General features: G+C 33.6%; 48 protein-coding genes (2 of these 48 only partly in view). 23 read left to right on the top strand and 25 right to left on the bottom strand.

All coding sequences use genetic code 11. The features are described from left to right. The 8 genes from NQQ59_RS04435 to NQQ59_RS04400 all read left to right on the top strand — a co-directional run. Positions 1–2,584: the 3' portion of a SusC/RagA family TonB-linked outer membrane protein gene (locus NQQ59_RS04435; RefSeq protein ID WP_144214002.1), read on the top strand. The gene continues 422 nt to the left of window position 1, outside the view; only the last 2,584 of its 3,006 coding nucleotides appear in the window; its start codon lies beyond the left edge, outside the window; the stop codon is at positions 2,582–2,584. Between the two features lie 4 nt (positions 2,585–2,588). Then, positions 2,589–4,055, top strand: a complete 1,467-nt coding sequence (locus NQQ59_RS04430; protein WP_144214000.1) for a RagB/SusD family nutrient uptake outer membrane protein — start codon at positions 2,589–2,591, stop codon at positions 4,053–4,055. Between the two features lie 75 nt (positions 4,056–4,130). Further along, positions 4,131–5,504: a glucoamylase family protein gene (locus NQQ59_RS04425; protein WP_144213998.1), complete on the top strand. Its 1,374-nt coding sequence runs from the start codon at positions 4,131–4,133 to the stop codon at positions 5,502–5,504. Positions 5,505–5,506: 2 nt separating this feature from the next. After that, on the top strand, positions 5,507–6,226 hold the full coding sequence (locus NQQ59_RS04420) for a carboxylesterase family protein (protein WP_144213996.1): 720 nt from the start codon (positions 5,507–5,509) through the stop codon (positions 6,224–6,226). Between the two features lie 10 nt (positions 6,227–6,236). Beyond that, positions 6,237–8,537, top strand: a complete 2,301-nt coding sequence (gene bglX, locus NQQ59_RS04415; protein WP_144213994.1) for a beta-glucosidase BglX — start codon at positions 6,237–6,239, stop codon at positions 8,535–8,537. Between the two features lie 88 nt (positions 8,538–8,625). Further along, positions 8,626–9,402, top strand: a complete 777-nt coding sequence (locus tag NQQ59_RS04410; RefSeq protein WP_144213992.1) for a glycerophosphodiester phosphodiesterase family protein — start codon at positions 8,626–8,628, stop codon at positions 9,400–9,402. A gap of 31 nt (positions 9,403–9,433) precedes the next feature. Continuing rightward, positions 9,434–11,356: a discoidin domain-containing protein gene (locus NQQ59_RS04405; protein WP_144213990.1), complete on the top strand. Its 1,923-nt coding sequence runs from the start codon at positions 9,434–9,436 to the stop codon at positions 11,354–11,356. A gap of 165 nt (positions 11,357–11,521) precedes the next feature. Then, positions 11,522–12,913, top strand: a complete 1,392-nt coding sequence (locus NQQ59_RS04400; RefSeq protein WP_144213988.1) for a M20/M25/M40 family metallo-hydrolase — start codon at positions 11,522–11,524, stop codon at positions 12,911–12,913. Between the two features lie 66 nt (positions 12,914–12,979). Here the strand turns inward: NQQ59_RS04400 and NQQ59_RS04395 are convergent, their stop codons facing one another. From NQQ59_RS04395 to NQQ59_RS04315, 17 genes are all read right to left on the bottom strand, one after another. Beyond that, positions 12,980–13,285 (bottom strand): hypothetical protein, encoded by a 306-nt coding sequence (locus tag NQQ59_RS04395; RefSeq protein WP_144213986.1) that lies wholly within the window; start codon positions 13,283–13,285, stop codon positions 12,980–12,982. A 3-nt stretch (positions 13,286–13,288) separates the two neighbouring features. Next, the gene (locus NQQ59_RS04390) at positions 13,289–13,741 is read right to left on the bottom strand and encodes a hypothetical protein (RefSeq protein ID WP_144213984.1); all 453 of its coding nucleotides are present in this window, start codon (positions 13,739–13,741) and stop codon (positions 13,289–13,291) included. Between the two features lie 86 nt (positions 13,742–13,827). Then, the gene (locus tag NQQ59_RS04385; RefSeq protein WP_144213982.1) at positions 13,828–14,502 is read right to left on the bottom strand and encodes a YiiX family permuted papain-like enzyme; all 675 of its coding nucleotides are present in this window, start codon (positions 14,500–14,502) and stop codon (positions 13,828–13,830) included. Between the two features lie 100 nt (positions 14,503–14,602). Further along, positions 14,603–15,508, bottom strand: a complete 906-nt coding sequence (locus NQQ59_RS04380; protein ID WP_144213980.1) for a hypothetical protein — start codon at positions 15,506–15,508, stop codon at positions 14,603–14,605. Positions 15,509–15,529: 21 nt separating this feature from the next. Next, positions 15,530–16,348, bottom strand: coding sequence for a 3-deoxy-8-phosphooctulonate synthase (kdsA, locus tag NQQ59_RS04375; protein ID WP_144213978.1), 819 nt, complete (start codon positions 16,346–16,348; stop codon positions 15,530–15,532). Positions 16,349–16,596: 248 nt separating this feature from the next. Then, complete coding sequence (locus tag NQQ59_RS04370) at positions 16,597–17,025, bottom strand: hypothetical protein (protein ID WP_144213976.1); 429 nt, start codon at positions 17,023–17,025, stop codon at positions 16,597–16,599. Positions 17,026–17,376: 351 nt separating this feature from the next. After that, complete coding sequence (locus NQQ59_RS04365; RefSeq protein ID WP_144213974.1) at positions 17,377–17,826, bottom strand: 2-dehydro-3-deoxyphosphooctonate aldolase; 450 nt, start codon at positions 17,824–17,826, stop codon at positions 17,377–17,379. A gap of 15 nt (positions 17,827–17,841) precedes the next feature. Next, positions 17,842–18,531, bottom strand: coding sequence for a lysoplasmalogenase (locus NQQ59_RS04360; protein ID WP_144213972.1), 690 nt, complete (start codon positions 18,529–18,531; stop codon positions 17,842–17,844). Positions 18,532–18,540: 9 nt separating this feature from the next. Further along, positions 18,541–19,812 carry a sterol desaturase family protein gene (locus NQQ59_RS04355; RefSeq protein WP_144213970.1) on the bottom strand — a complete coding sequence of 424 codons (1,272 nt, stop codon included), beginning with the start codon at positions 19,810–19,812 and terminating at the stop codon, positions 18,541–18,543. 64 nt (positions 19,813–19,876) lie between these two features. Continuing rightward, positions 19,877–20,152, bottom strand: coding sequence for an ATP-dependent Clp protease adaptor ClpS (locus NQQ59_RS04350; RefSeq protein ID WP_144213968.1), 276 nt, complete (start codon positions 20,150–20,152; stop codon positions 19,877–19,879). Positions 20,153–20,189: 37 nt separating this feature from the next. Further along, positions 20,190–21,023 carry a 50S ribosomal protein L11 methyltransferase gene (prmA, locus tag NQQ59_RS04345; RefSeq protein ID WP_144213966.1) on the bottom strand — a complete coding sequence of 278 codons (834 nt, stop codon included), beginning with the start codon at positions 21,021–21,023 and terminating at the stop codon, positions 20,190–20,192. A gap of 189 nt (positions 21,024–21,212) precedes the next feature. Next, a complete protein-coding gene (gene tpiA / locus NQQ59_RS04340; RefSeq protein ID WP_144213964.1) occupies positions 21,213–21,965 on the bottom strand; it encodes a triose-phosphate isomerase in 753 nt (250 codons plus the stop codon). A gap of 96 nt (positions 21,966–22,061) precedes the next feature. After that, complete coding sequence (locus NQQ59_RS04335; protein WP_144213962.1) at positions 22,062–22,559, bottom strand: TlpA family protein disulfide reductase; 498 nt, start codon at positions 22,557–22,559, stop codon at positions 22,062–22,064. 302 nt (positions 22,560–22,861) lie between these two features. Beyond that, positions 22,862–23,518 (bottom strand): alpha/beta hydrolase, encoded by a 657-nt coding sequence (locus NQQ59_RS04330; protein ID WP_144213960.1) that lies wholly within the window; start codon positions 23,516–23,518, stop codon positions 22,862–22,864. Between the two features lie 30 nt (positions 23,519–23,548). After that, the gene (locus tag NQQ59_RS04325) at positions 23,549–24,001 is read right to left on the bottom strand and encodes a hypothetical protein (RefSeq protein WP_144213958.1); all 453 of its coding nucleotides are present in this window, start codon (positions 23,999–24,001) and stop codon (positions 23,549–23,551) included. Positions 24,002–24,142: 141 nt separating this feature from the next. Then, on the bottom strand, positions 24,143–25,243 hold the full coding sequence (locus NQQ59_RS04320; protein ID WP_144213956.1) for a BT_3928 family protein: 1,101 nt from the start codon (positions 25,241–25,243) through the stop codon (positions 24,143–24,145). An 82-nt stretch (positions 25,244–25,325) separates the two neighbouring features. Beyond that, entirely contained in the window at positions 25,326–25,865 is a 540-nt protein-coding gene (locus NQQ59_RS04315) for a DUF1599 domain-containing protein (protein ID WP_144213954.1), read from the bottom strand. Positions 25,866–26,075: 210 nt separating this feature from the next. Here NQQ59_RS04315 and folP point away from each other — a divergent pair, with 210 nt between their 5' ends. After that, positions 26,076–26,909: a dihydropteroate synthase gene (gene folP / locus NQQ59_RS04310; protein ID WP_144213952.1), complete on the top strand. Its 834-nt coding sequence runs from the start codon at positions 26,076–26,078 to the stop codon at positions 26,907–26,909. Between the two features lie 142 nt (positions 26,910–27,051). Continuing rightward, positions 27,052–27,684: a hypothetical protein gene (locus NQQ59_RS04305; RefSeq protein WP_144213950.1), complete on the top strand. Its 633-nt coding sequence runs from the start codon at positions 27,052–27,054 to the stop codon at positions 27,682–27,684. Between the two features lie 24 nt (positions 27,685–27,708). On the opposite strand, the gene rlmH is transcribed toward NQQ59_RS04305, so the two are convergent. The 7 genes from rlmH to NQQ59_RS04270 form a co-directional block, all read right to left on the bottom strand. Further along, positions 27,709–28,182, bottom strand: coding sequence for a 23S rRNA (pseudouridine(1915)-N(3))-methyltransferase RlmH (gene rlmH / locus NQQ59_RS04300; RefSeq protein ID WP_035648259.1), 474 nt, complete (start codon positions 28,180–28,182; stop codon positions 27,709–27,711). Between the two features lie 130 nt (positions 28,183–28,312). Beyond that, positions 28,313–28,615, bottom strand: coding sequence for an antibiotic biosynthesis monooxygenase family protein (locus tag NQQ59_RS04295; RefSeq protein WP_144213948.1), 303 nt, complete (start codon positions 28,613–28,615; stop codon positions 28,313–28,315). A 173-nt stretch (positions 28,616–28,788) separates the two neighbouring features. Beyond that, positions 28,789–30,204, bottom strand: a complete 1,416-nt coding sequence (locus NQQ59_RS04290; RefSeq protein ID WP_144213946.1) for an amidohydrolase family protein — start codon at positions 30,202–30,204, stop codon at positions 28,789–28,791. A 176-nt stretch (positions 30,205–30,380) separates the two neighbouring features. Continuing rightward, a complete protein-coding gene (locus tag NQQ59_RS04285; protein WP_144213944.1) occupies positions 30,381–30,665 on the bottom strand; it encodes a GNAT family N-acetyltransferase in 285 nt (94 codons plus the stop codon). 6 nt (positions 30,666–30,671) lie between these two features. Further along, entirely contained in the window at positions 30,672–31,067 is a 396-nt protein-coding gene (locus NQQ59_RS04280) for an OsmC family protein (protein ID WP_144213942.1), read from the bottom strand. Positions 31,068–31,069: 2 nt separating this feature from the next. Then, the gene (locus tag NQQ59_RS04275) at positions 31,070–31,951 is read right to left on the bottom strand and encodes a pirin family protein (protein ID WP_144213940.1); all 882 of its coding nucleotides are present in this window, start codon (positions 31,949–31,951) and stop codon (positions 31,070–31,072) included. 323 nt (positions 31,952–32,274) lie between these two features. Next, complete coding sequence (locus NQQ59_RS04270; protein WP_144213938.1) at positions 32,275–33,375, bottom strand: DNA alkylation repair protein; 1,101 nt, start codon at positions 33,373–33,375, stop codon at positions 32,275–32,277. A 303-nt stretch (positions 33,376–33,678) separates the two neighbouring features. On the opposite strand from NQQ59_RS04270, the gene nadC reads away from it, so the two are divergent. The 5 genes from nadC (at position 33,679) to priA (ending at position 39,207) form a co-directional block, all read left to right on the top strand. After that, a complete protein-coding gene (nadC, locus tag NQQ59_RS04265) occupies positions 33,679–34,536 on the top strand; it encodes a carboxylating nicotinate-nucleotide diphosphorylase (protein ID WP_144213936.1) in 858 nt (285 codons plus the stop codon). 84 nt (positions 34,537–34,620) lie between these two features. Further along, on the top strand, positions 34,621–35,544 hold the full coding sequence (locus NQQ59_RS04260; protein WP_144213934.1) for a YihY/virulence factor BrkB family protein: 924 nt from the start codon (positions 34,621–34,623) through the stop codon (positions 35,542–35,544). Position 35,545: 1 nt separating this feature from the next. Then, the gene (locus NQQ59_RS04255) at positions 35,546–35,974 is read left to right on the top strand and encodes a DUF2147 domain-containing protein (protein WP_144213932.1); all 429 of its coding nucleotides are present in this window, start codon (positions 35,546–35,548) and stop codon (positions 35,972–35,974) included. Between the two features lie 12 nt (positions 35,975–35,986). Beyond that, on the top strand, positions 35,987–36,733 hold the full coding sequence (bla-B1-FLAV, locus tag NQQ59_RS04250) for a subclass B1 metallo-beta-lactamase (protein ID WP_144213930.1): 747 nt from the start codon (positions 35,987–35,989) through the stop codon (positions 36,731–36,733). 23 nt (positions 36,734–36,756) lie between these two features. After that, on the top strand, positions 36,757–39,207 hold the full coding sequence (gene priA / locus NQQ59_RS04245) for a replication restart helicase PriA (protein ID WP_144213928.1): 2,451 nt from the start codon (positions 36,757–36,759) through the stop codon (positions 39,205–39,207). 7 nt (positions 39,208–39,214) lie between these two features. Here the strand turns inward: priA and NQQ59_RS04240 are convergent, their stop codons facing one another. Beyond that, complete coding sequence (locus tag NQQ59_RS04240; RefSeq protein WP_091497027.1) at positions 39,215–39,913, bottom strand: LytR/AlgR family response regulator transcription factor; 699 nt, start codon at positions 39,911–39,913, stop codon at positions 39,215–39,217. Positions 39,914–40,090: 177 nt separating this feature from the next. On the opposite strand from NQQ59_RS04240, the gene rpsF reads away from it, so the two are divergent. From rpsF to ligA, 8 genes are all read left to right on the top strand, one after another. Continuing rightward, on the top strand, positions 40,091–40,432 hold the full coding sequence (gene rpsF, locus NQQ59_RS04235; protein WP_068842999.1) for a 30S ribosomal protein S6: 342 nt from the start codon (positions 40,091–40,093) through the stop codon (positions 40,430–40,432). A 5-nt stretch (positions 40,433–40,437) separates the two neighbouring features. Then, positions 40,438–40,734, top strand: coding sequence for a 30S ribosomal protein S18 (gene rpsR / locus NQQ59_RS04230; protein ID WP_002987043.1), 297 nt, complete (start codon positions 40,438–40,440; stop codon positions 40,732–40,734). A 67-nt stretch (positions 40,735–40,801) separates the two neighbouring features. Next, complete coding sequence (gene rplI, locus NQQ59_RS04225; protein ID WP_144213927.1) at positions 40,802–41,242, top strand: 50S ribosomal protein L9; 441 nt, start codon at positions 40,802–40,804, stop codon at positions 41,240–41,242. Between the two features lie 133 nt (positions 41,243–41,375). Then, on the top strand, positions 41,376–41,849 hold the full coding sequence (locus tag NQQ59_RS04220; RefSeq protein ID WP_144213925.1) for a DUF6495 family protein: 474 nt from the start codon (positions 41,376–41,378) through the stop codon (positions 41,847–41,849). Positions 41,850–43,094: 1,245 nt separating this feature from the next. After that, positions 43,095–53,399: an Ig-like domain-containing protein gene (locus tag NQQ59_RS04215; protein ID WP_257698139.1), complete on the top strand. Its 10,305-nt coding sequence runs from the start codon at positions 43,095–43,097 to the stop codon at positions 53,397–53,399. Positions 53,400–53,446: 47 nt separating this feature from the next. Next, positions 53,447–54,379: a PorP/SprF family type IX secretion system membrane protein gene (locus NQQ59_RS04210; RefSeq protein WP_144213921.1), complete on the top strand. Its 933-nt coding sequence runs from the start codon at positions 53,447–53,449 to the stop codon at positions 54,377–54,379. A gap of 11 nt (positions 54,380–54,390) precedes the next feature. After that, on the top strand, positions 54,391–56,328 hold the full coding sequence (locus NQQ59_RS04205; RefSeq protein WP_144213919.1) for an OmpA family protein: 1,938 nt from the start codon (positions 54,391–54,393) through the stop codon (positions 56,326–56,328). Positions 56,329–56,567: 239 nt separating this feature from the next. Continuing rightward, positions 56,568–57,671, top strand: the 5' portion of a protein-coding gene (gene ligA, locus NQQ59_RS04200; protein ID WP_144213917.1) for an NAD-dependent DNA ligase LigA. Its footprint extends 903 nt past the window's final position; only the first 1,104 of its 2,007 coding nucleotides appear in the window; it begins with the start codon at positions 56,568–56,570; its stop codon lies beyond the right edge, outside the window.

Genomic DNA, 57,671 nt, shown 5'->3' with positions numbered 1-57,671 from the left:
AGGTAAAGCGGCTGGGGTTCAGGTAACTGCATCTAATACTCCTGGAGGAACACCTTCAGTAATTATTAGAGGGGTTGGTACTGCATTAGGAGGTAGAAATCCTTTGTATGTTGTTGATGGTATGCCAACGGATAACATTAATAACATCAACACAAATGATATTACTTCATATGAGGTTCTAAAAGATGCGTCTGCTCTTGCAATCTATGGTACTAGAGGTGCAAATGGTGTTATCATGATCACAACTAAGACAGGTAAAGGTAAAATGACTGTAGATATTGACAGCTACAGCGGATTTAAAACTGCCTTGAAGAAAGTAAAAATGGCTAACAGCGAAGAATACGCTCGTTATAGTAATGCCGCTTTCAACGATCCAACAAAATTTTCTTTGAATCAGCCAATCAATACAAATTGGTATGATGAAATTACAAGAACAGGTACTTTTTCAGAAAATAACATCGCAATTTCTGGTTCATCAGAAAACGTTAAGTACTTTTTAAGTGCGGCAAATTACCAAGAAAAAGGTATTTTGAACGGAACTGATTATTCTCGTACTACTGTTAGAAGTAATAATGAATATAAAATTTCTGAAAAACTTAAACTAAGCCAAAATTTCAGTGTAAGTTCTATTAAGAATACACCGCAACCACTATCTGCATTTACATCTGCATATAGACAATCTCCAATAATTCCTGTGCGTTATTCTAATGGAAAATATGGTGTGCCGTTTGTAAATAATGGAGTTGCAGCTCAAACTGGTTCTCAATTTAATTCAGTTGGAAACCCTGTAGTAGCTTTAGACTACAATAATGAAAAACAACAAACTGTTATTTTACAAGGAGGTTTAAAATTGGATTATGATATTTCAAAATCTTTAAAATTTACATCTCAATTTAATGGAGAATTCTATACCTATAAGCAATACAATTATGTTGATAATTTAGCTTTATGGTTAGCAGCAGATCCAAACCGTATTGCGTCAGCTTACGATACAAATAGTTTGAATACTAATACTTTGACAAGAAATAGAGACCAATATTTCAATTGGAACTTATCTAACTATTTCACTTATAATAAGATATTTGCAGAAATTCACGATGTAGAAGTTACTGCTGGTATCGAAGCAAACGTTATTGGTACTAGAGAAAAGCTTACGATTACTAGAAAAAATGTTGAGTCTAATTCGAATTATTGGGCTTTAGATAATGTGCCTTATGCAAATAATGTTGTAGGATATAATGATGTAGCGTTAAATCAATCTAAGTTATCATCTTACTTTGCACGTTTCCAATACAAGTTAATGGATAGATATTTGTTCACAGGTACTGTAAGACGTGACGGATCATCACAATTTTCTGAAGGTAACCGTTGGGGAACTTTTCCATCATTCGGTGCTGGATGGATTGTTACAAAAGAAAGTTTTTTAAGCGATGTTAAAAACCTTAATTTATTAAAAATTAGAGGTTCTTGGGGTAGATTAGGTAACCAAAAAGTGCCATTAAACAATCAAACTTTTACATCTGGTTTAAATTATGGACCAAATTCAGGTTCAGGTATTACTGTAGATTCATCTGTGGATCCAAATTTATCATGGGAGATTGTTGAAGAACTTTCTGGAGGTTTTGATATTGAAATGTTTGACAGCAGATTAAAAGGATCTTTTGATGTGTATGACAAGAATACAAAAAATGCAATTTTATATGTTTTACCATATTCAACTTCTGGACTTACTCAAAGAACAGCTACACACGTAGGAGAAGTATCTAATAAAGGTTATGAAATTGCTTTACGTTGGGATGATAAAATAAACGATAACTTAAGCTACTGGGTTGGAGGTAACTTCTCTCACAATCAAAATAAGTTAGCAAGTTTAAATAATCCATCTATTGCTCCAATTGTTTCAGGAAGCTTAGGAAACGGACAAAATACAAAATTGCTTGACTTTACGTCTGTTGGACGTCCTATTGGTAGTTTCTACATGTACGAATATGCGGGAGTAGATCCAGCAAATGGACAAATGTTATACTACAATGCTAATGGAGACAAAGTTGCTCAAGGAGCTTTAAACGAGGTTAACGATAAAAAATATGTGGGTTCAGTTTTACCAACTACTAACTACGGTGTTACTTTAGGTTTAACTTACAAAGACATTGACTTTTCTGTTGATGGTTATGGTACTGGAGGAGCAAAAGTTTACAATGGTAAAAAAGCACAACGTTTTTCTGGAGAAAATGTAGAAGCTTCTCTAACAAGAGATTTTTGGACTCCAACAAATACGACAGCTTCAAATCCAGCTCCGTTTAATCAAGTTCCAGTTGCTTCAACATATTATTTAGAATCAGCAGATTTCTTTAGAATCAATAACATAACTGTAGGATATAAACTTCCAATTAGAGAAAATAGCTTTATTAATTATTGCAGAATTTACGTAAATGCTATTAATCCATTTATTACACAAAAATTCTCAGGATTATCACCAGAAGCATTAGGAGATAATGAATTAGTGACAGGTACTCAGGGTGTTGAGCTTGACGCTTACCCATCATTGAGATCATTTGTTATTGGAGCTAATTTAAAATTTTAATATTATGAAAAAAATATATATATCAATGTTTTTACTTTCTGGACTTTTCTTTGCAGGATGTTCAGATGACTTTTTAGATGTGGATCAAACGGATAAAATTCCAGTTGATATAAATTATCTAAATACAGATAGTAAAGCGACAGAATTGGTTACTTCAATTTACAACCAATTTCTTTCTTGGGACATGTCATCTTTTGGATGGAACGCCGTAACAAGTATAATTTCTGATGATGCTGATAAAGGTTCTGATCCTGGAGATACTGGAACTGATAAAGATGTTATGGATGCCTTGACTTACAATGCTTCAACACCATCTTTTGAGAGTGTTTGGAAAGCTAATTATGCAGGAATCAACAGATGTAATCAAGCATTAACTTATTTACCGCAATTAGATAAAGTTACTCCAGCATTGAGAGACAGATTAATTGGAGAAGCAAAATTCATGAGAGCTTTTATGTACTTTACATTAGTAAAAGGATATGGGGCTGTTCCTATTGTTGACCGTTTAACAAACACACCATTAACAGCAGAAGATAAAGAAATGCAGTTGACTCGTAAACCAGTTGCAGATGTTTATGCTTTAATTGTGAAGGATTTGACAGAAGCATCAGCATTACTTCCTGAAAAATCTGCTTATTCAGGTAATGATAAACAAAGAGTATCTAAAGGTTCTGCTTATGCATTATTAGCAAAAGTAAATTTATACGAAAAGAACTGGCAGAATGTAGTTGATAATTGTGATAAAGTTACGGGTTACTCTTTAGTTTCAGATTATTCATTACAATTTAAAAAAGATGGAGAATTTGGTTCTGAATCAATTTTCGAAATCAACGGTGTTGGATCACCAACATCTGACCAAAAACTTGGAATTGGTAATTACACAGTTTCTCAAGCACCACGTGGTAATGGTGGATGGGGTTGGGGCTTCAATACTCCAACACAAGGTCTAGCAAATGCTTACGAACCAGGTGATGTAAGAAGAGCGGCTACAATTATTTTTAGAGGTTCAGTTTTATATGATGGTAGAGTTGTGGCTTCTACTGTAACTAATCCAATGTATAATTATAAAGCTTATTCATCAGATTTTTACAATGTTGAATTTACAGATACAAATCTTAGATACTTAAGATATGCAGAAGTTTTATTGATGAAAGCTGAGGCTTTAAACGAATTAGGACAAACTGCAGGAGCAATTCCATTGTTGAATCAAGTTAGACATAGAGCTAATTTAGGAGACACACCAGCTGTATCACAAGGAGATGTAAGAACAGCGATCTGGAAAGAAAGAAGAGTAGAACTTGCCTTTGAACACGACAGATGGTTTGATTTAATTAGAACAGGTCAAGCACAAGCAGCGATGACTGCAGATGGTAAAAACTTTGTTGTTGGAAAACATGAATTATGGCCTATTCCAACATTCTTTATCAGAGAATCAGTTGGATATTCAAGTCAAAATCCTGGAGGATATTAATTTATAATCTTTAAAATCACTTCCTTCAATTTTCTGAAGGAAGTGATTATTTATTACAATCTCAAAATCTTCATAATGATTAGAATTTCAGTTTTATTTTTAGCTTTTGCATTTTTTGGTTGCGGATCGAAAGAGAAGTCAAAAGAAATTACACAGGAAAATACTTCTGGCGTTGCTGCATTAACAGATGAACAGCTTTTAGATACTGTTCAAAAACAAACATTTAAATACTTCTGGGATTATGCAGAACCAAATTCTGGATTAGCCAGAGAACGTTATCATCCGGATGGAAATTATCCTGAAAACGATTCCAATATCGTAACAACAGGAGGTTCAGGTTTTGGATTAATGGCTATAGTTTCTGGTATGTCTCAAGGATATATCACTAAAGAAAAGGGGGTAGAAAGACTGAACAAAATTGCAGATTTTTTAGGCAAAGCAGATCGTTTTCACGGAGCATGGTCACATTGGATTGACGGAAATACAGGAAAAGTAAAACCTTTTGGAACCAAGGATAATGGTGGCGATTTAGTCGAAACTTCATTTTTGGTTGCGGGAATGATTACTGTTCGTGAATATCTTAAAGATGGTTCTGAAACAGAAAAAGCAGTTGCCCAAAAATACGATGCACTTTGGAAAGGTGTAGATTGGAAATGGTACACCAACAATAAAAATGTTTTGTACTGGCATTGGTCGCCAAATTATGCTTGGCAAATGGATTTTCCTTTAAAGGGATATAATGAATGTTTAATTACTTATGTAATGGCAGCATCTTCGCCAACACATTCAATTGATGCAAAAGCGTATCATGAAGGCTGGGCGAGAGGCGGCGAAATTGTTTCTCCAAAAACAAAATACAATTTGCCTTTAATTTTAAAACATAATGGGGCAGAAGAATTTGGCGGACCATTATTTTGGGCGCATTATTCTTATGTAGGTTTAGATCCAAATCAATTAAGCGATAAATATGCTAATTACTGGGATTTAAATGTAAATCAGACCAAAATCAATTATCAGTATTGTGTAGAAAATCCAAATAAAATTCCGGGATATGGTCCTGAATATTGGGGTTTAACAGCATCGTATTCCAGAAATCCAGATGGTTCTGTAGGGTACAATGCACATATGCCGAGCAACGATCAGGGTGTGATTTCACCAACTGCTGCTATCAGTTCAATTGTGTATACGCCAAAAGAATCCATGACCCTTATTCGTAATTTATATGAAAATCATAAAAAAGAAACTTGGGGAGATGCAGGGTTTTATGATGCTTTAAGTTTAGGAAATAAATGGGTTGCAAAACGTTATCTAGCAATTGATCAGGGACCTGAAGTAGTAATGATTGAAAACTACCGAACAGGTTTATTATGGAAATTATTTATGAATGCACCTGAGGTAAAACAAGGTTTAACAAAACTTGGATTTAAATCTGGGAAATACGGAATTTAAAGGTGAGCACGAAATATAAATTAGCTTTTTTATTCGCTTTGTTGTCTCTTTTTGGCTTTAGCCAAAGCGAAACAACTGGAAAGATTAATACCGTTATTATGGCGAAGTACGAGCTTGGTTATGTGTTGCATAAGCCAGCAAATACAAAAGAGAAAAAGCCTTTAATAGTTTTTATTTCTGGTGATGGAGAAAAAGGAACTGATCTTGAAAAAGTAAAAATCAACGGGCCTTTAAAATATCTAAAAACACATCAATTAGATGCCTATGTTTTAGCTCCTCAATGTAAAGAAAATGAGGATTGGGACATAGAATCCATTTATCAGTTGATTGTGAAAATTCAGAAAGAGAATAAAATTGATTCAGAAAGAATATATGTTACTGGTTTGAGCTCAGGAGGTTGGGCTTCTTGGAATTTGGCTTTTGCACATCCGGATCTATTTGCAGCAAACGTACCTGTCGCTGGTTTTGTAGATTTAATTCAGTTAGAACACGCTTGTGAAATAGCCAATATTCCAACCAGAATTTTCCACGGATTATTGGATGATGTTGTCAATGTAAATTATGCGATTACGATTTACAAAGAATTGAAAAAATGCAATGCAAAAGATGTAAAGCTGACCATTTTTGATGATGCAAATCATGACAGCTGGACAAGAGTTTATGATAACAAGGAAATCTACGACTGGATGTTTCAGCAAAGAAAAACGAATACAAACAAATAAATAGAATAGAATGAAAAACAAATTAGTCTTACTTTTTTTAGGATGTGCTGTTTTGGGCTATGCTCAAAAGAAGACGCCTAAAAATACAGTGAAAATTAAACCAAAGTCTGAATTTGTGGCGGAGTTAATGTCAAAAATGACTTTAGACGAGAAATTGGGTCAGTTAAACTTGCCAACATCTGGTGATATCACCACAGGACAGGGAAACAGCTCAAATGTGGCAAAAAATATTGCTGAAGGAAAAGTGGGCGGTTTGTTCAACATTAAATCAGTTCAAAAAATCAAAGAAGTACAGAAAATTGCGGTTGAAAAAAGCCGTTTAAAAATTCCGTTGCTTTTTGGTATGGACGTTATTCACGGTTACGAAACAACATTCCCAATTCCGTTAGGATTATCTTGTACTTGGGATATGGGCTTAATCGAAAGAAGTGCGCAAATCGCTGCTAAAGAAGCGAGTGCAGACGGAATCAACTGGACATTCTCTCCAATGGTTGACGTTTCTCGTGATCCAAGATGGGGAAGAGTTTCTGAAGGTTCTGGAGAAGATCCATATTTAGGAAGCCAGATTGCAATAGCAATGGTAAATGGATATCAACAACACGATCTTTCTAAAAATAACTCAATATTAGCCTGTGTTAAACACTTCGCATTATACGGAGCTCCTGAAGCTGGACGTGATTACAACACAGTAGATATGAGCCACATCAGAATGTTTAACGATTATTTTCCTCCTTACAAAGCAGCAGTTGATGCTGGTGTAGGTTCTGTAATGGCTTCTTTCAACGAAGTTGACGGAATTCCTGCAACTGGAAACAAATGGTTAATGACAGATGTTTTAAGAAAACAATGGGGTTTCAAAGGATTTGTAGTGACAGATTATACTGGAATTCCTGAAATGATTCCTCACGGAATGGGAGATCTTCAAGATGTTTCGGCTTTGGCTTTAAACGCTGGTGTTGAAATGGATATGGTTGGTGAAGGTTTCTTAGGAACTTTGAAAAAATCTTTAGATGAAGGAAAAGTAAAAATCGAAACAATTGACAATGCGGTTAAATTGATTTTAGAAGCAAAATACGATTTAGGATTATTCCAAGATCCATACAAATACTGTGATGAAAAAAGAGCTAAAACAGAGATTTTCACAACAGATAGCAGAAAAGAAGCGCGTTCAATCGCTGCACAATCTTTAGTTTTACTTAAAAACCAAAACCAGCTTTTACCACTTAAGAAATCTGGAACTATTGGTTTAATCGGACCATTGGCAGATGCTAAAGAAAACATGCCAGGAACTTGGAGTGTGGCTACAAAAATGGAAAATGCCGTTTCTTTATTGAGAGGTATTAAAGAAGTTGCGGGAGCTGGAACTAAAGTTTTGTATGCTAAGGGAAGTAACTTAGATTACGATGAAACTTTCGAAACTAACGCAACAATGTTTGGAAAAACATTACACCGTGATGCCCGTACAAAAGAAGATTTATTAGCGGAAGCTTTAAAAGTAGCAGAACAGTCAGATGTAATTGTTGCCGCTTTAGGAGAATCTGCAGAAATGAGTGGGGAATCTAGTAGCCGTACAAACTTAGAAATTCCACAAGCGCAAAAAGATTTATTAAACGCATTATTAAAAACAGGAAAACCAGTAGTTGTAGTTTTATTCGACGGACGTCCGTTAGTAATTACAGAAGAAGAAAAAACAGTTCCTGCAATCTTAAACGCTTGGTTCGCTGGTACAGAAGCAGGTTATGCTATTGCTGATGTTTTATTTGGAGATGTAAATCCTTCAGGAAAATTAACTTCAACTTTCCCAAGAAGTGTTGGACAATTACCAATTTATTACGCACACAAAAATACAGGAAGACCGCTTTCTAATACAGAAGGGAAATTCGAAAAATTCAGATCAAATTATATTGACGAAAGAAACGAGCCTTTATTCCCATTCGGATTCGGATTAAGCTACACGACTTTTGATTATTCAAACATCAAAATTTCTTCTGATAAAATGAACCCATCAGGAAAATTGAAAGTAACAGTTGATGTAACAAACACTGGAAATTTTGACGGAAAAGAAACCGTTCAATTATACATTAGAGATTTAGTGGGTTCAGTAACAAGACCAGTTAGAGAATTAAAAGGTTTTCAAAAAATTACACTTAAAAAAGGTGAAAAACAAACAGTAAGTTTCGATATTACTGTTGAAGATTTAAAATTTTATAACTCTGATTTACAATTCGTAGCAGAGCCTGGGCAGTTTGATATTTTCATTGGAGGAAACTCAAATGCCGATAAGAAAGTTAGTTTTGAGTTAACTAAATAGTTGGTTTATTGATTAGTAATTAGCCCTTCGCGTTGGTAAGTGAAGGGCTTTTTTTCTATTATAAAAATCAATTTTTAAATTTAATGAAATGAAAGATTTTAGAATAGTAAGTTCATTAGTGTTGTTGTTTGTTTTTTCTATTTCTAATGCACAAAAAAATGCAATTGTAGCACATCGCGGTGCATGGAAAAAGAATAATCTGCCAGAAAATTCAATTGCTGCTTTAAGACACGCAATCGATTTGAAATTGCCAGGTTCAGAATTCGATGTTTGGAGAACAGCAGACGATTCTCTTGTAATTAATCACGATGCACATTACAACAAACTGCTTATTGAAGAAACGAATTACGCAGATTTGATAAAGTTTAAACTTTCAAATGGAGAGAAACTTCCAACCTTACAAGAGTATATTTCAGAAGGAATTAAAAACAACAAACAAACGCTTTTAGTGTGCGAAATAAAACCTTCAGAAATTAGTAAAGAAAGAGGACAAAAAACTGCTGTAGCAGCAGTCGAAACCATCAAAAAATTAAAAGCCAATAAAAATACCTGCTACATCAGTTTTGATTATGATATTCTAAAACAAATTAGAGCTATTGATCCCAAAACTTCTTTACAATATTTAGAGGGAAATAAATCTCCAAAAGAAATAAAAGCAGATAAAATCAATGGTGTCGATTTTCATTATTCTGTTTTCCAAAAACACCCAGAATGGATACAGGAAGCAAAGGATAACAAAATTATTCTCAATGCTTGGACAGTTAATGACGCTGCAGTTATGGATTGGCTTATAGAGCATAAATTCAATTACATCACAACAAACGAACCCGAACTTCTAACGGAAAGATTACAGGCAAAGAAATAATCTTTTACGCTTATAAACTTAACATCTAACCATGACAAAAAGATATAAACAACTTACAATGTCGATTGTGTTATTTACGATAGCTTTCGTTAATACTCTTTCGGCACAGAAATTAGGAAAAACAGAATGGTTTGATCCTAATAAACCAGCAACCACTTACTGTAATCCAATCAATATTGGATACAATTATACCACACACAATCATAATGGAATTCCAGAATCTCGCCGTTCTAGTGCCGATCCTGTAATTATTACTTACAAAGGCGAATATTATTTATTTGCAACGAATCAGGCAGGTTTCTTTTGGAGTAAAGACATGTCTGATTGGAATTTTGTTTACGGAAGTTTCCAAAGACAGCCAGGTGACGACGATCAATGTGCTCCAGCGGCTTGGGTTGTAAATGATACTTTATTTTACGTAGGTTCAACTTGGAAAAGAGATCATCCAATTTGGAAAACAGCAGATCCAAAATCAGGAAGATGGACACGTCACGTAGATAAAGCAATGTTGCCAACTTGGGATCCAGCTATCTTTCAAGATGACGATAAAAAAGTGTATATGTATTACGGTTCAAGCGGAAAATTACCTTTAGTTGGTGTTGAGGTAGATTATAATACTTGGCTTCCAAAAGGAAATCAAGCAGATTATGCGACTTTATACAAAGCAACAGAAGTAGAAGATATTCAAAAACCATATGGACAAATCAAAGAAGTTGCAATTCTGGAACCATCAGCTCACGGTTGGGAGCGTTTTGGACCAAACAACGATATGGAACCTGCGCCATGGGGGAATTTCATTGAAGGTGCTTGGATGACCAAACACAACGGAAAATATTACATGCAATACGGAGCGCCTGCAACCGAATTTAAAGGTTATGCAAATGGAGTTCATGTTGGAGATAATCCGTTAGGACCATTTACCTATCAAAAACACAATCCGATGTCTTATAAACCAGGCGGATTTGTAATTGGAGCTGGACACGGAAATACTTTTGCAGACAATTACGGAAACTATTGGAATACAGGAACATGTAAAATTTCTATTAAAGACCGTTTTGAGCGTCGTATCGATATGTTTCCTGCAGGATTTGATAAAGATGATGTAATGTATTCTATTACAGCTTACGGAGATTTTCCAATTGTGTTGCCAACAAGCGAGCGTGACCAAACAAAAGGAGCTTCATCTGGATGGATGTTGCTTTCTTATAAAAAGCCAGTTACGGTTTCTTCTTCTGAAGAATGTATGGAAGTGGAAACACACAGAATGGATAATGGCGGAAAAAAAGTATACGAGAAATTCTGTTACGGGCCAGAAAATCTAACAGATGAAAATATTCAAACCTATTGGTCGGCTAAAACTAGCAATCCAGGCGAATGGCTTCAAATGGATTTAGGAAGACCAATGGAAATCAATGCACTTCAAATCAACTACGCAGATCATAAAGCAACACAGTTCAATAAAGCAATGGATATTTATTATCAATATAAAATCTATATGTCTGATGATGCTCAAAATTGGACTTTGGTGGTTGATAAATCTAAAAACGATAAAGATGCACCTCACGATTATGTAGAGCTTTCAAAATCGATAAAAGCGCGTTACATTAAAATGGAAAATATTCACAATGCATCTGGTTTATTTGCCATTTCAGATTTCAGAGTTTTCGGAAACGGATTGGCAGCAAAACCAAAAGCAGTTTCTTCTTTCAAAGTAGACAGAAATAAAGCCGATTCTCGAAATGCAATGATTTCATGGAAAAAACAAGCAGATGCAATTGGTTACAATATATATTACGGAATCACTCCAGATAAAATGTATAACAGCATTATGGTATATGGTGACAATAGATACGATTTTAGAGGTTTAGATAAAGGAACAAAATATTATTTCACAATCGAACCTTTTAATGAAAATGGTATTGGTACAAAAAATAAGATTATCGAAGTAAAATAGTTTTTATTTCATAAATATCTAAAAGCTCCGATTTCAAATTGAAGAATTTGTAATTGGAGCTTTTTTTTCAGAAAAGGTTGCGGAAAATGCCTTTTAGCTGTAAAGAATTTTGTTCCTTTGTGAATATGCCTAAGGCAGAATAAACTCCAAAATTACTACACAACTATGAAAAAAACGATTCTTTTAACTGCTTTAGTTTTAAACGGATTGACATCTTTTGCTCAGTCAAATGATGAGAAAAACATTAAATTATTTTATAAAAAAGCATTAACTGAAGCAAAATGCTATACTTGGTTAGAGTACTTGTCTAACGATATTGGTCCTCGTTTATCAGGATCTAAAGGAGCAGAATTAGCTGTTGATTACACTAAGAGACAATTAGAAGGTTTAGGACTTGATAAAGTATATTTACAAGAGGTTATGGTGCCTCATTGGGTTCGTGGCGAAAAAGAAACAGCCTATATTTTAGATGGAAAAGCAAAAACAGTTGTGCCAATTTGCGCTCTTGGAGGTTCTGTTGCAACGCCTAAAACAGGAATTACCGCTGAAATAATCGAAGTTCAAGGAATTAAAGAATTAGCTGAATTAGGAGCTGATAAAGTAAAAGGAAAAATTGTGTTTTACAACCGACCAATGAATCCTGAAAACATTGAAACTTTTACCTCATACGGAGCTTGTGTTGACCAGAGATATGCCGGTGCACAAGAAGCTGCAAAATTTGGAGCAGTAGGAACAATTGTTCGTTCTGTGAATTTACGTTTAGATGATTTTCCTCATACTGGAACTCAAAGCTATGGGAATCTTCCAAAAGAGCAATACATTCCAACAGCAGCAATTAGTACAAACGGAGCTGAATTATTAAGTAAATCTTTAAAAAGAAATCCTGCTTTAAAATTTTATTTCAAACAATCTTGTGAGACTTTGCCAGATGCGTTGTCATACAATGTAATTGGAGAGTTGACTGGAACCGAAAAACCAGATAATATTATGGTTGTTGGTGGTCACTTGGATTCTTGGGATTTGGCCGATGGTTCTCATGATGATGGGGCAGGAGTAGTGCAAAGTATGGAAGTTTTGAGGATTCTTAAAAATTTAAATTACAAACCAAAAAATACTATTCGTGTCGTTTTATTTATGAATGAAGAAAATGGCGGAAAAGGTGGTGCTAAATACGAAGAAGTTTCAAAGCAAAAGAACGAAAACCACATTTTTGCATTAGAAAGTGATTCAGGCGGATTTTCTCCACGTGGATTTTCAATTGAAGCTGATGATGCTAATGTGAAAAAAATACAAGGATATAAAGATCTTTTTGAGCCCTATTTAGTACATAGTTTTACAATCGGACATGCAGGTTCAGATATTAGTCATTTAACGTCTAAAGCAATAGTTAAAGCAGGTCTAAAACCAGATTCTCAGCGTTATTTTGATTATCACCACGCAGCAAATGATAAATTTGATGCAATCAATAAAAGAGAATTAGAATTAGGAGCTGCAACCATGACCACTTTAATGTATCTAATGGATCAAAATGGAATTGAAATTCCAAAAGCGAACTAAGATTTTCAAATATGAAATTAAGAAAGCTACGAGTTTTTACTTGTAGCTTTTTTTATTGCCTCGATTTTAAAGTTTCATCACAATCAAATAATAGAAAAATGTGATGGGAACGTTTGAAAGTAGAATTAAGATTTTAATTCCGATTTCTTTTCTTTGTTGTGGAAGATGAATAAATCGATCTGCTAAATGAATAAGCATAATCGTATTCACAACAATTGCTCCTAAAGCAAAAGGCCAAGCAATTACAAAAATGGTTGGACTTTCGTTTGAGATAAGATAAAGCAGCAACAAAAAAGTGCTAATTATAAAGGAACCAATAGCTAGTTCAGTAGATTCTTTTTCTTGAAAAGGTTTATCGTTTATAGTTTTCATGATTTAAATATTAAAAGTTTGTTGAATAGTTTGAACGGGTAGTAAAAGCATTTTCGAAAAATCTAAATAATGGTACGGAAGCGCATTTTTTCCTTTTCTGTACTGTTGGATGAAATACTTAATTCGTTTAGGATAAAATATAGTTCCTGTTAAAATCACCATAAACAGGTACAAACTTCTTTTTCCGTTTCCGTATAAATAATATTGCATTCCGATTTCTTCGTAAACAGAAACTCCGGTATTTGTTAAAACATGAATAATATCATGATCTTCCAGTTTTTCCTGAATTTCAAAATGATTGCGGTAAAGAAAATTGCCTAAACCATAACCTAGACTTTCTTTTGGGTAATGCATCAAATTCGATTTATTGATATTCCAAGGTTCGTTTTTCTTGAAATATTTTTGATATGGTTTTTTAGAAGTTTCATACAGTTTTTCAATTAAAAAATCTCTCATAACAATAATTTTAAAGTTCTTTGAATTTCAAAGTAAAATAAGAAATAAAAAAGCTAGAAATAGTGAGCAGTCTAGCTTTTTAAATATCAGTAAGTATCAACAACAGTTTTCAATACATTAGAATCGGAAAGATCAGAAGGAGCAACGACTTTTTCATCTAAAGGAATATCATTTCCATATCGTTCTTTTAGTATTTTCTGAACTCGTGGATCTTTCAAATTAAAATCTTTCAATTCTCGAAGTTTAGACAATTCAATTCCAGCTGCGTTTTTGTAGATTTTCCAAATAAGTTCAGAGCAATAAATTCTGTTGTCTGTCCATTCAAAGTAAGCATCATATTCTTTACCATCAAACTGCTGACTGTAATCCTTCATTTTTTGCAGCACTTCAGGTTTTAAAACACTGTCATCTTTCAATCGTTTCACTACATATTTATGGTCTTTTCCATGTTTGATCCAATCTTCAAGCGGAGTCAATTTTACAGGCTGAACGGCTTCAAAAACAAACCATTTTCCGTTAATGTCATAAATAATTCCGCAATGCGAAAATTTAGAATTTGTTGCAATACGAACCGCTTCACACTGTTTAGATTCTGATGTCTGAAAAATGATATCTCCATCTTTATATTTGCTTGTCGTAGCTTTTTCCTGCTTGGTTCCTGTAAAAGGATTATTCGGAAACATTTTTGTAGCTACAAATAGAGCACAAGCAAAACTTAGAATAAAAGTAATGACCGGAAATAAATATTTTCTCTTTTTCATAAAGTATGTTTTTAAAGTACTTTGAAATACAAAGTAAATAATAAAAAAAATAGCTGCCAAATAAAATGACAGCTATTTTTCAAATATATTTTATGCGATATTAGATTCTGAATATTCCTCCAACAGCAATAATACGTTGGAAATAAGTAAAGTGCTGAGAAGCTTTATCATCAGGACTTGTTGTAGTTTTAATATCCTGCATGTTGATATAACCACCTTTTAATTCTCCTTGAATGTAGAAATGTTTAAAAAAGGTAACATTTAAACCAGCTTTTGCAGAAACACCATAACCAGAAACGTGAAAATCATCATGACGTTCTTTACCTAAAAGTGTTGTATTAGTTTTAGGATATAAAACTCCAACTCCTAAACCTTCAGTTAAGTTAATCTGAACTTTATCAATATTTGGCAATCCAAACCATTTTGAAACGTCATCGAATCTCGCCACCTCGGTATTAATGTAGTTCAAACCATCAGTATGCTCATACATTAAAAAAGCAGGACCGTTTGTATTTATTTCACCATTGCCATAACCACCTTCTTTAGCGCCACCTTGAGACATGTCTACTGGTCTGTTGTTGTACTCTCCATTGTAAATTGAAGCTGGATCATCTGAAGGTAAATTGATGTATCCGTTAACTCTTGCAGTTTGGTCTTGTGACATTACATATTTCATGTGGTCGACACCAATGGTAACACTGTAATGATCGCTAAAGAAATAACCCAATCTCAAATTCGTTTGAGGAATAGTCATATTAGCAGGATTAATGTAATCAACATGCCAGCCTTTTGGTTTATCATGAGCTGCCATATTCTCCACTGTAAAGTTGTAATCCTTACCTCTAAAGTTTACATCAGATTTTGAGTAACTTTCTCTATTACCACCCCACATTACAAAGAATTTTCCTTTGTTGTGAGCTGCATATTTTTGTACAGGTATTTCTTCCTGAGCAAATGTGTTTAAAGAAACACAAGCCAGTAAGAAAAATAAAATTTTTGTTTTCAAAGAACTTAAGTATTATAATTATTAGAATGAGTTAACTGTTTTTCTAATAGCAACTAATTTGTTCATTAAGCCTTCGAAATAATCTAAATGAAGCATGTTAGCGCCATCACTTTTTGCGTTAGCAGGATCGAAATGAGTTTCGATAAAAATACCATCAACACCTACAGCAATACCAGCTTTGGCAACTGTTTCGATCATATCTGGTCTTCCGCCTGTAACACCTGCCGTTTGGTTAGGTTGTTGTAACGAATGTGTAACGTCCAAAACGGTACTTGCATATTGTTGCATAGTAGGAATTCCTCTAAAATCAACAATCATGTCTTGGTATCCAAACATAGTACCGCGATCAGTAACCATAACATTTTCATTGTTACAGTCTAAAACCTTTTGAACAGCATGTTTCATACTCTCCGGACTCATAAATTGTCCTTTTTTCAGGTTTACTGTTTTTCCTGTATTTGCCGCAGCAACAACAAGATCAGTCTGGCGAACCAAGAAAGCTGGAATCTGCAATACATCTACGTATTGAGCAGCCATATCAGCATCTTCGTTTGTATGAATATCAGTAACAGTTGGAACATGAAAAGTTTCAGAAACTTTTCTTAAGATTTTTAATGCTTTTTCGTCACCAATTCCAGAGAAACTGTCAATTCTGGAACGATTTGCTTTTTTGAAAGATCCTTTAAACACATAAGGAATCTGAAGATTGTCGGTAATACCAACTAATTTTTCAGCAATTCTAAGCGCCATTTCTTCTCCTTCGATAGCACAAGGCCCCGCCAATAAAAAGAAATTCCCGCTGTCAGTATGCTTAATTTGAGGAATATGTTGTATGTTCATAATATGATTTTTTGACAGTGCAAAGGTAGTTATGATTTATGAGTTTCAGATGAAGATTTAAGATTATTTTATGAAGCTAATCCTGCTATTCGCTTCAATTTTTTTCTCCAAATCCTTTTTTTCTAGATCCTTGCAGGAGCTTCCGTTGGTCGCTCTGCAACGACCAGAAAAAATAGGCTTTCTCAAAAAAAGATTTCCGCTACTATCAGGGCTAGGAGTTTAGTGGAATTACGAAAAATTAACTTAAATTATCGAGTGATTTTAGTGTAATAACGCCAAAAGAGAATCTGGCCAATAAAAAACAAAGCAGTAAGAAAATAAATAACAAAGTAAATTCTCCAAATAAAATTTTCAGGATTAAGCGAATCAAATTCGATTAGCTCAAATGAATCACTTTTGGAAAAAATAATAGCAGGAATGGTAAGTAAAAAATGAATTAAAAAATGCTTTAAACTTATTTCAGTTTTGTTTTTAGAAAGCTTCCAATAGAGATATACAGAAATACTTAAAACGATGAAAATAAACAAATCATTAATAAACGCACCTCCAAAAAAACTTGTATTCCATCCAGGTACTAATGATGATAAGAAATCAGACCCTACAAAAAGTATAAGATAGGGAAACATTAATACTAATAAAACCACGAAGATTATAAACGTATATTTTGTTTTAATCATGATGTTGCGCTTTTTTATCTCTCCATCTTTTGACAAAGAATTGAATTAGAAATATTAAAATGAGAACAAAGAGCAAATAGAAACAAGCTAAAGCAACTCCTAAAAGAGGCATTCCACATCTTACGGGATTTGGATATTGTTCGTATTTTCTAGAAAAATTGTATTCTGTTATATAAACGCAATAAAAGAAAATAGAATATAGGCAATAAAACTGATCCACGAGATTCTGCTAAACTTTAAAGAATCTGTTTTGTAGATTGTTTTGGTACCAAATAATAATTGAAATAATATCGGCAGAACAAGTAGTAATAACGGAATTACATCAAGCATAATCTTTTAAATATAAGCTGTTTATTGTTTCAGTCTCAATCCCATCGGAACCATTAAAATTCCTTTTTCATAAATGTTTAAATACAATTTTACAGGTTTTTTCTGTCCATCCCATTTCAATTCGTAAACATTTAAAAATCCAGCACCCATATTACTTCTTTTTGTTGGAAACGGACAGCAGGTTTCTAGTTTGGTAAAAGTTATTTTTTCGCCACTTGGACCAGCCAAAGCATTTAGAAAACGAGCTTCGTTCAAAGTTTCGCTATTCGTATTTTGAAAAAACAGATTGACAGGATAATCAGGATCGTAACCGTATTTTTTGTCTTTCGCAAACTGAGTAATTACAAAAGTATTATCTCTTTTTAAAACCAGATCAGGAGCATTGTCGTCTACATTTTTTAAAGTCGATTTTGTACTTACACAAGAAGAAGCAGTAATTAATAAAATTATAAAAAGAGTGATTTTTTTCATGAGTATTTTGATAGACTATATTAGGGTTGCTGTACTTTTCTTAGGGTTTAATTTTAAAACACCAAGAACAATCAGATATTGTGCCAGAAGGTAGGTTAACATTATAAAAAAGGAACTTTTTGGAATCGGATGATAGAACTTGTTTAAAGCCAGAATACTATCTGAAACCACAAAGAAAAAAGCGCCCAAGAAAATGAGCAAATTTCCAGGTTTTTCCCAAACCAAAAGTCCGTTAAAAGCAAACAAAAGCATGATCGAAATAACAGTCGCATAGATAGAAACTGGAATTTCAAGATCTCCTAAATGTGGCATTAAAAAAGAAACCATACTGATTAAGTAGACCGCAATCAAGATGCTTCCAATTACAAAAAATGTTTTATTCTGTTTTTTTCTAATTCTGTTAAGCTTATTAAATAAAATACAATAGAGAATATGAGCGATTAAAAAGAATACTAAGCCTAAGATAAAATATATTTCCCCCAGATCGGTAAAAAGCAAAATAACATCTCCAATCCAGGAAAGTAATAATGCCGCCAATACGGTATTCTGAGTTGGAAATTTTCTATAAAAATAAGCTCCAAACCCTAGAATTGGTATTAAAATGGGTTTTAAAAACAGATCGAAACGTTCATAACCCAACATCAGAAGGGCTAGGTAAACAATGCTGAAGGCAATGTAAATTTTAAAAAAAGAAGAATTTCTCATAATAGGGGATTATGAATTATATACAGGTTTTGGTTGGTTTTTAAATTCAATACGAACAAAATATACTGTAGTTATAAATGAGAGTATCAAATATGTAAAAATAATATAATTACCAATTGGAATTACATTATTTAAACCAAACCAATCTCCATAATAACCAATAATAGAAATTACAATTCCCAGTCTTAAACCTTCCCATAAAACAGCGAACCGACTTTTATCCATCAACTCTGTATAACTATAAATTGTGATAAAAATAAAAAAGCCGTAAATAAATATATTTGGAAGTCCAATTCTGGCAATATTATCAAATAAGAAGCTGACAAAAAGTAAAGTAACTAAAACCTGAATGACAGACCAATTGATAAGTTTTTGAGAGTTTTGTGTTCCATATTTTTCAAAATCAAAAACATTTTCGATTTTGTTGACAGGATATTTTTGCTCAAAATTTTCTGGTCGCCATCCAGTTGGTTTAAACCAAATGGTCAATTTATCTTTCCATTTTGGAGCTCGCCAGGCATCTTTTATCAATAAACTTAAATGCTGAAAATTAATCTTAATCGGATTCCATGTATTTGCTGGTCTTGTAATTCCGAATACAGGCGGAACATCGTCTAATTCTTCCTGAAAAGTTCCAAAAATCTTATCCCAAAAAATAAAAATCTGAGAATGGTTTTTATCTAAATATTCAGGATTGATTGCATGATGTACCCTATGATGAGAAGGCGTTACCAAAATATGCTCTACAAATCCCATTTTTTTAATATGCTTGGTGTGATACCAAAATTGTAAAAACAAATGAATTGGAAGTGTTATCGCAATTACAGAAGCAGGAACACCCAACAAAGCTGCCGGAATCAATAAAAAAGTAAATAAATTAACTAAACTCGCAATGGGTTGGCGTAAGGCACAGGCGAGATTAAACTCTTCACTGCTGTGGTGTATGGCATGTTTGTTCCAAAGAAAGTTAATTTGATGTGCCAAACGATGGCTCCAGTAGCCGTAAAAATCAATTACAAAGAAGGCGATAAAGTAGGAGAGAACATTTACTTCTAAATGTTGTAGAGCTATTTTAGAAACCAGCCATTCGTAGGAAAGAAAAGTGATACTTAAGCCCAAAACATCTTTTACAGAATTGGTTATTCCCGAACTAATGCTCGATACACTGTCTATAAGAGGTGCCGTATCATTTTTTTTATAAATGCCATATATTTTTTCAATGATAATTAAGGTCAAAAAAACAGGCATTGCAATAATCAATATCTTTCCATATTCCTCCATAAAAAAAGCATTCTATTGAATTCAAATATAGAATAAAATAGAATGCCTTTTAAATTATTTTCAACTAAACAATTTCAGCGCTAAGACCTGCTTCTAAAAGTTGTGTACATTGAGGTTTTAATTTGTCCATAGGACCTGTTTTTACAGTGCATTTCCCGTTGTAATGTACAATCAAAGAACATTGTTCAGCTTGTTCGGCCGTGTGGCTGCATACACGCATAAGAGTGTCAATTACGTGATCAAAAGTGTTTACATCGTCGTTGTAAACGATAATTTCGTTATTGAAACCCGTTGCTTCTTTCTCGCGAATTCTTTCTCTAACTTTTTCTTTAGTACTCATTTTTTTTAGTTTTTTGTACTGATGTAATTACTATTATCTAATTTACGTATTTTAATGATACCCAGTTGTTTCTTTGAAACTTTTTAACATAAGTTAATCCTTTTTCAACACAAGAAGCATCAATAAAAGGAATGTCTTCTTCATAAAAACCACTAAAAAGTATAATTCCTTTTGGGTTTAAAGCGTCAACATAAGCCTGCATATCATTCAACAAAATATTTCTATTGATATTGGCAATAATCAAATCATATTTTTTACCAGCTAATAAAGCGGCATCGCCCTCATAAACGCTGATGTGTTTACAATTATTGCGTTCAGCATTTTCGATAGAATTTAAATAACACCAATTGTCAATATCAATGGCATCGATTGGTTCTGCGCCTTTCATTTCGGCTAAAATAGCCAAAATCGCTGTTCCGCAACCCATATCAAGAGTTTTTAAACCTTTCACGTCCATTTCCAGTAAATGCTGAATCATCATGTGTGTTGTTTCGTGATGTCCAGTTCCAAAACTCATTTTTGGTTCAATCACAATATCAAATTCGGCATTAGTTTTCTCATGAAAAGGAGCACGAACATGGCATTTTCCATCTACATCAATTGGTTCGAAGTTTTTTTCCCATTCTTCATTCCAGTTTACCTGATCGATTTCTTCAATTGTATATTCAATTTTAAACTCTTCCGATTGTAAAATGTAAATATCATCTAGAATGTTTTCATCCCACAAATCCTTCTTCACAAAAGCCGAAATTCCGTTTTCAGTTTCTGTAAAACTTTCAAACGCTTTTTCGCCCAATTCAGCCACTAAAATTTCAGAACCTAATTCTTTCGGCTCAATCGTAAAATGATATCCTAAATATATATTTGACATAAAAAAAATTTTTGCAAAGGTACTTCTTATAATATAAATTCCAATTTAAAAATTCCAAATTCCAAAACGAAAAAACCATTCGCTTTGCGAATGGTTTTTTGTAAAATCTAAAATCTAAAATCTAAAATCTAAAATCTAAAATCTAAAATCTAAAATCTAAAATCTAAAATCTAAAATCTAAATTTTTTATTAGATAGCTGTAACAATAGCTAAGAAATCGTCAGCTTTTAAAGCTGCACCTCCAATTAAACCACCATCTACGTCTGGTTTAGAGAAGATTTCTTTAGCATTTTCCGGTTTTACAGAACCACCGTATAAGATAGAAACTTCATCAGCGATTTCAGCTCCAAAAGCTTTACGGATAGTTTCTCTAATGAATTCGTGCATTTCCTGAGCTTGTTCTGGAGAAGCTGTTTCACCTGTTCCAATAGCCCAAACTGGCTCATAAGCTAAAACGATTTTAGACCATGATTCTTTTGCAATGTGGAAAACACCATCACGCAATTGGTTTTCTACAATATTGAAGTGATTATCAGACTGACGGTCTTTTAATTCTTCTCCAAAACAGAAAATAACTGTCATGTCATGTTTCAAAGCAGTGTCCACTTTATTAGCAATTAAAGCATCAGTTTCGTGAAAAATAGCTCTTCTTTCAGAATGTCCTAAGATTACTGTGTTTACACCAATGCTAGTTAACATATCTGCTGAAATTTCTCCTGTAAAAGCGCCACCTTCTGCCTGGTGAACGTTTTGAGCAGAAACTCCGATAGTGGTATTTTTTAATTTTGCAGCAGCAGCTTGTAAGTTTACAAAAGTTGGCGCTACAATTACTTGTGCATTCGTTTTTGCTGGAATTTTAGCAATTAACTCGTTTAATAATTCTTCAGTTTGAGCAGCATTTTTATGCATTTTCCAGTTTCCTGCAACAATCGATTTTCTCATTTTGGTAGTTTTATATTATTTTTTTGTTTTTTGTTTGAATTTAAAGTCAAGTTCAATTTTTAATTCATATTGATTTTTGACATTGACATTGAAAAATTATTTCAACGATTGTAATGTAGCATTGATTTTTTCAAAATCAGTTTCTATAGCGCGGTATAAAACGATTTTTCCTGTTTTGTCAATAACGATATAACGTGGAATCCAGTCTAAGTCAATCGCTTTTCCAAAAAGACCTTTCATTCCGTCATTCATCATGTAGTGATCACCTTTGTTTAATTCGTGTTTTTCGATTCCTGCTTTCCATTTGTCAGCCGTTTTATCAGCTGAGATAAACAAATAAGAAACATCAGGATTGTTAGCCTGAAGCTCTTTTAATTTTGGCATTGCTTTTACGCAGTCACCACACCAAGAAGCCCAAACTTCAATTAATAAAGTTTTTCCTTTGTATTTTTTTAAGATGTTTTTAAAAGCTGTCTGACTATTGTCAGTTCCTAATAATTTTTCTGATAAAGCTTCTTTAGAAAAAGTGGTTTTCTGAGCTTGTGAACATGAAAAAGTAATAAATGCAATTAAGACTAAAGCAATTTGTTTCATATAAATAATCATTTTCAACAAAGTTAAACAAACAAATTGAAAGCCAAATGCAGATTAACAAAATTTGAAGAGTCGTTTATTTTGTAACAAAACGGGGATTTTAGGTTAGAAAAAGCGGAATGAAAACGTAATAGTAGGGGGAGAAAATCGTACTTTTTTTAAATCGGTATTTTTGAAAATTAAAAAAAGAATTAAATTTTTTATTTGAAGATAAAAAAATGATCAAAAAAACGTCAGATTTCAATTAAAAAAGCCTTCAATAAATTTAAATTATTGAAGGCTTTATATGTTTTTTGATGAGGTTAGTTTAACTCGTAATTTCCGTTTGCCCATTTTTTACTTGGAGCAATCCAATTCTCTCCGGCTTTATATAAAAAACCATGTTTTAGACCAGTGTTTAATTCAATTTCCTTAAAATGATCTATTTTGCACTTAGAAGTTTCTTTTCGTCTAATGGCTGAAACACCATAAATATCCGATTTTTCATAAATGGTTAATATATTACCACAGAAATTAATCTCAGGAATTTGTTCAATATCAGAATCCTGAAAACAACCAATAAAAACAAAATTCACATTTGGGTTTTCTAAATAAGTCGAAACGTATTGTGCAATGTAACCACCTTTTGAAGTTCCTATTACAGTGATATGACTTGGTTCAACACCTTTTCTTATTAATCCTTTTATTTGTTTTTCTACTTTTTTGGCATATTTAGCAGCGTTTGTGTTTTTGCTTCTGATTTCGCTAAAAACGATAAAATTGTCTTTTCTAAAAGAAGCTACAATCTCATTGTATTCTGCTTTTCCATATTCTAAATGTGCAACATTTAAAGGATTTTCTTCAACGAATTTATTATGCAAAAAGAAAATATAACGCTGGTCTTTATTCGCCTGACTAAAACATAAAGAACTAAATAAAACTACAAGCAAGAAACTAAATGCTTTAAGATGTTTTTTCATTGCTTATTTGGGGTTAAGTTTAAAGTAAAATCAGCTTTTGGTATTAATGAAAATTTTATAAATGCCTGTTTCGTTATCTTGTTTATATTCGACATTTTTTATTTCAACTGATTTTAGTACTGTATTACTACATTCTTTTCCTTTTACTCTTTGCGTAACAGCAGTTATTTCGAAAAGACTTTTGTCTTCAATTTTTACATTGTATTTATATACTCCAGAAATAACTCCAACAACTAGGGAAAGACGATTTGAGTTGTCGGCGGTCATGTAAGTAGTCTGGATTGTTTTGTTTTCATTTAAATCTGTTATGGTTATGGACTTTTTTGCATCAAGGGTACCATTAGCAAATAGATTCTCTCCCGAATCTTTATCTACAAATTCAAAAGTAAATGCAACTGGACCTGTTGAACATAAAGAACCAGATTCACATCCTGTTATAACAATTAAAACTAGAAGTAATAAAAGTTTTAGTATTCTTTTCATGATTATAAATAAGTTTTTGGTTGGAATCAAATGTAGGATTATTATTCGTAATCTGAAATTAAGTTTTAAGAAATTATATTAAAAACAAAAAGCGCCAACAAACCTATTGTTTATTGGCGCTTTGCTATCTTAAGTAAGATGTTATAGTTTCAAATCTTCAACATCATTGTAATGTACTTTTTGAACAATAGTTCCGTTTTGTATAACCACAATACTTGGATTTGCTCTTTCAACTGTTTTTAAAGCTGTTCCGTCACAGAAATAAAAATCAAGATCTAAATTGTATTGTTTTTTAGCTTTAGCAATTTCATTAGCTCCAGAAGCAGTCATTCCGATTACTTTATATCCTTTTGCTTTTGCATCTGTTGTAACTTTTGCTAATTTTTTCATTCCTTCAGGATTTGATAAATTCAAATCATAAGTCACATAAATCAGCAATTTAGGTTCTTTCAATAATTCTTCTTTATAATCAGAATCATCTTTTGTCATGGTGAAATCGTGAATTGGTGGTATATAACCTTCAGAAATTACTTTGTCTTTACGATCAATAAAAGTCGCTCCTTCAGGAATATTCATTAAATCTTTCTCTGTAAATTCTTTTTCAACGCCATTTACTTTGTAAATAAAGATCATTTCAACCACCGATTTCGGAGCACCTTCCGGAATTTCCATTCCCTTTTCAATGTTTGTTCCTACTTTGTACGGACGGAAATCTTTTATAGGATTATGATTTAAAACCCAAACTGCCATAAATACACAAAGAATAATACTAATTAAAGTAACGAGATTGGTAACCGTTTTTGAAAATAATGGTTTTACTAATTTTTTATTGATGAATAAAATCAGAATAAAGAACAACAAAACAACATCTTTTGTGAAGGATTGCCAAGGTGTTAAGTGTAAAGCGTCTCCAAAACAACCACAATCTTTTACTACATCAAAATAAGCAGAGTAAAAGGTAAGGAACGTAAAGAAAACTATCAGTAATAACAATGCCCAAATGGTTAATTTTGATTTATAACCAACTAAAAGCATCACACCTAAAACGACTTCTAAAATCACCAAAAATATTGCCAAACCTAAAGCCAATGGCTCTAAAAATGGCATATTGAAAACTGGTTCACTAAAATATTCTGCTAATTTATAAGAGAAACCGACTGGGTCATTCAATTTGATTAATCCAGAAATGATAAATAACACACCGACAAATAATCGGGAAAATTGGGTAATGATGTTTTTCATGGGGTAAGGTTTTTTCTGCCACCAATTACACGAATCTTCACGAATTAATTTTGTGGAAATTTGTGTAATTTGTGGCTAAATATTATTTTATTGGATTAAGTATTAAAGCAAAAACAGAGTAATTAATCATATCCTGATAATTGGCATCGATACCTTCAGAAACCAAAGTTTTTCCTTTGTTGTCTTCAATTTGTTTAACACGCAATAATTTCTGCAAAATTAAATCGGTTAGGGAACTCACGCGCATATCACGCCATGCTTCACCGTAATCGTGATTTTTAGCTTCCATTAAATCTTTAGTCAATTTGACTTTAGCATCATATAATTCAGTTGCTTTTTCAACATCAAGATCCGGCTGGTCTACAACGCCAAGCTCCAACTGAATCAAAGCCATAATAGAATAATTGATGATTCCGATAAATTCTCCTTTTTCGTCTTCATCCACTTTACGGATTTCATTTTCCTGTAAACTTCTAATTCTTTGCGCTTTTATGAAAATCTGATCTGTTAGTGATGGAAGTCTCAAAATTCTCCACGCACTGCCGTAATCTTTCATTTTGTTGATGTACAATGTTCGGCAAATCGCGATAACATTATCAAATTCTTGGGAAGTATTCTTCATTTATATGCTGTATATTTGCTAAAATTTCTTCAAAAATAAGGAAAAATTAAAGAGTTTCAAGTTTCAGGTTTCAAGTTTTTCTAAACAAATTGTTAATGGGATAACTTGAAAACCATATTGAATGTTTCAAGTTTCAGATTAGAAGTTTCAAGTTCTAGAATTTACACAATCAATATCAACTTCAAACAGGAAACAAAAAAATAAAAGCTAATGACGATTAACTGCAAAGGAGAACTTATAGATTTGTCAGTCCCGAAGGTAATGGGAATTCTGAATGTTACCCCAAATTCATTTTTTGATGGTGGAAAATATAAAAACGAAGACGAAATAATTTCACAAGTTGGTAAAATGATTTCTGAAGGAGCTTCTTTTATCGACATTGGCGCCTATTCCAGTAAACCAAGTGCCGAGTCTGTAACTGAACAAGAAGAAATAGACCGAATTGTTCCAGCCATAGAATTGATTTTAAAACACTTCCCAGAAACTTTATTGTCAATCGATACTTTTAGAGCTGAGGTTGCAAAAGCGAGCATAGAAAGTGGTGCCGCAATTATAAATGATATTGCTGCAGGCGAATTGGACGATAAAATGTTTGAAGTTATCGCTAAATATAACGTTCCGTACATTATGATGCACATGCGTGGAAATCCGCAAACAATGCAAAGTTTGACACAGTATGAGGATATTGTAAAAGAAATGCTTTTTTATTTTTCAGAAAAAGTAAAAAAAGCAAGAAGTCTCGGAATCAACGATTTGATTTTAGATCCAGGTTTTGGTTTTGCCAAAACAACCGATCAAAATTTTGAAGTAATGCAGAAAATGGAACTTTTTAATCTTCTAGAATTACCTGTTTTAGCAGGAATTTCAAGAAAATCAATGATTTATAAAACGCTTGGTACAACACCACAAGAAGCTTTAAACGGAACCACTTTCTTGAATACAATTGCTTTGACAAAAGGCGCAAAAATTCTTCGTGTTCATGATGTGAAAGAAGCGATGGAATGTGTTACTTTGTTTAATAAAATGAGTTTTAAAAATATTTAAACGATACATTTGTCATTCCGAGGAACGAGGAATCACACTAGAAATTCGACAAAGATTGGAGATTTTCTTTGTGGAATCCCGCGTGCGATTCCTCGTTCCTCGGAATGACAAACTGTACATAAAATAGTTATCTGAAAAAAATATGAAATACTTTTCTCTAGTTATAATTTGCCTTTTATTTTCCTGCGGAAAAAAAGAAGACGTTTTACTGCCAAAATCAAATATTACAATTGTAAAAGAGGTACAAGATCTTTCGCCAATTTATATCTTTTTTAAAAAGGAAGGAAAAGATACAATTGCCGATGTAAACAGAAAAAGCAGTATTATTTCTACCAATTGGATTTTTAATGTTGATAAGCGTTTGCCTTTAAAACTTGTAATTCCAGAAGTAATGAAATTACAGGAAAAGAAAAGAGCGGATAGCGCACATAAAAATGAAAATGCTGAAAACTATTATTCTTATGCTGATTCAATCGGGAAAAATTTAGCTTTTGTTCCTTTCACGAAAGTCTATTATAAAATGGAGAGACCTGATAAAGATAATTTTGTGGTTTATTTCAAGAAAGGAAGAAAACAAGTTTTTATGGGAAATAAGGAAATAAAAACGACTCAAATACTACAAAACTTTTATAGCATAAAATTTCAAAAAGTACCCAATTTAGTATTTGTTTTTGACAAGAATATGAGTTATGAAGAATATATTCGATACAAAATTTTGCTGCATAAATATGTAACGTCTAATCTCGATAGACTTCCAGTAGAATTTATTTTGTAATACTAAAAAGTAAACTAACACTAATTATTGGTGATGATAAGGTTCATTTCGTAAAATGGTAAATCCGCGGTACAATTGTTCGATAAAAAATAGACGAACCATTTGATGCGAAAATGTCATTAGCGAAAGCGAAACTTTTCCCTGTGCTTTTTTATAAACGGTTTCAGAAAAGCCATAAGGCCCGCCAATAACAAAAACTAATGTTTTTACCCCAGAATTCATTTTCTTTTGAAGTTCTTCAGAAAATCCAACGCTGGAGAAAGTTTTTCCGTTTTCATCTAACAAAATCAATTGATCTGTTGCAGAAAGTTTGGAAAGAATCAATTCGCCTTCTTTTTCTTTTTGCTGACTTTCAGATAAGTTTTTTACGTTTTTGATGTCTGGGATAATCTCCAAATCAAATTTGATATAAAATGACAAACGTTTGGTGTAATCGTCAATCAAAGTTTGAAGCGATTTATTATCTGTTTTACCTATTGCGATAAGTTTTATGTTCATAATTTCTTTTGCCACGAATTACACGAATTGGCACGAATTTAATTTGAATTATTTTTGCCACAGATTTCACGGATTAACACAGATTAAAAAAAATCCTTTGGAATCCTTTAAATCTGTGGCAAAAAAAATATTATTTTTTGTTTTCAAAAACAGTTTCAAAATGTTCTACAATTGGAAACGGTTCGTAATAATGATGTAAAATCTTTTTCCATTCCAAATACGCTTCAGAAGTTCTAAATCCTATTGTGTGATCTTCTAAAGTATTCCAATCCACTAACAAAAGATATTTGTTGTCAACTTCTAGACATTTTTCCAAACGATGTCCTAAATAGCCTTCAATTGATGAAATGTATTGACTTGCTTTTGCAAAATCAGATTCAAATTGAGAGGATAATTCAGGTTTTACATAAAGAAATGCTGCTTCTAGTATCATATTTTGAGAATTTTATCTGCTTGATCTGTTAAATCTGCGGGAGAATAATTTTACTCTCGCAGATTTAGCAGATTTAAGCAGATTTTCTTTTTGATATTTTGATTAAAAAAATCTGCGTTCATCAGCTTAAATCTGTAAAATCTGCGTGAAATCTTCGCACGGATTAAGCTAGATTAATTTTTAGAAAATTTCGCCTCAAAAGCTTTAAAACGATTATCCAAATCTTTAATCAATTGTTTCTTAACCGAAGCATCTTGAATAAAACTGTAATTAATGCTGTTGTAAACGTATTTTTTTATTGTTTCGTAATTCACATCGGGATATCTTTTTGCCAGTAAAACATATTGTTCTGTCATACTGCTTCTCAAAATTCCTGCATCGTCTGTACTGATTACAATTGGCACATTAAATTCTTTGTAAAGTGTAAACGGATGTCTGTTTTCTTTTACTTTCAGAATGAATTCGTTACTCGCTAAATTGATCTCAATCGGAATATTGTTTTTAGACATGTATTTCAACAAATCGTATGAATTGGCTTCGTAAGCAATATCAACCCCGTGTCCGATTCTGTTTGCTCCAGCTACATAAATCGCATCATTAATATGCCAAGTTAATTCTTCTGGCTGAACCAAACCTAAAGTTAGTTCGCCTGCGTGAAGTGTGTATTTTACTTCAGGAAATTTTGAGTGACAATATTTAAACATGACCATGTGAAGCCAATAATCTTTCATAGAATTTTCACCATGTTCTGGAGAAACGATATTAACACCAGCAACCAATTTACTGTCGTTTGCCGAAATAAAAGCGATTGTCAGGTTTTTGAATAAATCGACGGGATCCATAAAACGAAGCACAAAGTTTTGATAACGCATCGTGAACTTATCGTCATCCATTTTTAAATCTTTATGCAGTTTTGCGATGAAATTGGTGTTGAAATCTAAAGCATATTTTTTAGCATCTTTCTGCTGTAATGATTTGTACAATTCGTCTAAAAGTTTCAAAACCGCTTTTTCATCTTTTTGAACTGAAGCCTGACGAAGTTTTGAATTGAAATCAGTCAAATCTGAAACATTCATATCGCACGGAATTGTTGATAATTGTGTTTCAATATAAAGTACATTTTCTGCAATGGCACGCTTTTTCAATTCTAACATTCCTTCTGCAAAATGACCTTTTATGGTTGGTTCGAATTTCATGAAAGAATCAAAGAATTGATCATCAGAAGGTGCAGAACCATTATAATCTTTAATTGACCAAGTCTGCATAACTTGCTGTTGATAGTAATCTAATTTACCTTCGTGTTTTATAGAAGAAAAGGTTTGCCAATTTCCATTTGCAGGTTTTGTTTTAGAAACAGCCATGGTTTCTGTATTCAAATAAAAGTCTTCAGCAATAGCTCTTTCTAAAAGCGGCTCTGCATAAACGGATCCTGAAAAATGATGGTGTAAATCGCCTCCTTTAGGCATTTGTTGAAAGAAAGCTGTTAAGAGAGCTTCGTTATTTCTGATTTTTTCTAAATAACTCTCAGCCGATTGAGAAAAGCCGATTTGTGCTATAAAAATACAGAAAAGCGTAATTATCCTTGTCATACTCTAAGATTAAATTACGCGCAAATATACGATTTTTTTTCGAGGTTCAAAGTTACAAAGTTACAAAGGAACAAAGTTTAGAATAAATGAGTAATAGAAAATTAAATAAAAAAGACGCACAGAAGTGCGTCTCTACAATAAACCTTTGTCGCTTTGTAACTTTGAACCTTTGTCCCTTAAGAAAAAAGTACATCACGAATTTCTTCAACTTTATCAAAAACACTTTTCGCGAAAGGACAAAGCGGAATAATTTTTACATTATTAGTTCTGGCATAATCTACTGCAGCTAAAACCAGTTTTTTACCAACGCCTTTTCCATTAAAATCTGGACTAACTTCTGTATGGTCAATAATGAATTTTGAATCTCCTGCCCAAGTATAAGTCATTTTTCCAGCTTCTTTTCCATCTTCGATGGCATCAAAAGAGCCTCTTCTTGTATCGTTTGTTTGTTGAATTTCCATAATTATTTATACTAATGAAGTTTCGATTTTAATTGTGTTTTTAAGTGTTTTATGAACTGGACAACTGTGGGCAATTTTCAAAATACGTTCTTTTTGTGTTGCGTCAACATTTCCTGTAATTAGAATTTTTGTTGAAAATAAAGAAACGGTGTGTTCTTCATTTTTTTCAAAATCTACCCAAATACTAAGTTCTGAGACGTCCCAAGCTTTGCGGTCAATATACATTCGTAATGTAATTAAAGTACATGAAGCTAAAGATGAAGCGAGAAGTTCAAACGGACTAAATCCTAAATTTTTGCCGCCTATTTCCTGTGGTTCATCCGAAATAAGGATGTTACCACTTTTAGAGGTTATTTCTGTACGATATTTTCTGGTATCGATTGTTGCTTTAACTGTATCCATAATTATCTGATTCTTGGTTCTGGTAATGGTACAAACTCGGTTTCTCCTGGTACTTTTGGGAAAGTTTGTGCTGTCCAATCTTGTTTTGCTTTTTCGATTAATTCTTTATCAGATGAAACAAAGTTCCAAAAGATGAAATGTTCTTCAGGAAAAGGTTGTCCTCCAAAAATATAAACTGTTGAATTTGCAGCAATTTCAAATTCACAAAGTGAACTTTCGGTAGTAATCAAAATTTGTCTCGGATCGTAAGAATGTTCGCCGTTTTTGATACTTCCTTCTAAAATATATAGACCGCTTTCGCCGAATAAATGGTGCCCAATATTAATTTTTTTCGCTTCTTTACTTTTAATCTCAACAAAGTAAAGCGGACTATAAACAGGAACCGGAGATTTTTTACCAAAAGCTTCACCGGCAATCAGTTTGTATGAAACGCCATCTTCTTCCCAAGCCGGTATATCATCTGCTTCTACGTGTGTGAAATTCGGGTCCATTTGTTCTAATTCTTTAGGAAGTGCCACCCAAATCTGCAATCCATGAAGCATTTTGTCTGAATGTCTTAAATATTCAGGGGTTCTTTCAGAGTGAACAATTCCTTTTCCGGCCGTCATCCAGTTTACGGCGCCTGGTTTTATTTCCAATTCTGTTCCTAAACTATCGCGGTGCATGATGCTTCCTTCAAACAAAAAAGTAAGTGTTGAAAGTCCGATATGCGGGTGCGGAGGAACATCCATATTTTCATGGTCACTTAAATGCGCAGGTCCCATATGATCGATAAAAACAAATGGTCCAACGGCTCTTTTTTCACGGAAAGGCAATAATCGCCCTACCATAAAATTGCCAATATTGGCAGCACGTTCTTCGATAATTAAACTGATATTTGACATGTGGTGTTATTTGATTTGAAAACAAAATTACAGTGTTGGTGCTTGTCTGTAACTTAATTTAGATTAAGAAATGTTTTTTGGATTTTTTTGTGTTATAAAAATAAGTAAAATCGTTTAGTAAAGTTTTAAACGTTGATTAAATTTAAGTTTGAAAGTCCCAGCGGGACGAAATATTTATAGAAAAATTTGATGTCATCCAATACAAAGCCCCAGCGAGGTGAAATAAATATGTCGCTCCGCTGGAGCTTTAATCGTATGTGTTATTGTTTTTTCTATAAATATTATACTCCGCTGGAGTATTTTGAAAACTGTAATGATTGATATTAATCAACCAATTCAAACTCTAAAACCTCACTCTCAGTTCCATTAATTATAATCGACAATTGATGAATTCCAGTATGAAAAACACGCGTTGTAATCAATTTAAAAGACTGATTTCGTTCAATCTTCGTTAATTGATTTGGATGATATATTTTCTCACTGATTTTGAAGACTTTTTTCGCCAAATGTCCTTTTGCTTTTTTATAATGAACAGCATATTCTAAACGAATCGTTTTTGGCTCTTCGTTTTTATTATTCAAATGAAAATGAAACTGCAGATAGTCTCCAATTTTAACTGTCGGCGTTTTGATTTCGAAAGAAGAAAGTTCAATATTAGTACTTTCTAAACCATAATGAGATAAAATTTCAGGATGTCCTTGTTTTAGTAGAGTTCGACAACCGTGTTTGATAATTCCGTCTGTTTCTTTGGTTTGTCCTTTCCATTTTGAAGCAATTTCAAGTACGATTTCCGGATTATCTTTTACAATATCATTCAAATTATTGGCAACACTTCTTCGAACATATTCTGAAGGATCGTTTTTTAAATTGTCTAAAATCGGAAGAATAGAAGTAGGGTCTTTTTTAAGAAACGGAATCGCCATTGCCCAAGGTAATCTTGGTCTAGAACCTTCACTTGCCAATCTTCGAACATGATGATTTTCGTGTAAAGACCATTTGATCATTTCGTCGATCATTTTCTCTTTATATTTTAAAATGAAAGGGCGAACAGCAAACTCACAACTAATAAATTGCGTTATAGAAACAAAAGCTTTTACAGAAGTTTCAAAATCATCTAAACCATAGATTTCGATATAATCGGCAAAGAAAATAAAGGCTAGATTGCCATCTGTAAAACTGTTTTTCTTTAAGTTTTCGATGATTTTATCAATTAAAGAAGTGGCTTCAACGAAATTTTGAGGCATAAATTGATGCAGAACAACTGTGGTGTGTTTCATTCTATCTTTCCATTCTTTCTGCGCAAAATCACCTTCGTAAATCGCTTCAATGAATTTTTGTTTGTTGAATGAAGGATGAACTTCGGCGACAGCCTGACCAAATTTTTCGTAAAAAGAAACCGAGTAAATATCTTTAATTAATCCCATAAATTTTGCTTGATTGAACCTCAAAGATATTTAATGTTCTTTGAATTTTCTATCATTAAGACATTAAGTTTATTTAGATTTTGCGCTTAATTTTTCTTAATCAAGCGCTTGCTTAAAATGAAATATTTAAAATTCATTGTTTGATTAAAGCTGAAAAGTAACATTAAGAAACCGAACTTAATTTTCTTAATCTCTTAATGGTTAAAAAAGAAAATTTTAATGTTTTGAAAAACTTTTCATGTTCGGGAAACTTTTAATTCCATAAAATATATCCTAATTTAGCATTATTATAAAAACATAAAAATGATAAGCGAAGCTCAATTTCAAGCAGAATTAAAACTTTTAATTACGAATGCCATCAGAGAAGATGTTGGTTCAGGCGATTACAGTTCTTTGGCTTGTATTCCTGATACAGCACATGGTCAGGCTAAATTATTGGTAAAAGATCAAGGAATAATTGCTGGTGTTGAATTGGCCAAAATGATATTTGAGCATGTAGATTCTAAATTAAAAGTAAAAACTTTTATTGAAGACGGAACGCATGTAGAATACGGCGAAGTTGTTTTTGAAGTTTCAGGAAGCTCGCAATCTATCTTAAAAGCAGAGAGAGTTGTTTTAAATACGATGCAGAGAATGTCTGCAATTGCTACAAAAACAAATCATTTAATGGAACTTTTGCAAGGTACACAGGCAAAGATTTTAGATACACGAAAAACAACTCCAAATTTTAGAGCTGCTGAAAAATGGGCTGTAAAAATAGGAGGAGGAGAAAATCACCGTTATGCTTTGTATGATATGATTATGCTGAAAGATAATCATATTGATTTTGCCGGAGGTATTACACTTGCGATTAAGAAAACCAAAGAATATTTAAAAGAAAATAATCTGGATTTGAAAATCATTGTTGAAGCTCGTAATCTGGATGAAATTAGAGAAATTTTGTTGAGTGATGGTGTTCATAGAATTCTGATTGACAACTTTAATTATGAAGATACCAAAACGGCCGTTGCTCTAATTGGTTCAAAATGCCAGACCGAATCTTCTGGAAATATCAGTGAAAAAACAGTTCGTGAGTATGCTCTTTGTGGTGTAAATTATATTTCTTCAGGCGCTTTAACACATTCTGTATATAATATGGATTTGAGTCTGAAAGCTTTTTAAGGAGTTGAGAGTTTTGAGTTATAAGTTATGAGTTGGGTTGAATCAATCTAAAATCTACACTCAATAAATCTAAAATCAAAAGATATGTCGCAAGAGATAGAAGCTCGGATTGAGAAATTGCCCGTTATACGCAATTTAGCCCGACTTTTAAAAAAAATAAAGCTTCCTTGGTTAGAGGGATTTTCGCTGTATGATCTGCTTGAAATGTACACTTTAGGAATTCTTGAAGGTGCTTTTTCGTATCATGCTAGTGCGGTTTCTTTTAGCTTTTTTATGGCATTATTTCCTTTTGCGTTATTTATTCTAAACTTAATTCCGTTTATTCCGATAGAGAATTTTCAGGAAGATTTTTTGCAGTTTGTGCAGCAGAGCGTTCCACCCAATACTTTTGATGCGATCAGTAAAATTATAAGTGATATTTTAAATAATAGTCACTCAGGGCTTTTATCATCTGGATTTTTGCTTTCCATTTTTTTGATGGCAAACGGTATTAACGGAATTTTAAGTGGTTTTGAATCGTCAAAACATGTTTTTGATAAGCGAGGTTTTTTTAGGCAATATTTGGTTGCTTTAGCCATTTCGCTTGTTATGACGGTGATATTGTTTGTCACAGTAGCAACGATTGTTGTTTTTGAGGTTTTTATTCAGAAAACAATTATTCAAGATGTGTTGAGTGATCGAATTCCGCTGATTATTTTAGGAAGATATTTGTTTGTGATTCTAATGATTTTGATAACATCTTCAATATTATTGCGTTATGGTACAAAACAGTACAATAAAGTGTCTTTTATAAGCATTGGTTCTGTTTTTACGACCATTTTAATTGTTATATCTTCGTTCTTTTTTGGAATTTGGGTTATAAAATTCTCAAAATATAACGAACTTTATGGTTCTATTGGGACATTATTAATTCTAATGTTTTATATTTGGATAAACTGTATGATTCTGCTTTTAGGGTTCGAATTGAATGCTTCTATCAGAAAATTAAAACAAAAAAAAGAGAAATAATATGAAAAATTTGATGCTAACTATCGGAGTGTTCTTCTTTGCCCTGACCATGCAAAGCCAAAGTGTAATTGGAAAATGGAAAACAATTGATGATGAAACAGGTGAAGCAAAATCAATCGTAGAGATTTATGAGAAATCAGGAAAAGTTTACGGTAAGGTAGTAGATATTCTTCGTGATAGTCATAAAAAAGACGTTTGTGTAAAATGTGACGGAGCTGATAAAAATAAGCCAATTTTAGGAATGGTGATTATGAATGGTCTTAAAAAAGATGGTTCAGAATATAATGGAGGAACAATTTTAGATCCTACAACTGGCAAAAAATACAAATGTTATATCACTCTGGAATCTGCAGATAAATTAAAGCTTCGCGGATATATTGGACTATCTTTAATGGGAAGAACGCAATACTGGACTAGAGTAAAAAATTAATTAAAAATATAAATGCGAAAATTAGCTTCGATAGTTTTATTCTTAGTTGCAATTTTAAACAGCTTTGGACAATCTAAGAATTCGCCATTACAAATAAGTCATCTTACGGGTGACTTTTATGTTTATAGGACTTTTAGTGATTACAAAGGAAATAAAGTTTCAGCAAACGCTTTGTATCTTGTTACAGACAAAGGTGTTGTGTTGTTTGACGCGCCTTGGGATAAAACACAGTTTCAGCCTTTGTTGGATTCGATAAAAGCAAAACATCATAAAGAAGTTGTGATGCTTTTTGCGACACATTCGCATGAAGATCGTGCAGGTGGATTTGAGTTTTATAGGAAAAAAGGAATCAAAACGTATTCTATTAAATTAACAGATGATATTCTGAAAAAAAATCAGGAACCAAGAGCAGAGTTCATAATTCCAAATGATAAGACTTTTACCGTTGGACAGCATACTTTTGAAGCGTATTATCCAGGAAAAGGACATGCTCCTGATAATATTGTAGTTTGGTTTAATAAAGAAAAAGTGCTTTACGGAGGTTGTTTTGTAAAAAGTGCAGATGCACAGGATTTAGGTTATTTGGGCGATTCTGATGTAAAACAATGGAAGCAATCTATTGGTAGAGTCAAAACGAAATTTAAAAATCCAAAATATATTATTCCTGGACATGACGACTGGACTAATATTGAATCTTTAAACCATACTGCAAAATTGGTTGATGAGTATTTGGCTCAAAAATCTGCTGGAAAAAAGTAACTTTGCATTCATATATATAGTACATGTTTTTTATCGAAGTTATTTTACCGCTTTCTTTAGCAAAAACCTTTACCTATCGTGTTTCTGAGGCAGAATTCCATTTTATAAAAAAAGGAATGCGTGTCGCTGTACCTTTCGGTAAAAGTAAAATATATACAGCGCTTGTGTTAGATGTGCATGAAAATGCGCCAACATTATACGAAGCTAAAGAAATACATCAAATTTTAGATGAAAAACCAATCGCAACCGAAATACAGATTAAGCACTGGCTTTGGGTAGCTAATTATTATATGTGTGGTATTGGTGATGTGTATCGTGGTGCTTTTCCGAGCGGATTATTGTTGGAAAGTGAAACGGTCGTTTCTCACAAACCAGATGTTTTGGTAAATGATTCTGAGCTTTCAGATGATGAATTTCTGATTTACGAGGCTTTACAACATCAGAGTTCATTGAAGGTTCAAGAAATCGCTTCGATTTTAAATAAAAAAAACATACTTCCTGTTCTTCAGAAATTAATAGCAAAAGATATTATATTTCTGGAAGAAGAAATTAAAGAAACTTACAAACCAAAGTTGGTTCGGTATGTGAAATTGCATTCGAAATACGAATCGGATAATGGTCTGGCAGAATTGCTCGAAACTTTAAAAAATGCCAATAAGCAGAAAGAAATTGTTATGGCATATTTTCAGGTTAATGCATCAGAAAAAAAGCCTGTTACTGTAAAAAAATTAGTTGAGGTGTCTGGTTCAACTTCCGCAGTTGTAAAAGCTTTAATTGAAAAAGAAATTTTTGAAGAATATTACATACAACACGATCGTGTTTCGTTTAACGGTGAAAAGTCTGAAAAAGAATTACAGTTAAGTGAAGCACAAGACAGAGCGTTTACAGAAATAAAGGAAAGTTTGAAAGAGAAAGAAGTTTGCCTGCTTCATGGTGTTACTTCAAGCGGAAAAACTGAGATTTATATAAAGTTAATTGAAGAATATTTGCAAACTGGAAAACAGGTTTTGTATTTGCTTCCCGAAATTGCACTTACAACACAATTGGTTTCTCGTTTGCGACTTCACTTTGGAGATAAAGTAGCTGTTTTTCATTCTAAATATAGTAATAATGAAAGAGTAGAAGTTTGGAAACAAACGCTCGAAAACTCTCCAAAAGCACAAATTGTAATAGGAGCAAGGTCGGCTTTGTTTTTGCCTTTTAATGATTTGGGTTTGTTGGTTGTTGATGAAGAACACGAGCAAACCTTTAAGCAAACAGATCCTGCGCCAAGATATCATGCCAGAGATGCGGCAATAGTTTTGGCTAATTTTCATAATGCAAAAGTGTTATTGGGGTCTGCAACTCCAAGTATTGAAACTTATTTTAATACTAAAAATGATAAATATGGATTAGTTACACTTTCGGAACGTTATAAAAATGTTCGACTTCCTGAAATCATTTTGGTGGATCTAAAAGATAAGTATTTCAGAAAAAGAATGACGGGGCATTTCAGCGATCTTTTGATTGAAGAAATTGCAGAGGCTTTGTCAGTTGGAGAACAAGTGATTTTGTTTCAAAACAGAAGAGGATATTCTCCCGTTATAGAATGTTTGACTTGCGGACATGTTCCGCATTGCCAACAATGTGATGTGAGTTTGACGTATCATAAACACAAAAATCAGTTACGTTGTCATTATTGCGGATATTCTATTGCAAAGCCTACCAATTGTCATAGCTGTTCTAGTATTGATTTAACAACAAAAGGATTCGGTACAGAGCAGATCGAACAGGAACTGTCGTCTATTTTTCCGAAAGCGAAAATTGGAAGAATGGATCAGGATACTACACGAGGTAAATTTGGCTTTGAAAAAATTATTGACACTTTTAAGAATCGTGAAATTGATATTTTAGTCGGAACACAGATGCTTGCCAAAGGTTTGGATTTTGATAATGTAAGTTTGGTCGGAATTATGAATGCAGATAATATGCTGCATCATCCCGATTTTAGAGCTTTTGAACGTAGTTTTCAAATGATGACACAAGTTGCAGGGAGAGCTGGAAGATCTGAAAAGCAAGGAAAAGTTGTTATTCAAACGTATAATCCAAATCATAATACAATTCAGCAGGTTACAGACCATAATTATATAGGTATGTATAAGGAGCAATTATACGACAGACAAATATATAGGTATCCTCCTTATTTTAGAATTATAAAACTGACTTTGAAGCATAAAGAATATGATAAGCTAAAAGAAGGTTCAATGTGGTTGTATCAGGTTTTGAGTCAAAATCTGGGTATTCCTGTTTTAGGTCCTGAAGAGCCTGCAATAAGTAGAATTCGAAATGAATATATTAGAACTATCTTGATTAAGATTCCGCATAATCTGCATTTAGGAAACACAAAAAAAACTATTCAGAAAATGCTGAATAGTTTTGAAGCTGTTGCTCAATACAGAGCTATAAAAGTTGTAGTAAACGTAGATTTTTATTAATCGTAAATTAAGAAGGAGTAGAAAGTGCTTTTACCAAATCTTCTTTTTTGTTACGGCTTAGAGGTATTTTTGTAATACCAATTTCAGCAAATTTACTATTAAAACGTTCTACCTTATCTATATTAATAATGTACGATTTGTGCACGCGGATGAATTTGTCTTTTGATAAATCATTTTCAAAAGATTTCATAGTCGAAAGAACCAGATTACTGTCATCTTCGGTAACGACTCTAACATAATCTCCGAAAGCTTCAATCCATTTTATTTTAGAAGTGAAGATTTTAAGTTTTTTCAAATTACTTTTTATGAAGATGTGTTCACCTTCTTCTTCTTTAACATCTTTTTTCAGTAAATGCATATCAATTGCTCTTTTTACAGAAGCATTAAAACGATCTACTGCGATGGGTTTTTGCAGATAATCAGTGGCATCATAATCAAAAGCTTTTAAAGCGTATTCGGCTTTAGAAGTGATAAAAATAATTTGCGGTTTCGATTTTAATCCGTCAAGGAAGTCAAAACCATTAATTACAGGCATTTCTATATCAAGAAATATTAAATCAATATTATTTAAAGAGATACAACTTTTTGCTTCAATTGCATTAGAAAAGTCACCAATTAAATGCAAGCCTGGGTGATTATTAACCAATTTGGCAATAATTGTCCTTTGTATAGAACTATCATCTACAACAACACAATTTAGTTTCATAACATTTCAATTTAGAATAAATTCAGGATAGCAGTAGTAAATGTATTGTTTTTTTGGAAAAGAAACTAAGATCAGCGCATATTTTTTGCATTATGACGAATAAAACAAAAAAAGTGTTGTAAGTTTAAATATTATGATTACTTTTGCACCCAATTTTAACAAATAAATTTTTTATTTATGAATCATTATGAAACTGTTTTCATTTTAAATCCCGTTTTATCTGAGGTTCAGGTGAAGGAAACAGTAACGAAATTTGAAGAATTTCTTACTAGTAGAGGAGCTGAAATGGTATCGAAAGAGGATTGGGGTCTTAAAAAAATGGCTTACGAAATCCAAAACAAAAAAAGTGGTTTTTACCATTTATTCGAATTCAAAGTAGCTGGAGAAGTTCTTTTAGCTTTTGAAACTGAATTCAGACGTGATGAAAGAGTTATGCGTTTCTTAACTGTAAGTTTAGATAAACATGCTATTTCATGGGCTGAGAGAAGAAGAGCAAAATTAAAATCTACTAAAGCGTAATTATTATGTCTACAATCGAACAATCTGCAAAAGGAAAAAAAGACGGAGATATCAGATATTTAACGCCTTTAAACATTGAAACTAACAAAACTAAAAAGTATTGCCGTTTCAAAAAATCAGGAATCAAATACATCGATTATAAAGATGCTGATTTCTTATTGAAATTCGTTAACGAGCAAGGAAAAATTCTTCCTCGTCGTTTAACTGGAACTTCATTAAAATACCAAAGAAAAGTTTCTGTAGCTGTAAAAAGAGCTCGTCACTTAGCTTTAATGCCATACGTGGCCGATTTATTAAAATAATTAAAAAAACTCTAGTCGCTGGTTTCTGTTATACAGAACCTAACTTCTAAAATTTAAGGACAACAACATGGAACTTATTTTAAAACAAGACGTACAAAACCTAGGATTTAAAGATGATGTAGTATCTGTAAAACCTGGTTACGGTCGTAACTTTTTAATTCCTCAAGGATTTGCTACTTTAGCTACTCCTTCTGCTAAAAAAGTTTTAGCTGAAAACCTAAAACAAAGAGCACACAAAGAAGCTAAAGTTGTTGCTGATGCTAAAGCATTAGCTGAAACTTTAAAATCTCTTGAAATTAAACTTACTGCAAAAGCTGGTGGAGAGAAACTTTTTGGTTCTATCACTAACATCGATATCGCTGAAGCTTTAGAGAAATCTGGTAACGCTATCGATAGAAAATTCATCACTAGCGGTGTTGTAAAACGTTTAGGAAAATACAATGCTACAGTTCGTTTACACAGAGATGTAATCGTTGAATTACCATACGAAATTGTTGCTGAAAAGTAATAATTTGAAGTAGAGAATATTAAAAATCCCGATGTAAATCGGGATTTTTTTTGTTTAATGAATTTTAATGATATAAATTATTTGAGCTGTTTTTACTTACGTTTAATGGCTTAGATTTAAAGCTTAAAATAAAATGAAATACGCAAGACTAACAAAAGAGCAGTTTGATGAATTACATGCCGAATTTGCAAGCTTTTTGGCGACGCAAACCATTGATAGAAAAGAATGGGAAGAACTTAAGGCAAATAAACCAGAAGTTGCAGAACAAGAGCTGGATGTTTTCTCAGATTTAATTTGGGAAGGGGTATTGTCGAGAGCAGAGTATTTAGAACATTTTTCTAAAAATCATATCTTTTTGTTCCAATGTTTTGATACCTACATAAAATCTATTGTTTTAAAATCTCTTTCTCCTGAAACTGATTTTTTAAGTAAAGAAGGACTTCAATGGTTAAGTGATAATATGTTTACAGATAATATTGAAATGAAAGTAGGCAAGAAGGTGTTTACAGATGAACGTAATTCTTCGATCTTCGAATTGATAAAACAGGGAGCTTTTTTGAGCGATGGGCAGCTGTTTAATCAAATTAATACGATTATCGAGTCGTAATTAGACAAAAATACATTTTACAAAGGCAAACAGTTGATATATAATTGTTTGCCTTTTTTTTATGTTTTTAACTTTTGTTTAATCTTATTGTGATTTCTTTCTAGGTGTTTATACGTGTTTTTTCTGAATTTTCTAATCTTTTCACAAATTCTGACGCAGTATTTAATTTTTGATGTATTTGGTCTGAATTACGGATAGTTTTGTCGATAAAATTTGCTTTATTGTAAGTTATTACTTTCTTTTTTAATATTTAACATTTTTTGTTTAATTTTTATTTAAGAAAATTTTTATAATACAATTTTGTTAAAACTGCCGTTTTTTCTGATGTTTTCAAGGGTTGTTAAAAATCTATTTTATGTTTTTGAACTAAATTATAAGAATTTTATGCTTGTTTTGTTTTTTTGTTTTTTCTAATTTTAGAATACAAAAGTTAAACAAAGTTTTGCTTTGTACTTTTTCCCAAAACAAAATTATAATCTAATAAATCTGGCGTATGGAATTGACAATTACTTTCTTCACCAATTTTACTTTAGTTGTTTATTTTATTTTAGCTTTATTTCTTATTCTATTAAGTTTACTTCATCTTAATGGAGGGCATAATCGTTATTCAATTTCTAAAGTTGTTTTTTTATCCAAATATTTATTTTTAAATTTTCTGTTTTTTATAAATCCCGGTCGGAGAATTTATGAAGATCAGCAAAATTATTTGTGCTGATATAAATGAGTCCAGATTTTAAGAATTATTCTTGAGAATTTTTAAGAAAGAGTAATCAACTTTCTTTTAGATGATGGATCAAATTATATAAAGAGAATTCCCCAATTCTACTTAACTAAAAATTTTCATTATGAAAATTAGACCTGCTACAAATCACTCCTCGAAGAAAAATGACTACAATCATTTTTCCTTACAAAAGACGGAACGTTTTTTATCTCACGTAGATAAGATCTGTTCTAAGGTATATTTCGGTATACCGAATTCAACATAATTTTTTTCTGAAACTTAGTTTTTAGGCTTATTCATAAGTCTTTGAATTGTGTTTTAACTATTTGATTTTTAATTGATTGTTTAATTGCGTAGGTGCTTGCACCTATTGCGAGAGGTGTTTTATTGTCCATTTTCTAATCTTCCAAATTATGAAAAAAAACTTTACTTTTTTTGATCTCATACGTTATAAGAGATCATTAGGGCTTTTGTTTTTATTACTTCTTTGTAATAAAAATTTTGCCCAAACCTTTTGTCGACCAGTGTCTAATACTAATAGTGTTGCTGGTTTGGCATGTGTAGGTGCTACCCTGACTAATCCAACGGCAGCTTATGACAATGATCCTAGTTTAACTACTTATACCTCTTTGAATACCCTTGTAGGGGTATTGTGTACGGTAGAAGAAACTATGACCTTTGGGCAGACAGCACAAGCTGGTGATCAGGTGGTAATGTACATTGGTAGTGGCTCAGGTTTGCTAAGTTTGTCATTATTGTCAACGGCAAATCTGCAGGCAAAACTCAATGGAGTCAATGTAGGCTCGAGTGTAGCGGTCAATAGTCCGTTACTTAATTTGTCATTACTTCCAGGTAATGCTATTGGTGTTATAAGATTAACATTGACTGCTCCAGCCAATCAAATTCAGTTTAATCTCGGCGGTGCTGTTACGGCACTTACTGAATTTAGAATTTACGATGTCAGACTTGACTTTGCAAAACCTACAATAAATAACGGTTTAACTCAAACAGTTTGTTCAGGAAGTACAGCAACTTTAACTGCGGTTCCTTCTGCAGGTACTTCATTGGCTTGGTATAGTTCTCCAACGTCTACTAGCGCTTTGGTTACTGGTAATACATTTACTACGCCTACATTAACAGCTAATACAACTTATTATATTGGCGTTACACGTGCAGGAGGATGTGAAAGTAACGATAGGGTTCCAGTGGTATTGAATGTGTCCAATCCGGTGGCACCAGCTGTTAGTAATACAGGAACTGCAATATGTTCCAGTACGCCAACACAGCAGACTACTTTGTCTCTTGTAAATCCGATACCAGGTACAACATATAATTGGTTTTCGACTGCAAATGGCGGAAGCTCACTGGCAACAGGAACTACATATTCTCCAACAGTTCCACTAGGAACAACGAGTTATTATGTAGAAGCGTCAATTGGGACTTGTATCAGTCCGACGAGAACTCAGGTAAATGTTGTCTCTAGTCCAGTTCCGGCAGCACCTACGGTTTTAACACAGAGTGTTACCATTCAATCTGGACAAAATGCTACGCTAAGTGCTTCTACTTCTGAGGCAGGAGCAACAATAAATTGGTATGAAGCGGCAACAGGAGGTACTGCTATTGCAACTAATACACCAACGTTTACAACACCTATATTAACAGCATCAAAAACCTATTACGTGGAAACTCAAAGTGCTACGGGTGCTTGTGTGAGCACGGCTAGAGTTCCTGTTTTGGTAAATGTTATCACGACTCCTTTAGGCGGATGTTTACAGGCTAATAGCCAGCAAACACTGCTTAACGGACTTTGTCTTTTATGTAGTTCTACCAATCCAGACTTATCTGTTGATGGAAATATCGCTACAGCTGCGAGACTGACAGTTCCAGTTGGTCTAATTAACGGCTGGGTACAGCAGACTTTACAGTTTAATAATCCTGGAAAAGCAGGAGATATTGTAGATGTTGAGTTGGAATTACCAGCAGGTGTTTTAAATGTTTCAGCTCTAAGTTATATTAGTCTTGCTACATATAATGGAGCGACTTTTAATAATGATAGAACTTCTATTAATAACTTATTGAATGTTCAATTATTAGGAGGAAACCGTTTTAGAGCTAGTGTTACTGCAGGTGCCAATTTTGATCGTGTTGAAGTGAGATTAGGAGGTCTTGCAACAGTGTTGACAAGTTTAGATATTTATCAAGCTTCTTATAGATATAAAGCTGCCGTAATTTCTGGTAATGATTCTATTTGTACTGGTACATCTACTACTTTGACAGCGGGACTTGCTGTGGGGGAAACTGCTGCATGGTACAATGCACCAACAGGAGGAACTCTTTTGGCGAGTACAGCAGCTTACACAACTCCAGTGTTAAATTCTGCAGCAACATATTATCTTGAAGTAACAAGAAATGGATGTGTAAATGGTGAAAGACAACCTGTTTCAGTTTCAATAGTTACGCCAGTTGCACCTAGTTTGGTAGCAACTCCAACCAATTTATGTAGCGGACAAACTTCTATTATTACAGTACAAACACCAGTAGCAGGAACAGATTACAATTGGTATGATGCTGCTTCAGGTGGAAATCTTGTGTTTACAGGCACTTCATTTACAACTCCAGTTTTATCTGCAAATACAAGTTATTATGTAGAAGCTGTTATTGGAAGTTGTATTAGTGCACGTACTCCAGTAGATTTAAATGTGAGTCCACTGCCAGCTGCTCCAACTGTTACCTCACCAACAGTTACAATTCAATCTGGTCAAACGGTTGTTTTGCAGGTTTCTAATCCTGTGGCAGGTATTACTTATGATTGGTATACTGCGGCAACAGGTGGTACTTTGCTTACGTCAAGTACAAATTATACCACACCAGCTTTAACAGCTAATACAACTTATTATATTGAAGCTAGAAATGCTTCAGGCTGTGTAAGTGCTGCAAGAACATCTATAACAGTAATTGTAAATAAGCCTATTACGACTTGTTTACAGGCCAATAATCAAACCATATCAAATGATGGATTATTGTGTGTTTTGTGTGGAGCCGTGACTGGAACAGAAACATTATCTGTAGACGGAGATAATAATACAGCAACAACTCTTGCAGTACCAGTTGGTTTAGGAGGCTACGTACAGCAAAAACTTGATTTTGCGACTGCAGGTTTAGCGGGAGATATTATCGAGGTTGAATTAGGACTTCCTACTGGTTTATTAGATATTAGTGCACTTTCTTATATTAGTTTACAAAGTTACAATGGAGCTACTGACAATACAGATGGTGTTTCGATTAACTCGCTTGCTAATGTACAGCTTTTAGGAGGAAATCGTTTCAGAGCTAGTTTTGCAGCAGGAGCTAATTTTACAGGAGTTCAAGTAAGATTAGGTGGTATTGTAACTGCTTTGAGACAATTAAATATTTATGGTGCATCATTCAGATTTAAAGATGCTACTATTACTGGAAATGGTACTGCACTTTGTGCTGGACAGTCTACTACTTTAGCAGCTAGTTCCACAGCGGTAGGTGAAACATTTGCATGGTATGACTCGCCTAGTGGAGGTACTCAACTTTCAGCTACAGCAAATTATACTACGCCAGCTTTAATTGCTACTACAATTTACTATTTAGATGCTTCTAGAGGTGCCTGTGAAAATAGCGCACGTCAGCCAGTTACGGTTACAGTAAATCCTTTGGCTACAAGTACTGATATAGTAATTACTAGTCCAATAGAAGCGGCTTGTGATGGTACAACGATTTTAGCGCCAACTTCAACGATAGCAGGGGCACAGTATAGATATTATACAGATGTAAATAAAGTGGTAGAGATTACAGGAAGCTCAGTTGCAGGTCAGCCTAATGCGGTTTTTTCTAAAAATCCAACAACTGGAGCACTATCAATATCAGGTTTAAGTGCTGCAAATACACCATTTACGTATTATATATCTGTTTCTGGAACAGCGACGTGTGAAAATGCAAATGGTACATTAAAAGAAGTTATTGTTACTTTCCCAACAACTACAGTTCTAACAGTTAATTCAACATTAGCAGGTTGTGGAAGTGCTAATTTAACTAATGCAATTACGAATTTTGATAATACAGGAAACACAACCTATAGATTTTTTAATTCTTCAAATACTGAAATTACAGCAGCTGAAGCAGCTAATATAACAGTTGGGGGTGTTTATTCGATTGAAGCACAAGGAAATGGAGTTACATGTCCTTCTGTTAGACAATCAGTTACTGTTACAATTAATCCTTTACCAGCTTTGGTTGTAACTAATCCGCAAGAATCTGTAAATGTAGGTACAAATGTTACATTAACAGCTACTTCTAATGGAACAATTACTTGGTTTGATCCTCAAGGTAATGCTTTGAACGGACCAACTTTTACAACAGGTATATTGAATACTCCTGGAGTTTATACTTATACTGCAGTTGCTACTCTAGGTGCTTGTACTACTACAGTAACAAAAGTTATCAATGTTATTGATTTGACTAACTGTCAGTCTTTGACAGAAAGAGAATATGCGACAGCACAAACTACAGGATCAATTATTACTGGAAGTGTTTCTGATGCTGCAAATGCAGTTGATGGAAATACACAAACCTATTCTACTATAAATACAGGAATTGGACTTTTAGGAATTGGCACTACATGGCAGAATTTAACTTGGCCGGCTAATATTGTAAAAGGGACTCCAGTAACTGTAAAATTAGGTTCAGAATACAGCTTATTGGCTGTTGGACAAAATTTATCAGTAATCGGGACTAAAGGAGGAGTTGATATCGGAACGATGCAATCTGTATCTGGTTCGTTATTAAATTTAATTTCAGGAGACAATACTTATGAATTTACTTTTGTTCCTTCTAATGCTGCAGGACCGCAAGATTATGATGGAATTAGAATTCAATCTGCTTCTCTTGTAAGCGTAGCGCAAAATGTAAAAGTATTTGATGCTTATTATAAAAAGCCAGTTACGGCTATTACTTGTAATGGAAGTGATATACAAGATGTATTTTATGGAGCAACAGATATCGGTATAGGAGCTGCAACTGCTTTAGTAGGAGTAAGTGATGCATTCAATGTTGCAGATAATGATATTACAACTTTTGCTACAATGTATAGTGGTGCAGGAGTTTTAGCTGCAGCAGATTTAACAGTTCAATTTAAAACTGTTTCTGTAGTAAGTGATACTTTAAGAATTGTGATTTCTAAACCAGCAACTCTTCTGGATGTCAATCTCCTTACAGGATTTTCAATTCAGCGTTATTTAGGAAATGTAGCTGTAGGTGCACCTATTCAAAATACAAGCACATTATTAAGTTTAAGATTATTGCCAGGAAATACTATGGCAGTGGCATTAGTTTCTTCTCCAACAGAAGTTTATGATAGAGTAAGAATTCGTTTTGGAGGAGTTGCAGGTGTCTTGGAATTCCTAAGAGTTCACACTGTTGAAAGAAGCGCTAATACAACCATTATTGGAGCTGATCCTACAAACAAAATTGTAGTTTGTCCAGGGACCACCATTTCGCTTCAAATACCCGAAACGGCCTGTTCAACCTATATTTGGTATGATGCACCAACGGGAGGAACTGCTCTAGCAACAGGTACAGACTTTACAGTGCCAGCAAATTTAGCCTCAGGTATCTATAAATATTATGTACAGCCAGTACGTTATGGATGTGAAACTTTTGCAAGAGGTGAAGTTACAGTTGAAGTTAAAGCTTCTGCGCCAACAAATGCTTTAACAAACATTACTTTAAATGGAGGAACTACAACTTCAATTTGTTCAACTTCTGGAACTGTAACTTTAGCTACTTCTTTGAGTGGAACACCAGTTCTAACAAATCCAACTTACTACTGGTATAGTTTTAACGGAACTACAAGTCAATTAATTGCAGGCGAAATAGCTTCACAGTTAACTGTAAGCGGATTGGCACCAGGAACTTATACTTACTATGTAGGAGTTAGCTCAGATCAATTTTGTGAAACTGCTCCAGCAGATAGAAAACAAATTACATTTACGATCTTACCTCCTTCAACAGGAAATGATATTTTAGTTGATGATTTGGTTGCTTGTCACAGTGTACCAGCATCATTAACTCCAACTGCACCAACATTGACTGCACCAGTATTTACATGGTATTTAGATGCCAATAAAACGCAGCCAATAACAAATGGTGCTGTAATAAACAATGTAACGTATGCAATAAGTACAGCAGGTGTTTTGACAGCAACAGGTTTAACAAAAGCAATGAGCCCAATTACTTATTATGTAGCTGTTTCCAGTACTAATACTTGTGAAAACCTTGCAGGAACCTTGCAGGATGCAGTGATTATAATTAGTGATCCAGATACACCTATTTTAGTGACACCTGGAACTCAAAATTTCTGTTCTGAAGATGGACCAACATTTGCAAGTATCCAAGTTACTGGTGCTAATATTGTTTGGTACACTGCAGAGACAGGTGGTACTGTAATTCCAGCAACAACAGCGTTGACAAGTGGAACTTATTATGCAGCATCAGGAGATTTAGCTACTGGTTGTGAAAGTTCGGTAAGATTGGAAGTAACAGTAAATGTTAACGATCCAGGAACTCCGACTTTAGTAACAGCAGGAACTCAAAACTTCTGTCAAGAAGATGCACCAACATTTGCTAGTGTTCAATTTAATCAAGGTAATATCGTTTGGTATACAGCTTTGACAGGTGGGACAGCAATCGCATCAACAACAGCGTTGACAAACGGAACTTATTACGCAGCAATCAGTGATCCTACATCAGGTTGTGAAAGTGCAACAAGATTAACGGTTGATGTTATTGTAAGTGATCCAGGTACACCAACATTAGTAACAGCAGGAACTCAAAACTTCTGTCAAGAAAATGCGCCAACATTTGCAAGTATTCAAACGAATGAAACTAATATTGTTTGGTATACCGCTGTAAGCGGAGGAACTTTGATTCCATCAACAACAGCATTAACAAGTGGAACTTATTATGCAGCAATTTCAGATCCGACTACAGGTTGTGAAAGCGCAACAAGATTAACAGTTGAAGTGATTGTAAATGATCCTGGTACACCAACATTGGTAACAGCAGGAACACAAAACTTCTGTCAGGTAAATGCACCGACATTTGCAAGTGTTCAATTCAATCAAGCTAATATTGTTTGGTATACAGCTTTAACTGGCGGAACTTTGATTCCATCAACATCAGCTTTGACAAGTGGAACTTATTATGCAGCAATTTCAGATGCGACTACAGGTTGTGAAAGCGCTTCAAGATTAACAGTTGAAGTGATTGTAAATGATCCGGGAACACCGACATTGGTAACAGCAGGAACACAAAATTTCTGTCAGGAAGATGCACCTACATTTGCAAGTGTTCAATTTAATCAAGGTAATATCGTTTGGTATACAGCTTTGACAGGTGGAACAGCAATCGCATCAACAACAGCATTGACAAGTGGAACTTATTACGCAGCAATCAGTGATCCTACAACAGGTTGTGAAAGTGCTTCAAGATTAACAGTTGAAGTGGTTGTAAGTGATCCAGGTACACCAACATTGGTAACAGCAGGAACACAAAGTTTCTGTCAGGAAGATGCACCGACATTTGCGAGCATTCAAACTACTCAGGCTAATATTGTTTGGTATACCGCTGTAAGTGGAGGAACTTTGATTCCATCAACAACAGCTTTGACAAGTGGAACTTATTATGCAGCAATTTCAGATCCGACTACAGGTTGTGAAAGCGCTTCAAGATTAACAGTTGAAGTGATTGTAAATGATCCTGGTACACCAACATTGGTAACAGCAGGAACTCAAAACTTCTGTCTGGTAAATGCACCGACATTTGCAAATGTTCAATTCAATCAAGGTAATATTGTTTGGTATACAGCTTTAACAGGCGGAACAGCGATTCCATCAACAACAACTTTGACAAGTGGAACTTATTATGCAGCAATTTCAGATGCGACTACAGGTTGTGAAAGCGCTTCAAGATTAACAGTTGAAGTGATTGTAAATGATCCGGGAACACCGACATTGGTAACAGCAGGAACACAAAATTTCTGTCAGGAAGATGCACCGACATTTGCAAATGTTCAATTTAATCAAGGTAATATCGTTTGGTATACCGCTGTAAGTGGAGGAACTTTGATTCCATCAACAACAGTATTGACAAGTGGAACTTATTACGCAGCAATCAGTGATCCTACAACAGGTTGTGAAAGTGCTTCAAGATTAACAGTCGAAGTGATTGTAAGTGATCCAGGTACACCAACATTGGTAACAGCAGGAACACAAAGTTTCTGTCAGGAAGATGCACCGACATTTGCGAGCATCCAAACTACTCAGGCTAATATTGTTTGGTATACCGCTGTAAGTGGAGGGACTTTGATCCCATCAACAACAGCTTTGACAAGTGGAACTTATTATGCAGCAATTTCAGATTCGACTACAGGTTGTGAAAGCGCAACAAGATTAACAGTTGAAGTGATTGTAAATGATCCAGGTACACCAACATTGGTAACAGCAGGAACACAAAACTTCTGTCAGGTAAATGCACCTACATTTGCAAGTGTTCAGTTCAATCAAAGCAATATTATTTGGTACACTGCCTTAACAGGTGGAACCGTAATCGCGCCAACTACAGCTTTAACAACAGGACAATACTTTGCAGCAATTTCTGACCTAACTACAGGTTGCGAAAGTGCTTCAAGATTGACAGTTGATGTTAATGTAAACGATCCAGGAACACCGACATTGGTAACAGCAGGAACACAAAATTTCTGTCAGGTAAATGCACCTACATTTGCTAGTGTTCAATTCAACCAAAGCAATATTGTTTGGTACACTGCTTTAACAGGTGGAACAGCGATCGCATCAACGACTGCTTTAACAACAGGACAATACTTTGCAGCAATTTCAGATCCTGCAACAGGTTGTGAAAGTACTTCAAGATTGACTGTAAATGTTGTAGTAACAGATCCGTTAACACCAACAACTAATAGTGCAACGCAGACTTTCTGTTCAGGAACTAATCCAACAGTTGCTAATATTCAGGTTAATGAAAGTAACGTAGTTTGGTATACAACACAAACAGGAGGAACAGTTCTAGCTTCTACAGCAGTTTTAACAACGGGAACTTACTTTGGAGCGATAAAAGATCCGGTAACAAATTGTGAAAGCAGTGTGAGATTGCAGGTAGCAGTTGTAGTTGGAAATACAATTAATCCAACAACAAATAATGCTTCTCAAACTTTCTGTTCAACAAGTGCATCGACAGTTGCTAATATTCAGGTAAACGAAAGTAACGTAATCTGGTATACAGCTGCAACAGGAGGTACAGTAATTCCAGCAGGAACTATACTTACTTCAGGTGTTTATTTTGGAAACATTGTAGATGCTGCAACAGGTTGTGAAAGTACAACTCGTTTGCAAGTAACAGTTACAGTTGTTAATCCAAGTGCAACACCAACAACAAATAATGCAACGCAAAACTTCTGTACTTTAAATACACCAACAATTGCTAGCATTCAGGTTAATGAAGCAAATGTAGTTTGGTACAGTACAGCTACAGGTGGAACAGCAATTCCAGCAACAACAGCACTTACAACAGGTATTTATTATGGTGCAGTTTCAAGCGCAATTGGCTGTGAAAATCCAAATAGACTTGCAGTGACAGTAAATGTAAATACACCTGGTGTAATTACTACGCCAAGAACAGCTCAGACATTCTGTCTATCTGCAGCGCCAACATTGGCTAGTATTTTAGTGAATGAACCAAATGTGGTTTGGTACGCTGCTGCAACTGGAGGAACACCATTAGCAGCTAATACTCCTCTGACAGCTACTACTTATTATGCAGGAGCATTGGCAAATACATTGAATGGCTGTGATAACGGACCGAGATTAGCCATAACAGTTGCATTTGAAAATGATGCAGCTTATCAAATTGCAACAACAGATGATACTCCATGTGTATTCAAAGGAGTGACTTATTCAATTGCAAATGGTAAATCTGATTATGTATGGACAATTAATGGAGGAACAATTGTTACTGGCGGAGGTGCAGCAGATGGTTCTGTTACAGTTTCCTGGTCTGATGTTGGTCCTGGAACAGTGTCTGTAACTTATACAAACACTTGCGACGAGAGAACAACTAAAACATTAAATGTTAGTGTAACAAGCTGTTCAGACTTAACGATTACGCATACTGTAGATAATCCAACTCCAAATTTTGGCGATAAAGTAACATTTACGATAACAGTTAATAATGTTGGAGAAGGTGATTTTATAAATACAATTGTTAGTGATTTACTTCCTAGCGGTTTAGAATTAGTAAGTTCATCTGCAACTTCTGGAACATATGATCCTACTACACAACTTTGGACAATACCTAGATTAAATGCTGGTCAAAGTGTAGTATTAACAATTGTTGCCGAAGTACTGCCAAGTGGAAATTACACAGTTGTTGCAACGGTAGAAACTTCAACTCCTTTAGATGTTGATGCATCAAATAATTCAGCTTCAGTGACTTTAGAACCAATTTGTTTGACTGTTTACAATGAGTTTACACCAAATAATGACGGTAAAAATGATCTGTTCAGAATCGATTGTATCGAAACTCATCCAAACAACGAGTTGAAAGTATTTAACAGATACGGGGCATTAGTGTACAGTAAAGTACATTATGAAAATGATTGGGACGGAACAGCAAATGTGTCTGGAGTTGTTAATAGAGGAGATATGTTGCCAACAGGTACTTATTTTTATGTGATAACCATTGGAGATGGAACGGTTAAAAAAGGCTGGTTGTCTATTATGAGATAAGCCACTTCTATTAATCATCTAATTAATTAAACTAAATAAGTATCGTTATGAAACTATATATAAAATCATTAGAAACATATTTCATTTTAATATGTTCTTTTATCTCGGTTTGTGCCACAGCGCAGCAAGAGCCTCAATATACACAGTATATGTATAATACTATGGCGGTAAATCCAGCTTATGCTGGATCTACCGGAACCATAGACGCAGCACTTTTGTATCGTTCGCAATGGATTGGAATTTCTGGTGCACCAGAAACACAATCGTTCTCTATTCATTCTCCTCTTCGAAATGAAAAAATAGGTTTGGGATTGAGTATTGTAAATGATAAAATTGGTCCTTCTGATGAACTATATTTTGATGGAAACTTCTCTTATTCAATTCCTTTAGGGTATGAAAAAAGACTTGCTTTTGGTTTAAAAGCAGGAGCAAGGATGTTAAACATCGACTGGTCAAAAGGAAGGTATTATGATAATGATGATGTTCTGTTAAATCAGAACATCAATAATCAAATGAAACTAGCAGTTGGAGCCGGTATTTACTACTACACAGATAAATGGTATGTAGGACTTTCTGTTCCAAGTTTTATGAGAAGCAATTATTATGATGATGTTCAGGAATCAATAGATTATGATCGTCTGCACTATTACTTAATAGGAGGTTATGTTTTTGATTTAAATCCAAATTTGAAATTCAAACCAGCATTTTTAGTAAAAGCAGTAAGTGGAGCACCAATTACAGCAGATGTATCGGCTAATTTCATGATTCAAGAAAAGTTTGTCATAGGAGGAGCTTATCGAACAGATGATTCTGTGAGTATTCTAGCAGGTTTTCAAATAGCACCAAGTTTTTATCTCGGATATGCTTTTGATTATACTGTAAGCCAATTGAACAAATACAACGATGGTTCGCATGAGATCATCTTGCGTTATCAATTTGTGAAAAACCAAAGCAAAATCAAATCTCCTCGATTCTTCTAAAAATAAAACCTATGAGAAAACTATATATCCTAAGTTTAATTTTGAGCGTTACGTTTAGTTTCGCTCAAAAAACTAATTTGAAACAAGCCGATGCTTTGTTTCGAAACTTTTCTTACCTGGATGCTTCAAAAGCTTATGAAGAATGTTTGGCAAACATAAAAAATCCTTCAGCACAAACGTTGAAGAATGCTGCCGATTCCTATTACTTTATTTCAGATTCCAGAAATGCACTTAAATGGTATCGCAAACTTTATGAAGCTCAGGGAAATAATTTAACTGATATTTACTATCTGCGTTATATCCAATCCATGAAAGCTGTCATGGATTATGATGAAGCAGATAAAATCACGAAAGAATATCTAGATAAAAAAGGAGATAAAAAGGAAGTCAATAGATATGTTGTTCAAAAGCAATATATGGACAGTCTATCAAAAGCAAAACCTCTTTTCACTATTAAAAATCTAGATATCAATACCAGTAAGTCAGATTTTGGGGCAACTTTTTTCAAAGATCAGGTTGTGTTTTCTTCGGCTCGTGATACTACCAAGTTTAGTGAAAAATTGTATAGTTGGAACAATCAGCCTTTTTTGAGCTTGTATTTAGCTGAAAGAAATCCTGCTGATGGAAGCCTGTTCAACGAAACCGTTTTTATGCCAAACGTAATGACTAAATATCATGAAGCAACAGCGAGTTTCGACAGTCAGGGAAAAACCATTTATTATTCAACAAATATTGTAAAGAAAAATAAATTGGTTGTGGATGAAGCTAAAGTCAATAATTTTCAGATTATCAAAGGATCAATTGTTGATAATAAGCTAGAAAATCCACAGAAAGTTTTTTTTGACAATGATGATTATTCAGTCGGACATCCTTCATTAAGTGAAGACGGACAATGGCTTTTCTTCGCCTCAGATATGCCAGGCGGATTTGGAGAAACGGATTTGTATGTAGTGAAAATTGCTGGAGACGGTACAATGAGTTCTCCTTTAAATTTAGGTCCAACTATTAATACCATTGGTAACGAAGTTTTTCCTTTCTATCAAAACGGAACTTTATACTTTTCTTCTGATGGACATTACGGTTGGGGAGATTTAGATGTTTACGAAAGCAAATTTTTGCCAGATGGAAATTTCACAACACCAAAAAACCTTGGAGCGCCTGTAAATAGTAACAAAGACGATTTTGCTTTTATAATTAACAAAGCAGATACTTACGGATATTTTTCTTCTAACAGAGCGGGAGGAAAAGGTGATGACGATATTTATTCTTTTGTAAAAGGAAAACCAGTTTGTAACCAAAGTATTTCCGGAATGGCGATTGATAGAAAAACTAAAAAGCCGTTGACAGATGTTACTATTTTGGCTTATAATTCTTTCAGTGAAGTTTTAGGAGAAACCAAAACTAATTACGACGGAAAATATGCCATAGAAGTTCCTTGTAATAAAGTGGTAAAAATGATTGCTGCAAAACCAAATTACAGCAGCGATGACAAAACTGTTGAAACTACAGGTCAAAACGGTGGCGAAATTACCAATGTGAATTTTGAATTAAGTAACTACGATGATTTAGTTGTAAAGAAACAAGGTGTTGAAAAAGTAGATGTAAATCCAATTTATTTTGATTATGATAAATATGATATCACGCCAAAAGCTGTAGAAGAGCTTACTAAAGTCGTTTTTATAATGCAGAAATTTCCAAACATCAGAATCAAAATTGAATCTCATACAGATTCTCGCGGTAAAGATTCTTATAATTTGAAATTATCAGACAATAGAGCAAAATCGACTAGAGATTATATCTTGTCACAAGGCATTGATCCTGCTCGAATTGAGAGCGCAATTGGTTATGGTGAAACTCGATTAATCAATAAATGTAAAAATGGGGTGAAATGTACTGAGGAAGAACACGTATTAAATAGACGTTCGGATTTTATCATTATTCAAAAATAGTTTTATATTTGCAACTGTAATTTATTGATTATCAGTTTAAAAAACATAAAACGGCAAAACCATTTGGAAGTTGGTTTTTTTAATTCTTTTTTAAGAATAATGGACAAGGAGGAAATCAGATTGCATGAATTTGCAGTCTGATTTTTGATTTTTTAAAACTTTCATTTTTTCTGCTTTCGAACAAAAATAAATTCTAATTTTGATATACAGTTTTATCACAATTATAATTTCAATATTTTATGAGCATTCAAGAGACCATTCAAACATTACGAAATGAACTTAATCAACACAACTACAACTATTATGTGTTAGACAATGCCACGATTTCTGATTATGATTTTGATATTAAACTGAAAGAACTTCAGGATTTAGAAAACAAACATCCTGAGTTTTTTGATGAGAATTCTCCAACACAAAGAGTCGGTGGTGCAGTTACCAAAAATTTTAAAACAATAGCGCATCAATACAGAATGTATTCTTTGGATAACTCTTATTCTAAAGAAGATTTACTAGATTGGGAAAACCGCATTCAAAGAGTTCTCGGAAATGTTAATTTACAATATACCTGTGAATTAAAATATGATGGAGCTTCTATCAGTATTACTTACGAAAACGGAAAATTGGTTCAGGCGCTAACACGTGGTGACGGTTTTCAGGGAGATGAGGTTACTAATAATATTAAAACCATAAAATCAATTCCGCTTCATTTAAAAGGAAATTATCCAGATAAATTTGATATTCGTGGTGAAATCATTTTACCATTTGCTGGATTTGAAAAAATGAATCAGGAATTAATTGAAATTGGAGAAACTCCATATTCAAATCCAAGAAATACCGCTTCGGGAAGTTTAAAGTTACAAGACAGTGCTGAGGTTGCAAAACGTCCGTTAGAATGTTTGCTGTATTTTGTAACAGGAAATAATCTGCCTTTTTCTTCTCAATATGAAGGATTAGAATCTGCTAGAAATTGGGGATTCAAAGTACCAAAAGAAGCTAAATTAGTCAATAACATGCAGGAAGTTTTTGACTTTATTGATTATTGGGATGTTCATCGTCATAATCTGCCATACGAAACAGACGGAGTTGTTATCAAAGTAAACAGCATTCAACATCAAGAAGAATTAGGATATACGGCAAAATCTCCTCGTTGGGCAATTGCTTATAAATTTAAATCAGAGCAAGTTTCAACCAAATTAAAATCAATTTCATACCAAGTCGGAAGAACGGGAGCAATCACACCGGTTGCCAATTTAGAGCCAGTACAACTTGCAGGAACAATCGTAAAAAGAGCTTCTCTTCATAATGCCGATCAAATCGAAAAATTAGATATTAGAATAAATGAC

Source organism: Flavobacterium panacis, assembly GCF_024649945.1.
GTDB classification, from domain to species: domain Bacteria; phylum Bacteroidota; class Bacteroidia; order Flavobacteriales; family Flavobacteriaceae; genus Flavobacterium; species Flavobacterium panacis.
This window is presented reverse-complemented; position numbering and strand designations above follow the sequence as displayed.

Excerpts from the sequence above, each read along its gene's own strand:
- NQQ59_RS04400 (WP_144213988.1), top strand. The coding sequence starts at position 11,522 with ATGAAAAAAACGATTCTTTTAACTGCTTTAGTTTTAAACGGATTGACA.
- NQQ59_RS04350 (WP_144213968.1), bottom strand. The coding sequence starts at position 20,152 with ATGAGTACTAAAGAAAAAGTTAGAGAAAGAATTCGCGAGAAAGAAGCA.
- NQQ59_RS04390 (WP_144213984.1), bottom strand. The coding sequence starts at position 13,741 with ATGAGAGATTTTTTAATTGAAAAACTGTATGAAACTTCTAAAAAACCA.
- NQQ59_RS04270 (WP_144213938.1), bottom strand. The coding sequence starts at position 33,375 with ATGGGATTAATTAAAGATATTTACTCGGTTTCTTTTTACGAAAAATTT.
- NQQ59_RS04290 (WP_144213946.1), bottom strand. The coding sequence starts at position 30,204 with ATGACAAGGATAATTACGCTTTTCTGTATTTTTATAGCACAAATCGGC.
- NQQ59_RS04395 (WP_144213986.1), bottom strand. The coding sequence starts at position 13,285 with ATGAAAACTATAAACGATAAACCTTTTCAAGAAAAAGAATCTACTGAA.
- NQQ59_RS04220 (WP_144213925.1), top strand. The coding sequence starts at position 41,376 with ATGAAATACGCAAGACTAACAAAAGAGCAGTTTGATGAATTACATGCC.
- NQQ59_RS04355 (WP_144213970.1), bottom strand. The coding sequence starts at position 19,812 with ATGGAGGAATATGGAAAGATATTGATTATTGCAATGCCTGTTTTTTTG.
- NQQ59_RS04285 (WP_144213944.1), bottom strand. The coding sequence starts at position 30,665 with ATGGAAATTCAACAAACAAACGATACAAGAAGAGGCTCTTTTGATGCC.
- NQQ59_RS04325 (WP_144213958.1), bottom strand. The coding sequence starts at position 24,001 with ATGAAAAGAATACTAAAACTTTTATTACTTCTAGTTTTAATTGTTATA.
- NQQ59_RS04210 (WP_144213921.1), top strand. The coding sequence starts at position 53,447 with ATGAAACTATATATAAAATCATTAGAAACATATTTCATTTTAATATGT.
- bla-B1-FLAV (WP_144213930.1), top strand. The coding sequence starts at position 35,987 with ATGCGAAAATTAGCTTCGATAGTTTTATTCTTAGTTGCAATTTTAAAC.
- NQQ59_RS04370 (WP_144213976.1), bottom strand. The coding sequence starts at position 17,025 with ATGATTAAAACAAAATATACGTTTATAATCTTCGTGGTTTTATTAGTA.
- tpiA (WP_144213964.1), bottom strand. The coding sequence starts at position 21,965 with ATGAGAAAATCGATTGTTGCAGGAAACTGGAAAATGCATAAAAATGCT.
- rpsF (WP_068842999.1), top strand. The coding sequence starts at position 40,091 with ATGAATCATTATGAAACTGTTTTCATTTTAAATCCCGTTTTATCTGAG.
- NQQ59_RS04240 (WP_091497027.1), bottom strand. The coding sequence starts at position 39,913 with ATGAAACTAAATTGTGTTGTTGTAGATGATAGTTCTATACAAAGGACA.
- prmA (WP_144213966.1), bottom strand. The coding sequence starts at position 21,023 with ATGTCAAATATATATTTAGGATATCATTTTACGATTGAGCCGAAAGAA.
- NQQ59_RS04295 (WP_144213948.1), bottom strand. The coding sequence starts at position 28,615 with ATGATACTAGAAGCAGCATTTCTTTATGTAAAACCTGAATTATCCTCT.
- NQQ59_RS04275 (WP_144213940.1), bottom strand. The coding sequence starts at position 31,951 with ATGTCAAATATCAGTTTAATTATCGAAGAACGTGCTGCCAATATTGGC.
- NQQ59_RS04425 (WP_144213998.1), top strand. The coding sequence starts at position 4,131 with ATGATTAGAATTTCAGTTTTATTTTTAGCTTTTGCATTTTTTGGTTGC.
- rlmH (WP_035648259.1), bottom strand. The coding sequence starts at position 28,182 with ATGAACATAAAACTTATCGCAATAGGTAAAACAGATAATAAATCGCTT.
- NQQ59_RS04205 (WP_144213919.1), top strand. The coding sequence starts at position 54,391 with ATGAGAAAACTATATATCCTAAGTTTAATTTTGAGCGTTACGTTTAGT.
- NQQ59_RS04430 (WP_144214000.1), top strand. The coding sequence starts at position 2,589 with ATGAAAAAAATATATATATCAATGTTTTTACTTTCTGGACTTTTCTTT.
- rplI (WP_144213927.1), top strand. The coding sequence starts at position 40,802 with ATGGAACTTATTTTAAAACAAGACGTACAAAACCTAGGATTTAAAGAT.
- nadC (WP_144213936.1), top strand. The coding sequence starts at position 33,679 with ATGATAAGCGAAGCTCAATTTCAAGCAGAATTAAAACTTTTAATTACG.
- NQQ59_RS04365 (WP_144213974.1), bottom strand. The coding sequence starts at position 17,826 with ATGAAAAAAATCACTCTTTTTATAATTTTATTAATTACTGCTTCTTCT.
- NQQ59_RS04255 (WP_144213932.1), top strand. The coding sequence starts at position 35,546 with ATGAAAAATTTGATGCTAACTATCGGAGTGTTCTTCTTTGCCCTGACC.
- NQQ59_RS04280 (WP_144213942.1), bottom strand. The coding sequence starts at position 31,067 with ATGGATACAGTTAAAGCAACAATCGATACCAGAAAATATCGTACAGAA.
- NQQ59_RS04305 (WP_144213950.1), top strand. The coding sequence starts at position 27,052 with ATGAAATACTTTTCTCTAGTTATAATTTGCCTTTTATTTTCCTGCGGA.
- NQQ59_RS04315 (WP_144213954.1), bottom strand. The coding sequence starts at position 25,865 with ATGAAGAATACTTCCCAAGAATTTGATAATGTTATCGCGATTTGCCGA.
- NQQ59_RS04410 (WP_144213992.1), top strand. The coding sequence starts at position 8,626 with ATGAAAGATTTTAGAATAGTAAGTTCATTAGTGTTGTTGTTTGTTTTT.
- NQQ59_RS04260 (WP_144213934.1), top strand. The coding sequence starts at position 34,621 with ATGTCGCAAGAGATAGAAGCTCGGATTGAGAAATTGCCCGTTATACGC.
- NQQ59_RS04335 (WP_144213962.1), bottom strand. The coding sequence starts at position 22,559 with ATGAAACAAATTGCTTTAGTCTTAATTGCATTTATTACTTTTTCATGT.
- NQQ59_RS04330 (WP_144213960.1), bottom strand. The coding sequence starts at position 23,518 with ATGAAAAAACATCTTAAAGCATTTAGTTTCTTGCTTGTAGTTTTATTT.
- NQQ59_RS04385 (WP_144213982.1), bottom strand. The coding sequence starts at position 14,502 with ATGAAAAAGAGAAAATATTTATTTCCGGTCATTACTTTTATTCTAAGT.
- NQQ59_RS04320 (WP_144213956.1), bottom strand. The coding sequence starts at position 25,243 with ATGAAAAACATCATTACCCAATTTTCCCGATTATTTGTCGGTGTGTTA.
- bglX (WP_144213994.1), top strand. The coding sequence starts at position 6,237 with ATGAAAAACAAATTAGTCTTACTTTTTTTAGGATGTGCTGTTTTGGGC.
- NQQ59_RS04360 (WP_144213972.1), bottom strand. The coding sequence starts at position 18,531 with ATGAGAAATTCTTCTTTTTTTAAAATTTACATTGCCTTCAGCATTGTT.
- rpsR (WP_002987043.1), top strand. The coding sequence starts at position 40,438 with ATGTCTACAATCGAACAATCTGCAAAAGGAAAAAAAGACGGAGATATC.
- NQQ59_RS04405 (WP_144213990.1), top strand. The coding sequence starts at position 9,434 with ATGACAAAAAGATATAAACAACTTACAATGTCGATTGTGTTATTTACG.
- priA (WP_144213928.1), top strand. The coding sequence starts at position 36,757 with ATGTTTTTTATCGAAGTTATTTTACCGCTTTCTTTAGCAAAAACCTTT.
- folP (WP_144213952.1), top strand. The coding sequence starts at position 26,076 with ATGACGATTAACTGCAAAGGAGAACTTATAGATTTGTCAGTCCCGAAG.
- kdsA (WP_144213978.1), bottom strand. The coding sequence starts at position 16,348 with ATGAACATACAACATATTCCTCAAATTAAGCATACTGACAGCGGGAAT.